This is a genomic window from Mesorhizobium waimense (assembly GCF_003601975.1).
Classification (GTDB): Bacteria; Pseudomonadota; Alphaproteobacteria; order Rhizobiales; family Rhizobiaceae; genus Mesorhizobium; species Mesorhizobium waimense.
Genome location: NZ_QZWZ01000030.1, coordinates 1 through 57671, shown reverse-complemented (window position 1 = coordinate 57671; position 57671 = coordinate 1). Strand labels below are relative to the sequence as shown.

The 57671-nt window shown below is 62.3% G+C and carries 47 protein-coding genes and 10 pseudogenes (1 of these 57 running past the window's edge); 18 read left to right on the top strand and 39 right to left on the bottom strand.

Annotated features, from left to right (window positions below):
* From D3227_RS28555 to D3227_RS28540, 4 genes are all read right to left on the bottom strand, one after another.
* A protein-coding gene (locus D3227_RS28555) for an RNaseH domain-containing protein (protein WP_167480891.1) crosses the window boundary here: on the bottom strand, positions 1 to 2284 show its beginning. It extends 7619 nt beyond the left edge of the window; the window shows 2284 of its 9903 coding nt (coding positions 1–2284); the start codon lies at positions 2282 to 2284; the stop codon falls past the left edge of the window.
* A gap of 8 nt (positions 2285 to 2292) precedes the next feature.
* On the bottom strand, positions 2293 to 5706 hold the full coding sequence (locus D3227_RS28550; RefSeq protein WP_120017579.1) for a pPIWI_RE_Z domain-containing protein: 3414 nt from the start codon (positions 5704 to 5706) through the stop codon (positions 2293 to 2295).
* Positions 5703 to 6845, bottom strand: a complete 1143-nt coding sequence (locus tag D3227_RS28545) for a restriction endonuclease-related protein (RefSeq protein WP_245451915.1) — start codon at positions 6843 to 6845, stop codon at positions 5703 to 5705. Before D3227_RS28545 ends, D3227_RS28550 begins: the two co-directional genes overlap by 4 nt.
* A gap of 104 nt (positions 6846 to 6949) precedes the next feature.
* Complete coding sequence (locus D3227_RS28540) at positions 6950 to 7879, bottom strand: helix-turn-helix transcriptional regulator (RefSeq protein ID WP_342634018.1); 930 nt, start codon at positions 7877 to 7879, stop codon at positions 6950 to 6952.
* Positions 7880 to 8005: 126 nt separating this feature from the next.
* On the opposite strand from D3227_RS28540, the gene D3227_RS41840 reads away from it, so the two are divergent.
* The 4 genes and pseudogenes from D3227_RS41840 to D3227_RS44425 form a co-directional block, all read left to right on the top strand.
* Positions 8006 to 8149, top strand: coding sequence for a hypothetical protein (locus D3227_RS41840; protein WP_167480890.1), 144 nt, complete (start codon positions 8006 to 8008; stop codon positions 8147 to 8149).
* Between the two features lie 19 nt (positions 8150 to 8168).
* The gene (locus tag D3227_RS28535; RefSeq protein WP_208646455.1) at positions 8169 to 10823 is read left to right on the top strand and encodes a PD-(D/E)XK nuclease family protein; all 2655 of its coding nucleotides are present in this window, start codon (positions 8169 to 8171) and stop codon (positions 10821 to 10823) included.
* The gene (locus D3227_RS28530) at positions 10820 to 14215 is read left to right on the top strand and encodes a UvrD-helicase domain-containing protein (protein ID WP_120017576.1); all 3396 of its coding nucleotides are present in this window, start codon (positions 10820 to 10822) and stop codon (positions 14213 to 14215) included. Before D3227_RS28535 ends, D3227_RS28530 begins: the two co-directional genes overlap by 4 nt.
* 353 nt (positions 14216 to 14568) lie before the next feature.
* Positions 14569 to 15642 (top strand): annotated as a pseudogene (locus tag D3227_RS44425) (DEAD/DEAH box helicase); the annotation flags it as partial.
* Between the two features lie 291 nt (positions 15643 to 15933).
* On the opposite strand, the gene D3227_RS44420 reads toward D3227_RS44425, so the two are convergent.
* The 12 genes and pseudogenes from D3227_RS44420 to D3227_RS28470 all read right to left on the bottom strand — a co-directional run bounded on the left by D3227_RS44420 (position 15934) and on the right by D3227_RS28470 (position 26930).
* Positions 15934 to 17139 carry a hypothetical protein gene (locus D3227_RS44420; protein ID WP_425374562.1) on the bottom strand — a complete coding sequence of 402 codons (1206 nt, stop codon included), beginning with the start codon at positions 17137 to 17139 and terminating at the stop codon, positions 15934 to 15936.
* A 185-nt stretch (positions 17140 to 17324) separates the two neighbouring features.
* Positions 17325 to 18545, bottom strand: coding sequence for an ATP-binding protein (locus D3227_RS28515; protein ID WP_120017575.1), 1221 nt, complete (start codon positions 18543 to 18545; stop codon positions 17325 to 17327).
* 167 nt (positions 18546 to 18712) lie between these two features.
* Positions 18713 to 19411, bottom strand: a complete 699-nt coding sequence (gene scpB / locus D3227_RS28510) for an SMC-Scp complex subunit ScpB (protein WP_120017574.1) — start codon at positions 19409 to 19411, stop codon at positions 18713 to 18715.
* 2 nt (positions 19412 to 19413) lie between these two features.
* A pseudogene (locus tag D3227_RS28505) lies at positions 19414 to 20362 on the bottom strand (DUF1403 family protein).
* A 204-nt stretch (positions 20363 to 20566) separates the two neighbouring features.
* Positions 20567 to 22534: a relaxase/mobilization nuclease RlxS gene (rlxS, locus tag D3227_RS28500; protein WP_120017573.1), complete on the bottom strand. Its 1968-nt coding sequence runs from the start codon at positions 22532 to 22534 to the stop codon at positions 20567 to 20569.
* A 196-nt stretch (positions 22535 to 22730) separates the two neighbouring features.
* Positions 22731 to 23417, bottom strand: coding sequence for a lytic transglycosylase domain-containing protein (locus D3227_RS28495; protein WP_120017572.1), 687 nt, complete (start codon positions 23415 to 23417; stop codon positions 22731 to 22733).
* Positions 23405 to 23950 carry a S26 family signal peptidase gene (locus D3227_RS28490; RefSeq protein WP_120017571.1) on the bottom strand — a complete coding sequence of 182 codons (546 nt, stop codon included), beginning with the start codon at positions 23948 to 23950 and terminating at the stop codon, positions 23405 to 23407. Before D3227_RS28490 ends, D3227_RS28495 begins: the two co-directional genes overlap by 13 nt.
* Positions 23947 to 24186 carry a helix-turn-helix transcriptional regulator gene (locus D3227_RS28485; protein ID WP_120017592.1) on the bottom strand — a complete coding sequence of 80 codons (240 nt, stop codon included), beginning with the start codon at positions 24184 to 24186 and terminating at the stop codon, positions 23947 to 23949. Before D3227_RS28485 ends, D3227_RS28490 begins: the two co-directional genes overlap by 4 nt.
* Before the next feature lie 151 nt (positions 24187 to 24337).
* On the bottom strand, positions 24338 to 24661 hold the full coding sequence (locus D3227_RS28480; protein ID WP_095090520.1) for a DUF736 domain-containing protein: 324 nt from the start codon (positions 24659 to 24661) through the stop codon (positions 24338 to 24340).
* Between the two features lie 537 nt (positions 24662 to 25198).
* Positions 25199 to 25684, bottom strand: a complete 486-nt coding sequence (locus D3227_RS43005; RefSeq protein WP_245451913.1) for a hypothetical protein — start codon at positions 25682 to 25684, stop codon at positions 25199 to 25201.
* A gap of 75 nt (positions 25685 to 25759) precedes the next feature.
* The gene (locus D3227_RS43000; RefSeq protein WP_245451912.1) at positions 25760 to 26434 is read right to left on the bottom strand and encodes a ParB/RepB/Spo0J family partition protein; all 675 of its coding nucleotides are present in this window, start codon (positions 26432 to 26434) and stop codon (positions 25760 to 25762) included.
* 79 nt (positions 26435 to 26513) lie between these two features.
* Positions 26514 to 26930: a DUF2958 domain-containing protein gene (locus D3227_RS28470; protein ID WP_120017570.1), complete on the bottom strand. Its 417-nt coding sequence runs from the start codon at positions 26928 to 26930 to the stop codon at positions 26514 to 26516.
* Here D3227_RS28470 and D3227_RS41835 point away from each other — a divergent pair.
* Positions 26929 to 27075: a hypothetical protein gene (locus D3227_RS41835; protein WP_167480889.1), complete on the top strand. Its 147-nt coding sequence runs from the start codon at positions 26929 to 26931 to the stop codon at positions 27073 to 27075. The two genes, D3227_RS28470 and D3227_RS41835, sit on opposite strands and share 2 nt — an antisense overlap.
* Before the next feature lie 105 nt (positions 27076 to 27180).
* Here the strand turns inward: D3227_RS41835 and D3227_RS28465 are convergent, their stop codons facing one another.
* The 3 genes from D3227_RS28465 to D3227_RS28450 all read right to left on the bottom strand — a co-directional run bounded on the left by D3227_RS28465 (position 27181) and on the right by D3227_RS28450 (position 29565).
* A complete protein-coding gene (locus D3227_RS28465; RefSeq protein ID WP_120017569.1) occupies positions 27181 to 28143 on the bottom strand; it encodes an ArdC family protein in 963 nt (320 codons plus the stop codon).
* Between the two features lie 750 nt (positions 28144 to 28893).
* Positions 28894 to 29109, bottom strand: a complete 216-nt coding sequence (locus tag D3227_RS28455) for a helix-turn-helix domain-containing protein (protein WP_120017591.1) — start codon at positions 29107 to 29109, stop codon at positions 28894 to 28896.
* A 150-nt stretch (positions 29110 to 29259) separates the two neighbouring features.
* The gene (locus tag D3227_RS28450; RefSeq protein WP_342634017.1) at positions 29260 to 29565 is read right to left on the bottom strand and encodes a helix-turn-helix domain-containing protein; all 306 of its coding nucleotides are present in this window, start codon (positions 29563 to 29565) and stop codon (positions 29260 to 29262) included.
* Between the two features lie 61 nt (positions 29566 to 29626).
* On the opposite strand from D3227_RS28450, the gene D3227_RS28445 reads away from it, so the two are divergent.
* Positions 29627 to 29902 (top strand): DNA -binding domain-containing protein, encoded by a 276-nt coding sequence (locus D3227_RS28445; protein ID WP_120017567.1) that lies wholly within the window; start codon positions 29627 to 29629, stop codon positions 29900 to 29902.
* 30 nt (positions 29903 to 29932) lie between these two features.
* Here the strand turns inward: D3227_RS28445 and D3227_RS28440 are convergent, their stop codons facing one another.
* The 5 genes from D3227_RS28440 to D3227_RS42990 form a co-directional block, all read right to left on the bottom strand.
* Positions 29933 to 30328, bottom strand: coding sequence for a DNA -binding domain-containing protein (locus tag D3227_RS28440; protein WP_245451911.1), 396 nt, complete (start codon positions 30326 to 30328; stop codon positions 29933 to 29935).
* A 157-nt stretch (positions 30329 to 30485) separates the two neighbouring features.
* Complete coding sequence (locus D3227_RS28435) at positions 30486 to 30740, bottom strand: transcriptional regulator domain-containing protein (RefSeq protein WP_120017565.1); 255 nt, start codon at positions 30738 to 30740, stop codon at positions 30486 to 30488.
* A 31-nt stretch (positions 30741 to 30771) separates the two neighbouring features.
* Positions 30772 to 31404 carry an acyl-homoserine-lactone synthase gene (locus tag D3227_RS28430; protein WP_120017564.1) on the bottom strand — a complete coding sequence of 211 codons (633 nt, stop codon included), beginning with the start codon at positions 31402 to 31404 and terminating at the stop codon, positions 30772 to 30774.
* 90 nt (positions 31405 to 31494) lie between these two features.
* The gene (locus D3227_RS42995) at positions 31495 to 31671 is read right to left on the bottom strand and encodes a LuxR C-terminal-related transcriptional regulator (protein WP_245451910.1); all 177 of its coding nucleotides are present in this window, start codon (positions 31669 to 31671) and stop codon (positions 31495 to 31497) included.
* Between the two features lie 11 nt (positions 31672 to 31682).
* Positions 31683 to 32024 (bottom strand): autoinducer binding domain-containing protein, encoded by a 342-nt coding sequence (locus D3227_RS42990; RefSeq protein ID WP_120017563.1) that lies wholly within the window; start codon positions 32022 to 32024, stop codon positions 31683 to 31685.
* 541 nt (positions 32025 to 32565) lie between these two features.
* Here D3227_RS42990 and D3227_RS28415 point away from each other — a divergent pair.
* The 7 genes and pseudogenes from D3227_RS28415 to D3227_RS42985 all read left to right on the top strand — a co-directional run.
* A complete protein-coding gene (locus D3227_RS28415) occupies positions 32566 to 33528 on the top strand; it encodes an NUDIX hydrolase (protein WP_120017562.1) in 963 nt (320 codons plus the stop codon).
* A 63-nt stretch (positions 33529 to 33591) separates the two neighbouring features.
* Positions 33592 to 34566: a quinolinate synthase NadA gene (gene nadA, locus D3227_RS28410; protein ID WP_120017561.1), complete on the top strand. Its 975-nt coding sequence runs from the start codon at positions 33592 to 33594 to the stop codon at positions 34564 to 34566.
* Positions 34563 to 36017, top strand: coding sequence for an L-aspartate oxidase (locus tag D3227_RS28405; RefSeq protein ID WP_120017560.1), 1455 nt, complete (start codon positions 34563 to 34565; stop codon positions 36015 to 36017). Before nadA ends, D3227_RS28405 begins: the two co-directional genes overlap by 4 nt.
* Position 36018: 1 nt before the next feature.
* The gene (nadC, locus tag D3227_RS28400; RefSeq protein WP_120017559.1) at positions 36019 to 36900 is read left to right on the top strand and encodes a carboxylating nicotinate-nucleotide diphosphorylase; all 882 of its coding nucleotides are present in this window, start codon (positions 36019 to 36021) and stop codon (positions 36898 to 36900) included.
* 128 nt (positions 36901 to 37028) lie between these two features.
* Complete coding sequence (locus D3227_RS28395) at positions 37029 to 37250, top strand: hypothetical protein (protein WP_120017558.1); 222 nt, start codon at positions 37029 to 37031, stop codon at positions 37248 to 37250.
* A 443-nt stretch (positions 37251 to 37693) separates the two neighbouring features.
* Entirely contained in the window at positions 37694 to 38290 is a 597-nt protein-coding gene (gene pyrE / locus D3227_RS28390) for an orotate phosphoribosyltransferase (protein ID WP_120017557.1), read from the top strand.
* A gap of 540 nt (positions 38291 to 38830) precedes the next feature.
* Positions 38831 to 39241: pseudogene (locus D3227_RS42985) on the top strand (FAD-binding protein); the annotation flags it as partial.
* 347 nt (positions 39242 to 39588) lie between these two features.
* On the opposite strand, the gene glmS reads toward D3227_RS42985, so the two are convergent.
* From glmS to D3227_RS28310, 11 genes and pseudogenes are all read right to left on the bottom strand, one after another.
* Positions 39589 to 41412 (bottom strand): glutamine--fructose-6-phosphate transaminase (isomerizing), encoded by a 1824-nt coding sequence (gene glmS, locus D3227_RS28370; RefSeq protein WP_120017555.1) that lies wholly within the window; start codon positions 41410 to 41412, stop codon positions 39589 to 39591.
* A gap of 187 nt (positions 41413 to 41599) precedes the next feature.
* Positions 41600 to 41982: pseudogene (locus tag D3227_RS42980) on the bottom strand (transposase family protein); the annotation flags it as partial.
* Between the two features lie 546 nt (positions 41983 to 42528).
* Positions 42529 to 44172: a chaperonin GroEL gene (gene groL, locus D3227_RS28360; RefSeq protein WP_120017553.1), complete on the bottom strand. Its 1644-nt coding sequence runs from the start codon at positions 44170 to 44172 to the stop codon at positions 42529 to 42531.
* Between the two features lie 62 nt (positions 44173 to 44234).
* Entirely contained in the window at positions 44235 to 44531 is a 297-nt protein-coding gene (gene groES / locus D3227_RS28355) for a co-chaperone GroES (protein ID WP_006203049.1), read from the bottom strand.
* A gap of 439 nt (positions 44532 to 44970) precedes the next feature.
* Positions 44971 to 45459, bottom strand: a complete 489-nt coding sequence (locus D3227_RS44100; protein WP_167480888.1) for a hypothetical protein — start codon at positions 45457 to 45459, stop codon at positions 44971 to 44973.
* A 388-nt stretch (positions 45460 to 45847) separates the two neighbouring features.
* Positions 45848 to 46081, bottom strand: coding sequence for a hypothetical protein (locus tag D3227_RS28340; RefSeq protein WP_120017552.1), 234 nt, complete (start codon positions 46079 to 46081; stop codon positions 45848 to 45850).
* Positions 46082 to 46544: 463 nt separating this feature from the next.
* Entirely contained in the window at positions 46545 to 46784 is a 240-nt protein-coding gene (locus tag D3227_RS28330; protein ID WP_120017550.1) for an NAD-dependent epimerase/dehydratase family protein, read from the bottom strand.
* A gap of 236 nt (positions 46785 to 47020) precedes the next feature.
* A pseudogene (locus tag D3227_RS28325) lies at positions 47021 to 47405 on the bottom strand (type II toxin-antitoxin system VapC family toxin).
* A pseudogene (locus D3227_RS28320) lies at positions 47402 to 47646 on the bottom strand (type II toxin-antitoxin system Phd/YefM family antitoxin). The pseudogenes D3227_RS28325 and D3227_RS28320 overlap by 4 nt, the downstream one beginning before the upstream one ends.
* Positions 47647 to 47915: 269 nt before the next feature.
* Positions 47916 to 48020, bottom strand: coding sequence for a hypothetical protein (locus tag D3227_RS42970; RefSeq protein WP_245451909.1), 105 nt, complete (start codon positions 48018 to 48020; stop codon positions 47916 to 47918).
* Between the two features lie 645 nt (positions 48021 to 48665).
* On the bottom strand, positions 48666 to 49127 hold the full coding sequence (locus D3227_RS28310) for a phasin (RefSeq protein ID WP_120017549.1): 462 nt from the start codon (positions 49125 to 49127) through the stop codon (positions 48666 to 48668).
* Between the two features lie 281 nt (positions 49128 to 49408).
* Between D3227_RS28310 and D3227_RS44415 the strand changes: the two genes are divergently transcribed.
* A complete protein-coding gene (locus tag D3227_RS44415; RefSeq protein WP_425374559.1) occupies positions 49409 to 49912 on the top strand; it encodes a hypothetical protein in 504 nt (167 codons plus the stop codon).
* A 123-nt stretch (positions 49913 to 50035) separates the two neighbouring features.
* Here D3227_RS44415 and D3227_RS28295 read toward each other — a convergent pair whose 3' ends face one another.
* Together D3227_RS28295 and D3227_RS28290 are read right to left on the bottom strand one after the other, a co-directional pair.
* Positions 50036 to 51682 carry an MFS transporter gene (locus tag D3227_RS28295; protein WP_120017546.1) on the bottom strand — a complete coding sequence of 549 codons (1647 nt, stop codon included), beginning with the start codon at positions 51680 to 51682 and terminating at the stop codon, positions 50036 to 50038.
* A gap of 629 nt (positions 51683 to 52311) precedes the next feature.
* On the bottom strand, positions 52312 to 52608 hold the full coding sequence (locus D3227_RS28290) for a DUF982 domain-containing protein (protein WP_120017589.1): 297 nt from the start codon (positions 52606 to 52608) through the stop codon (positions 52312 to 52314).
* A 269-nt stretch (positions 52609 to 52877) separates the two neighbouring features.
* On the opposite strand from D3227_RS28290, the gene D3227_RS28285 reads away from it, so the two are divergent.
* Both D3227_RS28285 and D3227_RS28280 read left to right on the top strand, forming a co-directional pair.
* Complete coding sequence (locus D3227_RS28285) at positions 52878 to 53114, top strand: type II toxin-antitoxin system Phd/YefM family antitoxin (RefSeq protein WP_120017588.1); 237 nt, start codon at positions 52878 to 52880, stop codon at positions 53112 to 53114.
* A gap of 3 nt (positions 53115 to 53117) precedes the next feature.
* Positions 53118 to 53534 (top strand): PIN domain-containing protein, encoded by a 417-nt coding sequence (locus tag D3227_RS28280; RefSeq protein WP_120017545.1) that lies wholly within the window; start codon positions 53118 to 53120, stop codon positions 53532 to 53534.
* Positions 53535 to 54021: 487 nt separating this feature from the next.
* On the opposite strand, the pseudogene panC reads toward D3227_RS28280, so the two are convergent.
* Both panC and panB read right to left on the bottom strand, forming a co-directional pair.
* A pseudogene (gene panC, locus D3227_RS28275) lies at positions 54022 to 54911 on the bottom strand (pantoate--beta-alanine ligase).
* A pseudogene (panB, locus tag D3227_RS28270) lies at positions 54908 to 55751 on the bottom strand (3-methyl-2-oxobutanoate hydroxymethyltransferase). Before panB ends, panC begins: the two co-directional pseudogenes overlap by 4 nt.
* 331 nt (positions 55752 to 56082) lie before the next feature.
* Here panB and D3227_RS42965 point away from each other — a divergent pair.
* Both D3227_RS42965 and D3227_RS28260 read left to right on the top strand, forming a co-directional pair.
* Positions 56083 to 56205, top strand: a pseudogene (locus D3227_RS42965) (MucR family transcriptional regulator); the annotation flags it as partial.
* A gap of 82 nt (positions 56206 to 56287) precedes the next feature.
* Positions 56288 to 57566 (top strand): annotated as a pseudogene (locus D3227_RS28260) (IS701 family transposase).
* Positions 57567 to 57671: the final 105 nt, after the last annotated feature.

Below are 57671 nucleotides of genomic sequence, written 5' to 3'. Positions count from 1 at the left end.
GCACGATCCGCGCGCCGGGCCACTCCGACGGATTGAAATCGGTGCCGACAAGCCTGCCAGGCTCGTCCCATCCCTTGTTGGAAAGGGTGGGCCAAAGCTGCCTCGCATGATCCCCCTCGAACATGATGAGAGGCTTGCGGCCACGGTCGCATTCATGGCTGGCGATCTCGGCGACGAATGTCTGGAAATCGGACTTCTCAGTTTCGCCGTTTCCGGTGTCGGCTTCATCCCAGCTTGCCACCGTCTTCAAGAGGTCGAAGAAGGGAAGCGGATCGGTGATGTCGATGGAGCCGTTGATGGGACGACCTGCCCTGGCGGTTGTGCTACCGGTTTCAATATCTATGGAGACGGACAGGAAGAAGGACGATGCCTGCCTCGTTCGGGTCCGATTCAGGGAGACGACGGAAATCCCGGTAATGGTCTCCGGCCGGGTGGCAGGATTCGGGAATGCCTCGGCGACATTGTCCTTGACCGGGGAAACCAGCGCGGAATGGCCGAACATCAAATCGAGCACGGCAGCCTGTATGCGGAAGAACCAGTCGTCGACTTTCGGGCCTTTGGTGTCGAGATACTGGACGTTGCAGTCGCCATAGCGGGCCAGAGCCACCCGCCCGGCGATCTTGTTCACGCCGTCGTCGGCGAACCTGCGGGCATGCACGAGGACGCGGGTCGCTCCGAACTCCTCCGCCAGCTTCTGGGCAAACGGTTTCCACAGCGAAACCCGGTTTTCGTACCGATCCCGTGCCTTCCCGTTCGGAAGCGCGAGGGACTTTCGGGGACCGTGCACGCCTTCCGGCATAAGCCTGTATTCGATGCGGAGGCGGCTGTTGAAGAGCGTCCGGACCGCCATTCCGATATGTTCGGCGTCGGCGATGCTTGCCGAGACGATCACGAGAACAGGCGGGCTGGCCCCGAAAACCTGCCGGAGCCTGGCGGAATTGTCCTCCCGCAACAGGTCGAAGCGCTCCCGCTGGCCTTCAAGGTCGGCGGGGACTTTCACCGTCGGCGGGAGGTCTCCGTCGGAAAGCATGTTCCAGGTTTCGGCGATCGCCTTGTCGTCAATGTCGTTGTAGCCGAGCGAGCGTGCGATCTCTTCGAGGACCATGACCGACTTCATCGCGGGGATGTCTTCGTCGTTGCGCTTGACGCGCTTCTTCTTGTCGACAGGTTCGGCGGCAAGCGGCGCGAGGACGCCTTTCATGGCCTCGGCGATCCGGTCGAAGCCGTCGATGCAGTCCAGTTCCGTCGCTCCGGTCGCCACGGATGGCGTCGTTTCATATGCGGTGGAATAGGCGATGCCGACGAAGGCCCCTTCCCGCGGACCCGATTTCACGAGCTGGGCGAAGCCAAGGCCCGTATCGACGCCCGATCCGAGGGCGGAGAGAACATAGGCCGGGTCTTCAGGCTCGCTTACCGCCCCTTTCAGGATCGGCACATGGAAGGAAACGGCTCTCTTTTCGTCCTCGCCGAAGACAGTGGCGGTCAGTTTGCGCTGCCTCGGCAGGAATTTGCCCGGAACATCCGGCGTCCAGCGCTTGCGCGAGACATCGAGCCTAACGAAAGGTTGTGTCTGTCCGGGAAGCGTTTCGACGGTGAGTCTGGCCTGCATGGACCACGATCCGGAAGCCGCCGGTCTGGGAAAGGTCACGAAGCAGATCGAGTTGTCGCGGAAAGAAGACCGGATCAGGGCACGGACAGGTCCCATGCCCGGGAACAGTTCGGTTCCGGCAATGCGGCGGAAAGCTTCTGTGTGGATGATATCGCGGACATGCGTGAAGTCCTTCCCCTTCCCATTCTCGGTTTCGAGCGTTTTCCGGCTTGCCGTTGCTGCGGAGCCTTCTATAGCGAGGCGCGTGATCTCTTCGGAGAAGTCTGCCGGAAGTCCCCTGGCTTCGGCCCAAGGGGCCAGCACTTTCGCCGCCCACATGCGCACCGCCGACGTGACGGCCTTGAGGCATTCGTCTTCGTCCGCCGCGCATTCCGCAAAAGCACGCGGCCCCTTCTCGCTGTCATGCCAGCCGATACCGCCCAGTTCGGAGTCCACATAGACAGAGTCGGGAAGCCCGGCGGAGAGCAATGCTCTCAATGTTGCATAGGGAAGACGGTTGCCTGCCGCGTCTCCCGTATTTTTGGCAGCCGTGGCAAGAGCGGCGAAAGCCTGCGCCATGTCGGGATGCCAGCATACCCTTATGCAATCTCGGTCGACCGTGCCGCCGCCGAGGAAGGACAGCCCCAGGACGGAGATGCTCTCGGTCTTCTCTTCGGGTTTCGCCAGATAGAACATGCAGCTTCCTATTGTTCCGCGGTGCCCTTGGCCGACAGGCCGTGGCATCGGGAAAGCGGTTCAAGATACGGCCTGTAGAGGGCCTCGTAGATTTCGGCGTGCACGGCATCCCCAGAATTCACGAGGCGGTCGAGTATGCGCTGCATGGCAACGAGATAGCTGGTGGAGGCCGTGTCTTCGGCCGGACCCTCCGGCCGGGTGGAGTTCGGTGCCCAGGCCGCATCAACGAACAGGACGCGTGTCTTGCATCCGTTGCGCATGGAGCGCCCGATGGTCTGGATGACATCGATCATCACATCGGCGACGAAGGCGTCATTGAGATTGCCGAGCGTCCCGAACCGGACCGAGTGGCGAAGAAGCCTGCGAACGTCGGTCATGGCCTGGCGGCGGATGGTGCGCAGCCGTTCCACGAGATCACGCGGTTTCATGTCCTTGCCGAAGGCCTCGCGGTCGAATTCCATGGAGCTTCGGCCGACCATCCCGGCGACAAAGTCGAAACTCTCCTGCGCGGGATGCGGCCTCGTCAGAAAGGCGACCGTTCCGATAGCCGCCTTGTCCTCAAGTTCTGTTCCGGCATAAAGCGGCCCGCCGAAGACGATGTTCACGCCGCGTGACAGCGCTTTCATGGGAAAGACGACGGCATCCCAGTCGTCCCGTTCGCCCAGCCTTTCGACCTGGGCGGCGGTGACGTAGTCGCCAATGTTGCCTTCCGGGACCGCATTGACGACGGCGACCAGCCTGCGCCCGTTGCGCTCGGATACGGACATTGCATAGTCCTTGACCAGCCGGACCTGCTCATAGCCGTTGACGACGAAGGCAAGCTTGCGGCCCTTGGCGAAGGAATCCGAGAGCAGGCTTTGCAGCAGGCCCCCTTCCCTGACGAAGTGGTCCGTCATCGCACGCATGATGCGTTCCCGGTCTTCGTAGGGTGCGCCGGAGAACCGCAGCGCCTTCTTCGGGTTCTGGGGATCGGGTATCGGCCTTAGGAGATAACGGCTTTCCTTCCATGCGGTATCGTTGTCCGTCCGGCGGAGCACATAGTCAGGCCCGACGGGAACGTGGAAAGCCGGGCTGTTGGCCAGGAAGGATGTTGCGCTCGTAAGCAGGACGTTCGGCCCGCGCTTTACGCCGTCATGGCGGAGTAGTTCATGCAGGCGGTAAAGGAGCATTCTGGGCGCTCCCTCGAACGTTACATAATGAAGCTGGAGGCTATTGCGGCCCCTGCGCTGCTGGAAGAGGAAGCGCACGCCCGCCAGCCGTCCGATAATTGAATCTGGGAGCAGCCGTCCGAAATCCATGCTGATGCCGTCGACGAATATCGGCGAGCGGTGAACGCCCTCGGCCGCCATGACGTGTTGTGCCGGCAGCAGGGACAGGAATTGCATGATCACGCTGGAGACGTTGACCAGGAAGGTGAAGAGCGCCGTGGATTTCGCAATGCCGAGTTCGGAGTTCGGCGGAACAAATGCCATCATCGCCTTGCGCGCTTCCTCGATGGCGTCCGCCTTCTGGACGCTCGAAGGGTAAGACAGCCAGTCCTGGAGTGCATCGGAGATCCGGCGGAACGCCTCTTGTACCTCCCCTTCCGATTTCGACAGGATGATGGAGGTCCGCCGGATGTCGAAATCCCGCTCCTCGCCCTCGGCAGTGTCCAGCGTCCTGAAGAGCACCTGTCTTATACAGGCGTCCCAGAACGCCATGATCGCGCCGACCCGTTCGTCCTCGGCCGCCCGTTCGGCATCGTTGCCGCGGCTTTTGGTGGGATCGCCGAAGAGGTCGGCGACCACCCTGTTGCCTGTTATGAAGGCGTCGTCATAGCTGGCGAAGAAACGGTTGCCGGATGAGGCCCGGTCGTTCTGCAGCAGTCTGACCAGGAACCTGTTGAGGTCGATGAAGCGCGTCGCCTTGGAGGCGTAATCGGCGACATTCGTCCCTGTCCGGTCGTTCTCGCCCAGCGCGATCGGCTTCAGGAGGTCGTCGAGAAGCCTGTTTTCATATGAAGACTGAGCGCCGGATATCGTGATCTCGCCAACGGCTCTGCTGTCGAGAACGGACTGGATACCGTCCACCTCGTCCGCGATGACGACATCCGCCGTCCGGGCGACCGCTTCGATGTGGCGGATGTGCTCTTCGGCGAAATGCGGCGGCATTCTCGTATCGAGCGACATCACGTGTCCGAGCCAGACATGGCGTTCGGCAAGCTGCCGTGCCGCTTTCATGCGGCCGCACCATGAGGACACAGGGCAAAACAGGGTCGATTCCTTGTCTCGCGGCGTGCCGTCGGCTTTCAGCTTTGCCTGGGAGATGCGCGTGCAGGGCGGATCGATATGGGGAAATGGCTGTTCTTCGTCATGCCTGTCGTCGAACCCGGCCAGCGCACAGTTCACCGACATGAGGTCTGCAAACGGAACGGTACGGCCGAACCCCCTGGCACCGTCCATCGAGCCGATGCGCTCGGCCAGCTTGCGTGCATGGCTGAGACGGGTTTCAGGTGACTGTCCCATGAGAAGCCCGACATCGACCCCGTAACCGGACAGGTCCGACATCAGGTTGAAACTGACCTCAATCGAGGGGAGCAGGACAACCGTGCGGAGCTTCCGTTCGTATAGCCAGGCAATGATAAGGGTGACCAGCGTCGTCTTGCCTGTTCCGGGCAGGCCGATCATGTGCTTGAGGCCATCAAGCGTGATGGTATCCGTCGGTACCAGCTTCGCCCTGTCGGCTGCCGGAACCAGCACATCCACCTTTGCTGCCCCTCTCGCATCGCGAAGACGCCGCGACCATGCCTTGGGCGTCCTGTTGGGATCGGCCGCATCAATGGCGTCGAACCGTTCCGCAATGGCCTGTAGTTCGCCCAGAGGGATAGAGACGGGACGGCGCTCGCGCGGGGAATTGTCGTGGACAGGCCGCTCGGGCAAATGTTCCGCGGCATCCACGAGGTCGATATTGATGCGCCGCGCTCCTGCTTCCCGGGGATCGACACCCATCGCCCTGTCCGGTTCGGCGGGGGACATGCCGTGTATGCGAACGGCAATGCCGTTCTCGAGTGCTTGCGCCCACTGTTCGATCCTGGGGTCATTCCCGGCGCGCCGCTTGAAGGTGATGCGCCTCGACCTCGGGTCGATGCTGTAGGGCTGGTCGACGTAGTTTTCGGCTTCTTCCCGGCGCATCTCCTCCCATGTCAGGAAATCGTAGACCGCCTGGCGGAGTTCGTTCTCCGAGGTATAGCTCACCCCAAGCTGGCGGAGCGAGAAGGCAGCTTTTGCGAACGGTGCCAGCGAGGGATGGTCTGCGATCGAGGAAAAGCCAGAGAGAAATCCGGGCGTGTCCGCCAGTTCGTTGCTCCCTGTGAACTGCTCGACGGCAGCGCACAGCCACTGGATGGCGAGCACATTCGAAAAGCCTTCGGGACGCTCTCTCAAGAAAACGCCTCCGCGACCTGCGAAACCGACATGAACTCGATGCCGTCCTTGTTTCCGCAAACGGCCGATGCCGTGCGCAGGTAATCCCGGTCGACCTTTATCCAGAAATCGGGGACAGCCACGATCCGGCGGCGGAAGGCATGCATGCCTCCAATGTTCGCCGAGAAGCGCTTCCCCAGGACGGCCGCGCTCGAATAGGACTTCACATCTATGCCAATCTTTGTTCCCTCGATCCCGATGTCGGCGAGATCGCACATGGGATAAAGAACGACATCCTCACGCTTTTTGCGGAGAGCATCATAAAGCGCGATTTCCGGCAGGCCCGGCCCAACCCAGAAGGTCATGATGACGGGGTTCGCCATGCGCCAGTCGTCATGGACGGGAATCTGGTGCTCTTCGCCAACGGCCATATCCGGCCAAGACATGCGGCATTCCCTGACGGCACAGCGGCCGTTCGGATAAGCCGAGCGGTCGGGGTCGGCAAAAAGGGGCGCGTTGCAGCGGGCGCAAAGCCGCAATGTCTTTCCGTGAAGGGCCGAAGCCGGCAGCGGAGAAAAGAAGGTCGGGATTTCCGAGGCGAGTTCTGGAACTTCGAGGGCGAAGGCCAGGACTTCCTTTCTTGTCCTGCAAGGTTTCCGGATGATGTTTTCGCGCACTGCCCGATAAAGGCTGTCTGCATTCTTTCCGACCCGCGACAGGCCCGTTCTCAACTTCTCGTGGAAGATATCCTCCACGATCGATCCTTCGTCCCTGATTTCAGCGAGATCAATGCATTCAGCCGTGGGTATGCCGTAGCCTTCATCCAGAAGGATGGCGTTCCGTTCTTCGCACAGCACAAGAGAAGCCGGACCCCATTCGCGGACAGGCCTTGTTGCGAGCGTTGTGAAATCATTCACCTGACTTGCAATGTCTGAGGAATGGCCATCCGCCAAAGCAACCGCCGAAACGAGCGCCATCCCGCGTCGCAAAGTAAGCGGCATGTCCGGGCCTTGGGACAGAACTCCGCGGCTGGTCAACGATGCGCGATGCGCTTCGACCAATCCCTTCGCCGCCATGCGAACCGCAATGCTCGCTTGGTCCATATCCCCATTCACCGAATCGATGACACCGCCCACTTGTAGACTGGCGGTTAAACCCACCAAGTCAACACATCATCTGTGCAACCGATGGTGCATCACCTGAACCGCACTACCGGACTGAAAATAGGCTTAAAAAAGCACTGTAAAGCTGTTGCCGCGGCCCCTCATCGAGCATCTCCGACTTTTTTCTGAGCCTGCCCGACTTCGCCGAACTCGAAATCCGCACGCTGCAGCGCTCGCTCTGTCTCATGGGGATTGAGCGCGACAATATGTTGGGTGCGTGGATTATGCTGTCTTGCGTCTCCCAGAAGCCCCAGCCGCTTAAGCACATAGAATAGCATCGCGTACCGAACCGTAAGGACGGCACGATCATTCGTCATGCCGTAGTCCTTCGCGACCACCACGCGCTGACTGGCGGTCAGTCCAGGGTGGGGGCCAATCTCAATATCGAAGGTCCTGTTCCACAAGACATCCTGATCGCCGCCTGGACCAGGCACATCCATATGGCGCACACCGAGGATTCGCGGAAGTAGGAAATCCTTATACTTCTCATCGATATGGCAATAGCCGCGAACATGCCAACGAAAGCCGTCGTAGCCGAAGGCATGCGGCGTCATGCGACGCCATGTTGGGTCGGTTCGTCTGCTCCCCATCGACTGATAGTGGACTTCGAGCGAACGGTTCTCGCGGACTGCTTGGAGAACGGCCTTTAATACATCTGCGTCTACCTTTCGTCGCGGCGTTAGTGCGATGTCGGTCTCAGGCTGATTCGCGATCCAGGAGTCGCCATGGTCGGTGAGACCTTCCGCCAACGATCGTAGACGCGAAAGATACCCGTCTGGGTCCGGCTTCAGGAAAGTCGGCGAGAACTGGGGCCCCGCGACATAGCGTTTCGCACTCTTGTCGTAGATCGCGTTCTGCGGCGCACGCTCCTGATAGAGCGTCAGGTCCTTCGACGCCTGGGGGACGGACACATCAAACATCTCGATAATGTCGGAGCGGTTGACGCCGCCCTCCCAGAACAGCCGGAATTCAATGAATTCGAGCCGGCGCTCCACACCCCATTTCAACACCGTCGCGGCTTCTCTCATCATTTTCAGCTTTCAACCCCAAGATGGAGATAAAAAGTATATGGACATATTTTTTATATTCGGATAACTACTATCCCTATCAGGCTCACTCGTCAATGAGGGCGAGTGCGAAATCCGGGAGGAAAGGCAATGCCCAAACGCAGTCCAAACCGCGAAGTGACCAGCAAGAAAGCGGCAAGCGCCGCATCCAAGGTTCTGAGGGACCCCAAGAGCAGCAAGGCCGCGAAAAGCGCGGGGGCCTCGGCGCTGACCCAGCGCCCGAACAAGAAGTAATCTGGAAGGGGAAACGGCGATGGCGGCCTCGATTCGATCCACACTTGTCGTTCACGGTCGCCTGGCGATGCGGGAGGCCCGCCTTGCGGCGGCGCGCGGCGGTCGCCATGGCCTTCAGATCATGTCCTTCGAACAGGCCGCCGTGCGGCTCGCCGGTGGATTTGTCCAGCCGATCGACGAGGAAAGCCTACGCGCGGCGATTCAGGCAGTTCTCCCCGCCACGCCCATGGGTGAGCTGGACAGCATCAAGATGCTGCCGGGCATGATCGGCGCGGCTGCGGACACGCTCCATAAGGCCTGGCGCGCCGGCATCGATTTGGCCGCCCGGTCGGGCGATCATCCCCGTCTCGAGGCCATCGCCCGCCTGGAGGCGGCCGTTCTCACCCAACTTCCCGAAGGGATGATGCGGCCGGTCGATATCGTCACGGCAGCCAACAGCTGTCTTGGACATGCGCCGGCCGTTCTCGGCGCGATCGAGATCGTCGGCCTCACGGAACTTTCTCCGTGCTGGCGCCCCTTGGTAAAGGCGCTCGCCGCGCGCATTCCGGTGCAATGGACCGCCGGCCCCCGTTCAGTCCCGGTCTGGCTTGGCGATACCGGCGTCGTTGTTGTGCGCGGCGAGGCCGAAGGGCCGATGGTTGGTTCCGTTAGCGCCGCGACCGCCTATCACGAAGCCATCGAGGCCATGCGCTGGGCGCGCGCGTTGCTCGCGTCGGGCGTCTCGCCTTCCGACATCGCCATCGCTACTGCCTCGGCGGCCGATTACGACGACCATTTCCTGGCGCTGCGCGCCGATGCCAATATCGACCTGCATTTCGTTCACGGTGTCCGCGTCGCCACCGCGCGGGAGGGACAGGCGGCCGCAGCGCTCGCGGACATCGTCGTGCGCGGGCTCTCGCAGTCGCGTCTGCGCCGTCTTGTGGCCCTGTGCCGCGATTCGGCGCCCCTTGCTTCGCTTCCCGAAGGCTGGCTGCGGCTCCTGCCGCGCGATGCGCCCTTGTCCACGTCGGCGGCCTGGAGCCGCCTGCTGACGCGCCTCAAACCGGACGATTGGTCCGATGGTATGGATCATGTTCCGGCGTTGCGCGCGGCGGTCGAGTTGCTGGCAAAAGGGCCTGACGCCGCGCAGCAGATCGGCGAGACCTTCCTCAAGGGCCGAGCTTTGTCGATCTGGCGCAAGGCGTTGCTCGCCGGCCCTGCCGCGTCGATCGATGTCACGCTTGAAACGCTGAAACACGATGATGGGCTGGAGGCCTGCATGTCGGTGGCCTGGATGCCGGCCAGCGCCCTTGCGGCATCGCCACGCCGTTTCGTCAGGCTGATCGGCCTTAACTCCTCGCGCTGGCCGCGCGGAATCGCCGAGGACCGGCTGATCCCCGACCACATCATTCCGACCACCGAGCTCGACCCGCTCCCCGTCAGCCTGGCCGACCGTCGTGACTTCGAGACGATCCTCGCGACCACCTGCGGCGAGGTGATTCTGTCGCGTGCCCGGCGCGACAGCGACGGCCGGCTGCTGGGGCGCAGTCCGCTGCTCGCCGCCCATGGCGATGAAACTTATCTACGCCGCAACGCCGTCCCCGCGCATGCCTTCAGCGAAACCGACCGGCTCATGGCCCGGCCGCAGGAATTCGCCGCCGATCCGCAGGCGATCGGCGCACGTGCCTGCTGGCGTGACTGGCGCTTGGCAGAAGTCACAACCCATGACGGCCTCGTCCGTCCCGACCATCCGCTTATTCTCGCGATCCTCGCTCGGACTCAGTCGGCCAGTTCGCTCAAGACGCTGCTGCGCAACCCGCTTGGTTTTGTCTGGCGCTATGCCTTCGGCTGGAAAGCGCCGCAAAGCGGCGCCGAACCCCTCGTGCTCGATGCGCTCGCGGCTGGCGAGCTCGTCCATCTGGTGTTGGATCGTGCTCTGCGAGATCTCGAAGCGACCGGCGGCCTGGCGTCAGCCGATACATCCGCCATCGAGGTCGCTGTGGCCGAGGCTTCGGCCGCAGTGGCCGCCGAATGGGAAAGCGAGCGCCCCATCCCTCCCAATGTCATCTGGGACCGAACCCTCGGCGATGCACGCAATCTGGCCGGTCAGGCGCTCGCCCATGGCAATGATCATCTGCCGGGCAACCGCTCCTATGGCGAAGTGCCTTTCGGAGGGTCGGAACCCAAATCGACGGCGGAGCCTCCGTGGGATGCAAGCTTGCCCGTGACGATCCCGAATACGGGCTTTCAGATCGCAGGCTATATCGACCGGCTCGACATCGCCGGTGACGGAAGCCGCGCGCTGGTGCGCGATTACAAGACCGGCAGCCCCCCGAAGGGCGAGATTCGTCTGAACGGCGGGCGCGAGCTTCAGCGCTGTCTTTACGCCTTCGCGGTCAAGGCGCTCTTGGGCGACCATGTCGCGATCAGCGCGTCGCTGCTCTATCCGCGCGAACCGCTGGATCTTCAACTTGACGATCCGGAAGCCGTGCTTGCGGACATCACGGGCCATCTCCTGGCCGCACGCACCGCGCTTGCGGGCGGCGCGGCACTGCCCGGTCCGGATACGGGCGGCGACTATGACGATCTCGCCTTCGCCCTGCCGGCCAATGCCGGCGCCACTTACTGCAAACGCAAGCAATCTGCCGCGACCGAACGGCTCGGCAATCTCGCTCAGGTCTGGGAGGCTGAATGATGAGCAGCGTGAAGATCCTCAAGGATGACGGCGCCCGACATGACGCAATCAGCCGTCATGATCGCTCCATCCTCGTCGAAGCCGGCGCGGGATCGGGTAAGACTGCGGTCATGGCCGGCCGCATCGCCGTCATGCTGGCGCAGGGCGTCGCACCGCGCGCAATTGCCGCGGTCACCTTCACCGAACTGGCTGCAAGCGAACTGCTTTCGCGCGTCCGGGATTTCGCCGCCGATCTCGCCGCTGGCCGCATCGCACCCGAGCTCGCTGTCGGACTGCCCGGCGGACTGTCGCAGGCGCAGCGCGACAATCTGATCGCTGCGACCGCCGCGATCGACGAGATCACCTGTTCGACCATCCACGGCTTCTGCCAGCGTCTCATCAAGCCCTATCCGGCCGAGGCGAATATCGATCCGGGCGCCGCCGTCTTGGATCGGAACCAGGCTGATCTCGCCTTCATCGAAATCGTCGATGGCTGGCTGCGCGAGCGCTTGTCCGGCGGCCATGGTGGCATCCTGGCCGAGATGGTGCTGCACAGTCCCGCAGAGACCGTGGCGCTGATGCATAAGATCGCCGAAGCGCTGCGCCGGCGCAGGAGCCTCGTCGCGCCGGTGGTGATGCCGCTCGCCGATCATCTCCAGACCTTCCGACAGGCCGTTGACGACCTCCTCGCCTTCACCCAAACGGCCGGCGCGCATGAGCCGGAAACGGACGCCATCACGGCGCGTCTGTCCGAAATGGCGGCTGCTCTGCCGTCCGGCGCCGACGCGGCCAGGCCTGCGGGTCTGGTCGGACTGCTGGTTTCCCGCCCGCATCCCGATCTGTGCACCAAGTCCGGCAGCTTCTCCTGCTACCGCAAGAAGGGCAAATGGGCCACCGCCGCCAAGCAGGCCGGCCTTTCCAAGGCCGATGGCGACAGGCTGAACGACACGGCCGAAAGCCTCTACGAGGCCTGTTGCGGCGCATGGACGGCGCTGCTTCAGGCGACCTCCGGCCAGATCCTGTCGGGGCTGATCGAGCAAGCCCGGCCGATCCTGCAGCGCTACCGGGACCATAAGCGCGCCAGCGCCCAGCTCGATTTCGACGATCTCATCCACGCCGCGCGGGATCTGCTGCGCGATCATGAAGCCGTGCGGCAGGCGCTGGGCCAGCGATATGCCCACGTTCTCGTCGATGAATTCCAGGACACCGATCCTCTCCAGGCGGAAATCTTCTGGCGACTGTGCGGCGATCCGGTTGACGGTGCGCAAGATTGGACACGCTTCCGGATTCGGCCGGGCGCACTCTTCCTTGTCGGTGACCCCAAGCAGGCGATCTATCGCTTCCGGGGCGCGGATGTCGGCGCCTATGTGGAGGCCCGCGCGGCCTTTTCTCAGCAGAACGCGGATGGCCTCGTGTCGATCTCGACCAATTTCCGCTCCTGCGCCTCGATCCTTACCTTCGTCAATGAACGGTTCGAGGCCATTCTTTCCGCCGATGGTCAGCCCGGCTTCACCGCGCTCGATCCCTTCCACGACGATCGCGGCGACGGTGTCTGCGTCACCGCGCTGGACATCGCCGTCGCAGATGAAAACGACAAGGCCAGCGCCGAACAGCAGCGTGACGCCGAAGCCGATGTGGTGGCCGAACTCTGTGCCCGGATGATCGGCAGCCATCCCGTTCTCGATCGCAAGACCGGCAAGGACCGTCCTTGCCAGCCCGGCGACATTGCCCTTCTCGCGCCGACCGGCGCGGACCTCTGGCGCTATGAGGAAGCCCTGGAGCGACGCGGCATCCCGGTCGCGACCCAGGCCGGCAAAGGCCTGTTTCGCCGCCAGGAGATTCAGGACCTCATCGCTCTGACGCGCGTGCTGGCCGACCGCCGCGACATGCTGGCGCTCGGTGCATTGCTGCGCGGCCCGCTCGTGGGTCTCAGCGAAGAAGAACTGCTCGATATCGTCTGGGCGCTTCCGCGCTCCGAGGATGAACCCGATCGCATCCCGCGGCTCGACCTCAGTGTCGACGCAGCGGCTATCGCCCATCCGCTGGCGCGCGGTGTCATCGAACGTCTCCAGGCGCTTCAACGGCGCAGCAACAGCACGACGCCTCACGATCTTCTCTCGCAGGCCGTGGACGTCTTTCGGTTGCGACCGATCCTCCTTGACCGGCATCGCGGCCAGGTCGAGCGAGCACTCGCGAATGTCGATCTCTATCTCAGTCTCGCGACGAGCTATGCCGTGCGAGGTCTGCGCGCCTTCGCCGAAGCCATGACCGCCGCCTGGACCGACGAGGCGCGTGCCGTGGAAGGTCGGCCCGATTCGCAGGAAGAGGCCGTCGCCCTCTACACCATGCACGCGGCCAAGGGCCTCGAATGGCCGGTGGTCATTCCGATCAACACCATGACCGGCGTGATGGCGCCTGGCAGCGCCGTGACCGATCGCCGGACCGACGTCTTTTACTGCAAGGTCCTCGGCGTCCCGCCGGCGGGATACGATTTGGCGTATCAGGCCGAGAAGGATGAACTGGATCGTGAGCGGGTCAGGCTTTGGTATGTGGCAGCGACGCGCGCCCGGGAACTCCTGGTGCTGCCACGACTGGATGTGACGCCTTCGAAATCGGCCTGGATCGGCCTAGTCGATCTGTCCCTTGCCGCGCTTCCCGCTATCGATGCTTCGCATTTGCCGCTCGATCCGATCGTCGCGGCCGGCGATGTGGACAACCATCAGACGCGCGAGCGCTTCGCGGCCGAAGCGAGCGCGATTGCCGAACGCCAGGTGCGCCTGACCTGGCTCGCGCCGAGCCGCGCCGAGAATGCGGCGGGTCCGGTGCTGCAGGAAGAAGACGTCGATATCTGGACCGGCTCGGAGGATGGGCCGAGACCCGAACCCGAAGCGCCAGCGCTTATCCAGGGCGGGCGCGAACGCGGCCTCATCCTGCACAAGCTCATGGAAGAGGTGTTGACCGGCGAATGTGAAGATGGCGCCGCGCCCCTGCGCGCGCGGGCCGAAGCTCTTATCCGTGCGCTCGGCATGTCCCCTTCCGCGGATCCGGCGAACGGGCTGTCCGCCGATGAACTTGCGCTTTGTGTCGGCCGGACGCTGGCCTTGTCTGAGATCACCTCCCTGCGGCCTGCGTTGCTCGCCGAGTATCCGGTCTACGCCCTTCGCCGTGAAGATGCCGAACTGGTCGCAACCGCTGGCATGGCGGATGCGCTGACCCTCGATCCGGCCGGCCAGCCGGCCGTGATCGTTGACTGGAAAAGCGATGTGAACCCCGACCCGCAGACGCTCGATCATTATCGGGCTCAGGTACGGGCGTATCTCGACATGACCGGCGCCGCGCAGGGCCTGATCGTTCTGATGACGAGCGCGACGGTCATCCCCGTCTCGCCCGCGCTCCAGACGATGGCGGCCTGAGAGTGGCGTCACAATGGTCTCCCGCACGCGCGCCGCCGGTCCGAACCAGGACGATCTCTTCAACCCGGACCTCGAACTGCTCCTTCCGGAGCGGCTCGCGGTCGAGGGCAAGGTGCTGGGAAGCCCGGTACGTCAATTGGCGGTTCCGGCACTGCGCGTGCGTTGCCGCCTGCGGCCCTTCTCGATCCGCCGCCTAGCCGGTCACGAGACCGCGCTCCCGTCCGGCGAGACGCTGAAGATCATCAGCGCGAAGACCATCACGCCCCTTGGAGGCGGATCTGATTCTGCTGGTGCCCGGCGCGACCGACCCGGAAAGGATCGCCGAGGCGCTCGAACTCGGCGAAGGCCGATGGATGAATCTACGGCCGACCCGGATGGAGATGCTGGACCGTACTGAGCGCGCGGTGCGGCTGACTGCGGTATCGGTATCCTGGGTTGATGCCGTTCATCTCCGCGAGGGCCGTGTCGCCCTAGATGGTCAGTCAGCGCGGCCAGGGCTGAGGCGGCCGCAGATTGGCGCGCTTCACGCCGCTCTTGCCCATGCGACGCGGTCGACCGATCCGGCGACCATCGTCATGCCGACAGGCACGGGCAAGACCGAAACCATGCTTGCGCTCAAGTCCCATCAGCGTTTCGAGCGTCTGCTCGTGGTGGTGCCGACCGACGCCCTGCGCGAGCAGATTGCCGGCAAGTTCGAGACCTTCGGCGTGCTGCGGCACCAGCAGTGCCTAGAAGACAAGGCGGCCTTCCCGCTGGTCATGCGACTGTCGCATATTCCCTCCACCGCGGCCGAGGTCGACGAGATCTTCGATAGCGCCAATGTCATCGTCACCACGATGCAGATCGCTGGCCGCGCCGAAGCTGCGGTTCAGGAGCAGATGGCAGCCCGTGCGTCGGCCCTGTTCATCGACGAGGCGCACCACATCGGCGCCCCGACATGGGCTCGCTTCCGCGGCCTGTTCACCGATCGCGAGCCGCCGCTCCCCAATATCAAGTTCACTGCCATGCCGTTTCGCGAGGACGGCCGGCGTGTCGATGGCGAGTTCATCTATACCTATCCGCTCAAGAAGGCGCAGGCCGAAGGCTACTTCAAGCCGATCCGCTTCGAGGCGGTCTTCGGCCTCGATCAGGCGGACGCCGATTTGGCGATCGCGGAAAAGCTTGGCGACGTCCTTCAGGACGACCTGGATGCGGGCCTCAACCACCTCGCCATGGCGCGTTGCCAGACCATCGAGCGCGCGAAGGATCTCCACCAGCTCTATAGCGCGATGTATCCGGAGTTCCGGCCGGTCATCGTGCACAGCCAGCAACCGATCCGCGAGCGGCGCGCGAACCTTGCCGCGCTGCGGCGCTTCGACAGCCGGATCATCGTATGCGTCGACATGCTGGGCGAAGGCTTCGACCTGCCGGAACTGAAGATCGCGGCCCTGCACGACCTGCACAAGAGCATCGCCGTCACCATCCAGTTCGTCGGTCGCTTTACCCGCCAAGACCCGCGTCTGGGCGATGAGACCGTCATCGCCAACACCGGCGTGGATGACATCGATCGGTCCCTGGCCAAGCTGTATACCGAGGATGCCGATTGGAACGCGCTGGTCGAAGCGCTCAGCACCGCGAATCGATCGCCAAGTCCGTCGCGCCGAAATGTTCAAGGGCTTTGTCGGCGATCTCAGCGACATCCCGCTGCAGACGCTCGAACCCAAGATGAACGCCGTGGTCTATCGCACGAGCCGCGATGGCTGGGAGCCGCTACGCGCGGAGGATCTATATATAGTCCTGGCGTCTATCTGGGCATGAAGGTCAATCCGCATCAGCGCGTCGCCATCTTCGTGACGAGGTCGGAGGAACAAGCCGGCTGGACCACCGCCCAGCATGCGATCAATGTCATCTGGGATCTGCATATGATGCATTGGGATCCCGACCGCCAGCTTCTCTATATCAGCAGTTCCGCCAAGGGCCCTTATGACCGGCTGGCCAAGACCGTTTGTGGCGACACAGCGCGTCGTGTCGAAGGCGAGGAAGTCTTCCGCAGCCTGCATGGCTTCAATCGCCTGATCCTGCGCAATCTGGGTCTGACTCACCACCAGGGTCGCGGCGTTCGCTACTCCATGTATATGGGCGTCGATGTCGCCGACGGGCTTGACACGGCGAAGTCCCAGTCGCGCATCAAGAACAATGTCTTTGCGACCGGCTTCCTCGACGGCGTCCCCGCCTCGCGTGGCTGCTCCGCGAAAGGCAAATTCTGGTCGATCTCCCCCGTCCGCGACCTCGCCGACTGGGTCGAATGGTGCGCGGACATCGGCAAGGCCGTGAATGATCCCGGGATTACCACCGACGGGGTGTTCAAGAGCGCGATGCGGCCTCGTCAGATCAGCGAGCGTCCCCCTGTGCCACCTGTCGCGATCCATTGGCCGGAATCGCTGCTGACGCAGATCGAGGACCGGGTCGAAATCAGCTTCGGCGATGTGCCGGTGCCCTTCGCTGAATGCGATATTGAACTGCTGGATCATGAACGTACGGGCCCGCTGCGCTTCGCGGTGCGCAGCGATGAGCAGGTCGCCGAGTTTGAGATCGTGTTTGTCGAGGGCGGCGCCCGCTATCCGCAGCGCTCCGGGCCAAAGACGACCATCAAGATCGGTGGCAAATTGAAGGGCCTGCCCTCGGGAAATCGTCCGACCGTCCAGCCTCGGGCGCAAGATCCCCCAAACTACGAGCGCGTTCCAATATACGGTGGATGGTGGTTGGCTTGAGGGCTTAGGAAAAACACGGCCGCCAATCACCTGGGCTTCGCCCGCGTATTTCAGCCGTCCGGCGAGCAGTCTCTCGCGTTCACGCAAGGCGCGCTGCGCGGCCGGTCCGACCATTCCCGCGAGATCCTCGAATAGCCAAGGCACCAAGAGCGCGTAGCGTGCACGGGTATGCAGGACCGATGTGCCCGGAAAGAAGCGGTCGGCGTAACGCTGGTGGATTCAGGAAACCGATCTCGTCGCGCACGCCCATGGACTCTTCGTCCATCTGCGCTTTCGCGCGAAAGATAGGTCCAGCCAAGGGCAGGCTCGATCAACGATGCTCGTCTTGCCCTGATTGTCTCGCCTTCTGTCGCGACATCTCAGTTCCACAGTGAGGAAAGAGGCACCGCGGCGAGCTTGTCACCGAAGGGCACGACATCAGCGCTGTCGTAGAGCACCACGCCATAGGTAAAGCGGTTGCCGCAGGCCTCGGCCAAGGTCCGGAGCCCGCCGAAGTCGCTGGATTTGACCGTGGCGGACGCCTTGATCTCGATCCCGGCGATCATGCCGTCGTCGCGCTCTAGCACGATATCTACTTCGCGCATCTGCTGATCACGGAAGTGGTGTGGCGTCAGCCGCAGGTCCGATCCGGTCATGAGCTTCAGAACTTCCGAGAACACGAAGCTCTCCAGAAGCGAACCGAACAAGTTGCGGTCGGCTTTCACACGATCGAGGCTCAGACCTCGGACGGTGGCGAGAAGTCCGGAATCGAGGAAATGGAGCTTCGGCGTCTTGGTGATGCGCTTCAGTGCGTTGGTGAACCAGGGCTGCAGGGTGGAAACGAGGAAGACCTGTTCCAGAAGGCCGACATAACGCTGCCCTGTCTTGTGGCTCACATTGATGCTGGCGCCGAAGTGCGAATAGTTGACAAGCTGCCCCGAGTGCTCGGCGAGGAGGCGGACGAATTTCGGCAGTTCCGTCAATTTCTCAACGTCGGCTATGTCCCGGAGGTCGCGCGTCAGGACAGAGGCCAAATAGGATCGCGACCAGTCTTGACGCCGCCGCTCGCTCTCACGGGCGATCGCCTCGGGATAGCCGCCTTGCAGCACGAGTTGGACGAGATCGTCGCCGACGGGCGCTCCACGATCGCCTTGTAGTTTGCCTTCGAACAGGCGCCCCAGAAAGGTCGCCGTCTTGCCGTCGATCTCGGCGCGTGCAAGCGGCAACATCCGGATCGTCTCCATCCGTCCCGCCAGGCTGTCGGCGATGCGCGGGAGTGTCAGGACATTGGCGGAGCCAGTCAGCAGAAATCGGCCCGGCCGATAATCCTCATCTACCGTCTTCTTGATCGCCAGCAACAGGTCCGGAGCCCGCTGGATCTCGTCGATAATCGCCCGGTCAAGCCCGCGGATGAAGCCGGCTGGATCGGACTGGGCGGCCTCGAGCACCGTTTGATCGTCGAGCGTGATATAGGTTCGCTCCGCGTTCCCCATTTTCCGGACAAGCGTGGTCTTGCCTGCCCGGCGGGGCCCTACAATCAGGACCACCGGGGTGTCGGCAAGGGCGTCTTCCACCCGGCGCTCCACGAATCGCTCGTACATACCGTTCTCAATTTGGACAATTGGAACTATCAGGCATGACAATTGGGAGTCAACGACATGAATATTGGGACTATACGCGCCGCAACCTGGATGGAAACCGTTTCAACGAGCTCTCCGGCCGAAGCACTCTGTGATGCGGTCCACCGACATCGCACCACTTTGTTTTGCTATTCGTCAATCGTCATGTTGTCCTGATCCAACTGCGTTACCCCTAGCCCAACCGGAATCTCTCCGGCCAGGAGCTTCTCCTTCGATAGCAGCCCGGCATCTTCGAGCGCCTCGAAATCCGGCAGCTGGCGCAGCGTGTCAAGCCCGAACTGCGACAGAAAGTTTTTTGTCGTCACATAGGTGTAGGGCGCGCCCGGCTGCGGGCTGCGCGGCCCGGAGGCGATAAGATCCTGCGCGCGCAGAACGCCGATCAGATCGCGCGACACCTCCTTGCCGAAGAAGGTCGACAGCTCTGCGCGGGTGATCGGCTGGAAATAGGCAATGCACATCAACACCAGCGCCTCGAATTGCGACAATTCCTTCGCACCCTGCCCCGCAGGCGTACCGAATGCGGCGTGGATGATGTCTCCGAAGGCTTTCTTGGTCCGGTGCTGCCAACCGCCGGCGACCGCGACCAGCTCGTAGGGGCGCCCGGCGAGCGCGGCGCGGATGTCGTCGATGATCAGCTCGAGATTGCAGTTCTTCCCCACCACCCGCGCGAGGACACTACGTGTCACCGGTTCGCTGGCGGAAAAAATCACCGCTTCGACGCGTCCCATCCACTCGCGCCAGCGAAGCTCGGCCGGCAGATGTTCCAGCTCGGTATCCAGCAAAGCCGGCTGAACGTTTGGCTTCCGGCGGGCAGACGCTTCGCTCATCCCTACAACCCAAACAGCCGAAAGGTGGTGCGGCCGGAGAGCTCGCGCACGGCATCCAATTGTTGCAGCCGGTCGAATAGGCGCCGCGCGGCAAAGCGGGACAGGTTTTTGGTCGTCAGCGAGCCCGAAACGGCGTCTTCGTTGAGCAGCAAAAAAATCACGTCGCCGGCGCCCTTGGCGCGCAATTTTGGTGCGATGGCGATGAGTCTTTCGGCACTACGCGACAACACGGCGGCCAACCGGCAGGACTCCGCGGCCGCTTGAACCAGCGCAACGCAGACCGCGCGCTCAAGACCTTCGCCGGGTCGGATGCGCTTGCCGCCGGCCTCGCCGCGAAAAGCCGGACCGAAGACCTGAGCCATCAGCAGCGGCAGTGGCAGCGGCCAGCGCAGGCTTTTTGCCAACACCAGGTCGGCGAGCCACCAGGCAAAAAGCTCGGAGTCAGGGCGCATGGCGACGACGTGAGCGGCGATCGCCGCGGCGGCGAACGGCGCCGGCCGCTGCGATGCCGCCAGATTTTCGATCTCCGTGGAAAGCGCGGCGAGCGCTGGACCATCCCAATGGAGCCCGAGCTGGTCGACGATCTTTTCGAACCGATCGGCGCTGGCGGCGGGCGGCTGCACGGCCAGCTGCCGCCAGGCGCCAAAGACAGCGCCGGCGGGACCGGGATCAGCACCTGGGGGACAAATGCCAAGCATCGCGCAAGGCTGCCGCGTCCTCGGCGCGGCCGGCGAGCCGCATGCTGGCAGCGGCGCAGCTAAGCGCCAGCCGCTGCCGCCAAGCGCCGGCCCAGCCAGGCTGCGCGCGGGCGAGCGTGTCGAGGGCACCCAGGGCGGCGCCGGCCCGGAAGGCGGCGTCGCCGTCGCTCGGCGCGCCGGCGCTTGTGATCGCCCACGCCGGAACGGAGGGCGGCGCAGAAGAGCTAGCGGTCGCGGGATCGAGGCGAATCATGATTTGGAGAGTAAAGCGCCAGTGCGCTTTTTGCTATGATTGTTGCGCCAAAACGCACAGCCTGTCGGATACATATAATGAATGATAATGTTGCCTTATCTGTCATTTAGATGCTGCCGCATCTATGCCGCCACCAACGACTGGCGTACTCCTTCCGACAGGGCACCCATTCTGGCGCACGGGCAATGAATCCGTGCCGCCATGTCACGAAACGCTCGGCCCGCTCCTCTGCCGGCCGATGGTCCAGGAAATCCCCTCCCCGCGCACGATACCGGAAACCTCCTTGCCGAAGTATCGTTCGAGCACCGGCCGCCACGGTACGAGGGTGAATTCGCGCGATTTCTCCACGACGGCATATTTGCCGCTGGCTAACTCAACTGATCGGCGCAATGGGCCCTCTATCCGATCTCCTGCCCGGGCTTCGACATAGGGCAGACCGAGCTCGCCCGACAGTTGACCGGCAACACGGTTCAACTCTCGCTGACGCAAGACCGAAATCATGTTGGCGCGGTAGACGATACGCCCTTGCTCTTCGTCCGCGAGCGCTTGAGCGATCAGCCACTGCCGCCGGCGGGCCTGCGCCTCCCCGACCTCGTGGCCGAAGCCGGTATTGCGCAAGGGCTCCGGCGCATCCGAAACCAGCTCGCGGTCGAGCCAGGTGGCGCCGTCGAAGCTAACCTGTCGCGCCAACGGGATCGATGACAGCTTTTCAACGATCACAGGCTCGGCTCTGGCCCGCTGGCGCTCGTAATCCGCGATACGGTCCAGATGGTCCGGCGCGATGATCCAAGTGCCATCCGGCTCACGCTCCACGCCGCCGGTAGCACGCCGGATCACCTCCAGTCGACGGACATGCGTTTCGGCGAAACGCTCGGTGGCCGATAGATCATGCTTGAGATGGATATCGATACTGTAGCGCCCGCCACTGGTCGCGGCGATATCGGCAACGGTGCGGTCGATCTGCCTGGGTTCGGTGTTCCTCGGCGTGACACGCACGATGTACCCGTCGGGCGTCGGTTCCGTCGCCTCGCCTTTGCCGATATCGATGTAATGGCTTTTGCCGTCCATCCCATCGAGGATCAAGTAGTGCCGGTCGTTGATTTCGTCGGCCAGGCCGCGAGCGACAACACGGCCGACCACAAGCTCGGTCTTCGGTTCCGCATCGTGGACGACATAGTCTGCGGCACTGCGGGCGAGCCCCTTTCCGGTCAGCTCTCGATGCATGGTCTTGATGATATCGCCGCGCTCGCCGATGCGGCGCAGCGTCACTTCAAGCTCATCGTCCAGGCGCCAACGACCCGGAGCGGTCTCCTCGGCAAGTCCCATGCGCTCCAGTTTGCGCAGGCGGCCCTGGTGCAACGTTTGGCGAAACGCGTCGCGGCCGGCCGCCGAGACGAAGCCGTCATCGTCGCGCGTGCGCAGCAGCTGCCGGTCGATGCTGGTGAAGCGTTCCTGGTCCATTTCCTGGCGCAAGCGCTGCTCGATCTCGCGGTCGGTGCGGGGACCAAGATCGAGGCTGACCAGCTCGGCCGCCCGCTCGCGGATTCCGCTCGAAACATATTCCCGCGCGATGACGAGGTTTTCGTCGCGGTCATCCTTCCCGCGAACGATGATGTGGGTGTGCGGATGGCCGGTGTTGAAATGATCGACAGCGACCCAATCGAGCCTAGTGCCGAGGTCCTTTTCCATCTGCGCCATGAGCCGCCGCGTGAGCGGCTTCAGGTCGTCGTACTCAATGCCGTCTTCGGGCGCCACGATAGAGCGAAACTGATGGCGGTCTCCATCCGCGCGATCGAGGAACTCTTTTCCGTCGACGCGATCCTTGTCTGCGCCGTAGAGCTCGCCCGGCTCACCCTCGCGGGTGACACCGTCGCGCTGGATGTAACGCAGATGAGCACGCGCCCCGTCCTGCCCCTTGCCGGCTAGCCTGACGATGCGCGCCTTGACCATCACCCGGCGCTGGCGGAAGGCAGCGTATCGATCGCGCGATCTGAGTAATGCAGCAGCCGCCCCGCCTCGCCCTGCCCGGCTTCCGGTAAAGCGGCCGCCGCGCATGGGCTTGCCGCCTGCTCTGTTGATCGCCGCCCTGACCTGTCCAGCGTAGCCTTTGCCTGCCTTCGAGCCGTTCGACCGGATTTTGCCTAGCTTCGGCGTGAACTCATCGTCCTGCATGCCGGCCTCCAGCTAATCAAGAGTGAGATCAAGCGCTTATGCGCCCCAGCCTCCTGCGGTCGGTGGCAGCCTCTTGGAAAAACGATGTGCAGACAAAGACTTGACTGCCGCCTGGAGGCGGTACCTTTATCTTGCCTTCCGCCGACCCTGCTTCTGCCCCCGCCCAGCCGCCTCACCGACCCGCAGCCGCCAGCCCTCACCGGCTGTCCGGCTTGCTTGTCCCAAGGTGATCCTTCCCGAGCGGCACCAGAATTTTGCCGTTCGATTTGCGCGCCAGCTCGCCGTTCCGCAGAAAAAACAGCGATCCTCCGGAGGGAGCTTTTGGTGCCTTTGCACGCGGTGATTTGCCCTTGAACTGATCCATGTCGGCGGCCGAAACCCCGGCCGCCGTTAGCCCTTTCAGATAAGCAACCGTTTCATTTGGAAGCGGTGTTCCGCGTTTCAAATGCGCCTCATAGCGTACCGGTCCAGCGTTGTAGGCGGCGAACAGGCCGGGGAAGCCGAAGCGGTCATACATGGCGCGCAGATATGCGGTGCCGGCCAGGATATTGTCGTGCGGATCGTGCGGATCGGTGCCCAGACCGTGCGCGGCCCGCATGTCCTGATAGGTGCCAGGCATGACCTGCATGAGGCCCATGGCGCCGGCGCGCGAAGTGATGGGACGGCCATCGAGCCTGGTCTTGCCGTCGCTCTCGGCATCCATGACGGCGTAGATCCAGGCTTGGGGAATGTGGAAGCGTTTGCTTGCTTCCGATACGAACTGCTGCCACTTTTGAAGCTGCGGACTATGGGAGATGGCGACCGGCTCAGCGCCGGTCGAGGCGGAACAGGCGCATGGCGCAAGGGCGATCATGCCCAGCATCAGGAGGGTTACTCGGTCCATATCGGCACCAGCCTCCCGATGACATTCGAGGCCGGAACAGGCCCGAAATAGCGGCTGTCGAAGGAGCGAGGCGCCTCGCCGTTGAGCAGGAAGACCTCGTCATCGGCGAGCTTTCGACACGCGTTCCACCATGGCAGCGGGCGGCCTTGGACGTCGGTTGCGAAGCGGCGCGCTACGATCTCGCCGCCGATGATGATGGCTTCGTTGAAGGCGCAGACATGCTCGCGCGGCGGCGCGGCAAGGCGTTTCACCAGCGGCACATTGCGGGGCAGATAGGCGCGTTGAGCGGCGAGAGCGGAAGTGGAGTCTGGTGCGCGGACGAACACCAGATCGCCCCGTGCGGGCACTCCGGCAGCGACACGATAAAGCCCGACCGGCGCGCTGGCCGAGGCGTTCCAGACCAGCCAGGGCGATGGTTTTTCGAAGGCGGTGAAGCCGATGAGGCCGACGCCAATCGCAGCTATGGCGATTGCGTTACGGGCCCGAATTCGCCGCAAACGGCTGCTGATCAGACGGATGGAGGGACGACTCATGACCGGCCTCCATCCTGAGCGTCGGAGTGCTGCTGGCGTCCTTTTGACCACTCATCGAGCTCGTCGATGTGGTAGCGGACATAGCGGCCGTGCTTGCGGAATTCCGGGCCGCCGCCGGTGAGCCGCATCTTTTCCAGGGTGCGCTGGGACAGGCCGATATAAAAGGCAGCCTGCGCGGTGTTGAGAAACGGGCTGCCCTTCTTGGCGCGGGCGGCGCGCTCGTTTTCGTCGTCCATGATCATCCTCGTTCGCTTGGGAGAAGCGAGGGCGAGGATGAGCGCGTGAGGACGCTTCAGGGACGGGCGAAGAGTCGTATCATGGGTTTTCGCCGCCCCTTGAGAGGAGCCCCCGCGCCGGCTGGGGCGCGAGGGCTTGGGGGCTTGCCAATCAGTCGACCGGGTTCCAGATGATGGCGTAGGTTTCGTCGTCATCCTGCCCGGCGGCACGGCCGAGATTGGCGTAGAGCTTGCGCGGGCCGAACTCAGGGGCGGCGATTGACAGGCTCACATAGTCCTTGCCGGAGGTCTCGCCGGTGCGGATCCAGCCCGCGCCGACCTCGACGCCCTGCGTCAGCACCCGGAAGTCGGGATGGTTTTCGGCACCCTTGGCCTGGTTGGGCACGATGTCGATGTCGGCGCGGACGCTGAGCGTCTTGAGCTGGCCTTTGTAGCCGCCGTTGTCCTGCTTGGTGACGTAGCCGATCGCGGTCATGTTAGTCTCCTTTTGTTGTTCGCCGGGGACCATTCCCCTGCGATGGCGGACCGTGATGGGCGCGTCAGGAACGCCTGAACCCTTCAGGGCCGCAGCGGCAGCGAAGGACCCGAGCGGACGGCTTTTTTGAAGCGAAGCGGCGCGAGGAAGCCGCCGCAGGCGGCGGGGAAAAAAGCTGGCGGCGAGGGTTTCGGGCGGGCCGGATCGCCCATAGGTCGACAAGCCAGCCGCAGGGAAATGGTCCCTGAAGACACATGGAGACAGGTCGCGCTGACCGCGCTGCATGCAACAAGCAGACGACGGCAAGGTGCGGCCGTGGAAGCTCGGAGGCCGTGCCGACGACAGCTGGGGCCGATCAGCGCTGGCGCTCTGCCAGCCATGCGGATGTGCTGATCGTTGGCCGATGGCGGGGAGTTTGGCGGTCGGATCTTGCTGCCGGTTGCGAACCGCCAGGGACGGCTGAATGCGCAAATCCACCCGACCGGAACGTCGCGTGGGCGACGGCAAGGCGAGGTGCCGCCGCCCGAGCGAAAGGGGTCATTCGGAGCCGAACAACGCGCGGATTTTCGCCCACTGATCGGCGGTGCGGAAGCCGCCGCGACCGGTATAGGTTTCGACCGGGATTTTCATCCAGCGCGGCAGCCATTGGTCGACCTTGTGGCGGCCGTTCTTGCCGCAAAGGAAGTCGCGAATGATCTTCTTTTGCGTCTTGACCTTCTCCGAAACATTGCCGTCCGCGACGTGCTTGCCGGCTATATCGGCCAGCATGGCGTTGGCGATTTCCCTGTCGCGAATGAGGTCGAAGAAGGCCTCGTCCGGCTGCCAGTAGGCGCCGATATCGACATTCAGATGGTTGCCGAGCGCCTCGACCACAGCACTTCCTGCCTGCAAAGTCTCGCCTATGACGATGGCGAGCGCGCGCATGACATCGTCGTCGGTGAGCGCCAGCAGGCGGGCAAAGACGCTCGCCGTGGCATGACCGTCGCTTTTTCCCCCGGCGACGGTTCTGTCCTCATCGGCCATGTTCAGCAGGGCCAGGACCGCGCGGCGTTTTCCGGCGAAGGCGGCTTCGGCCTTGCCGTTGATGGCATGCCACCATCAGGCGCATGCTGTGCCCGCATGATCGAGCATGGCGGCGCGCACGGCGGCGTGGCGATGCAGATCGACATAGTTCTGCATTGGGCCAGAAAGCTCGGGCCGTGATGGCTTGGCGGGCGTGTCTGCTTCCTCACCGGCATCGGCTTTCCCGCGAGCGCGGCGGGCTTCCTTGTGCGACAGCCAGCCTTCGTGACACTCGACTTCGCCGCGATGCGAGATGGTGATGACGATCTTGCCGCCTTTTTTCTTCGGCGTCTTTTCGTGGTCCCATGCGGGGAAATACTGGCCGGGTTCCAGCACCACCACTTCGGCCCAACCGGCTTCCAGATAGGCAGTCTCCCACTGCGATACTTCATCCGGGTCAAGGCGGGCGATGTTTTCGATCAGCGAGGCTTCGAGCGCATCGGCGTCGTCGCCGTCTTCCATGATGGCGCAGGGCAAGGGATCGGCTTCGCCGCGCTCGTCGGCAATGGATTTCGCGGCGAAATAGCGCCGTCGCCCGGCGACGATTTCGAACATGTCGGGCGCGCTGTTGGGCCGCACCAGAAGCGGCACCAGAACGCCGCGCGCACGAACCGAGGGCAGAATGTCGGACACGTCCGGGGCGCGTCTGGCATGGCGCATGTTGACGGCGGAAATGTTGAGCCGGTCGATTGCGATGTGAGCAAGCTGCATGGTTTTTCTCCTTTTCTTCGGTTGGGATTGTCCCTGACGGGAGGCGCGACAAGCGGCGCGGCGGGGACGGGTTTTGCGCCTAGCGGCGCTCTCTCGCCGCGTCGGGCGAAAGCTCGGAATGGGGGATTGAAAGTGCGGTCGCTGCCTGTCGAAGAAGCTGTTCGGCCTCGGTGATATGGCCGGCGAGGCGCGCGGCCTGCGCATAGACCGAGAGCGGGAAGCGGCCCTCGAAATGGAGGTCGCGCTCGATGCCGAGGCCAAGCGGACCTTTGACGGCTTGAAGCTCGGCAAGGCTGACGCTGCCGAGTTCGGGGTATCCGAACCCGAGGTCGCAAAGGCCGAACAGCGTATCGCCGTCGGCGTCGAGTTCGGTCAACAGCCAGGTTGCCGCGCCTGCCGGATCAAACAGCTTCACGACCGGGTGATGGTCGGTTTCAACTTGCGCCGCGCCGTTGGCGAGAAGCCGGGCGCAAAGGTCGTCGGTGATCAGGATCATGGCAAAAACTCCTTTTTTAGAACAGGTCGAGTTGATTGCGGGCGTTCGGCGGGAGAAAGGTTCGCTGGACCTTTTTCTGATCCGCCTCACCATCGAAGAGGCCGATATCGAGCGGCTTTTGCGCGGCACGCGGCCACCTCCATGAGGTGGTCGAGCCGGTCGCGCGCGGTGATCGGGCGCACGCCGGGGACGAGCGTTTGCACGCCTTGCGGCGTCGTCTCGCTCTGCAGGGGATGGGAAGCGCGCGCGCTCATGCCGCGATCCCCTCCTGCGGCGGCTCGGCTTCATCGTGGTGGAAAGCGAGCAGCAAATCGGCGGCCTTCGAGGCGCGGCTGGCGGCGCTGAAGATGGCGCGATTGTCCTCGCGCAGCACCTTCAGCCATGAGCCGATATAGTCGGCGTGGCGCACGGTCGGCTCGATGCCGAGACTGCTGCAGACAAAGGCTGCGGCGATTTCGGCGACCAGTTCCTCGCGGGCATAGACCTTGGAGCCGAACGAGCCGGAAAGATCGCGGGCAAGCCGCGAGGGGTGGCCGGTCCAGTGGCCAAGCTCGTGAAAGCAGGTTCTGTAATAGTCGATCTGCTGGAAAAATGCCGGCTGCGGCGGGACCTGAATGCAGTCGCTACCGGGCATGTAGAACGCGCGTTCGCCGCCGATGCGCAAATCGGCGCCGCTGGAGCGGATGAGCGCTTCGGCCTGCGGGATGATTTCGCGTTCGGGCAGCGGCTCGGCGGCGGCGCGAACATGCTCGGGAAGGCCGTCGCACTGAGCGACATTGAAGACGGTGAAGCGCTTGAGATAGGCGATTGCCCGCGGCTCCTCGCCATCGTCGCTGGCGCGTTCTTTTTCGTCTTTGGGCACAAAGCGGTCGGCATGCACGATGGTCGTGCCGCGCTCGCCCTTGCGGACATTGCCGCCAAGGATCAGCGCCTGCCGGAAGGTCAGCCAGTTCTGGCAGGGATAGCCGCGCTCGATGACGGCGCCCCACAGGATCAGGATGTTGATGCCGGAATAGCAGCGCCCGGTGGCGGCGTTCTTGGGCAGGCCGAGCCCGGCATTGGCCCTGCCCCAAGGCTTGACCCATGGCACGGTGCCGCGTTCCAGCTCGGCGACAATGCGGTCGGTGATCTCCTGATAAAGGCTGGCGCCCGGGCGCCCGCCTGCCCTTGCGCCAGCCTTTGCGTTGGCGCAACGCTTACTGTTTGCACGCATCGTTTTATCCTCCGCTCTTCAATCGCGCGCCTTTCCCCGGAAGCGGGGTGGGCGGCGAAACGCGACCGGAAAGGCCCGCCGTCAGAGGCGAACCGCATCCGAAGGACCGGAACGAAGTGGAGGACCCGGAGCGACAAGCGGAGGGTTGCGGATTGCCGCGGCGGGCCTAGAAGGGAGTGCCGCCCACCCCGCGCCGCCGGGAAAGGCAGCTAACCCAAGACCGCGCCGGCCAAAGGACGGCGACCATCGGCAGCCGCAAGGCTGCTTTGCGCCAGGGGGCGAAGCCGGATGGCCGAGACCGCCTGAGCCTGCCGAAGAATAGCGGGCTCGGTTCACGAGCACCCGGTGCGCGCCAAGGGCGCGCTGGCGCCATTCGAATGCGGCGCGAACTCGCCCGACCAGGTTTGGGGGATCAAGTCGCGAAGCTCAAAAGCCTATTTCTTCGACGGCCTGATCAAATCGCCGGGATCAAAACGATCGCCAATCGCCCCAGCACATTCACGCTGGCGCGTTCGATCTCGTCCACGTAGCGCAAGATCAAGCTCAGCGCGCGCCGCCAGTTCCTCTTGCGTCAGGTGCTGCTCGTGGCCGCGAGGGAAAAGTGGACGACCGAGACCGCCTGGGCCGGCAAAGCAGATCGGGATCGGTCCGCGAGAACCCTTGCGCGCCAGGCCCTGGCCGATTTGCAACAGGATCATCGGGAAGCAGATCCTGTAGTGCCGGACCCGCCTGACCCCTTGTTGAACAACTCTATTCCGATCGAGGATCCAGCAAGGCTGCCGGATCAACCTCAAGCACCTTGGCGAGCTTCTGGACCATATCGATACTGGCACCGTAAACGCCGCGTTCCAGGGCGCTGATGTAGGTGCGGTCGACGCCGGCCTCATGCGCCAGCGCCTCGTGTGATAGTTTCTTTTTGTGTCGGTGCCGGCGAAGATTGCGGGCAAAGACCTTCCGAATCTCGATGCATGAGAGGCAAACGTCTTGTGGAGGATTTACCACGGGGTATTCTCTACAAATGCAGCGGGTGTCGGCATTGCCCTGTTGCCCGACCCTAAAAGCCGAATTCAGGATTCGACTTGAGGACGTTCTCGCTGACGCTCACCTTGTCGTGACCTACCGGTGGCGAGAACGAGGAACTTGTGCCAGCAGCTGGCAGGGATCGACCTCCAGAATCTCCGCTAGTTCTAAAAACTCAATGACGTCCAAACGACGTTCACCGCCTTCATACTTTGCGACGAAGGACTGTGGGCGGCCCAGCGCCTGCGCAACCTGGAGCTGGGTCAGGCCCTTGTTCTTTCGCGCCGCAATCAGCTGTTTCAGCATCTGGCGCTGGCGAGATGATCGAAGGGATTTCGGCATTTTGCGAACCGGCCAGGAAGGAACCGGCTCGCCGACTAATCTCAGTTCGAAGTATCCCATTTTAGGATATTGACCGAGCGTCAGGGCGGACGCGGGATCCTACAAACCGAGAGAGAGAGAATTGGGAAACAGGTCGCGCCTCGAGCCTAATGAACCCGTTGTCGACGAAGTCCCCTGGTCAGGCAGTCTCACGGCCTACGACAGGGAGCATTTTACGATCTACCTGCGGCTGCTGGATGCATCGGCCGACAACGCAAGCAAGGAAGAGATGGCGCAAGTCATTCTCGGCATCGACCCGGCATGCGAACCGGAGCGAGCCCTAAAGTCGCTTGACAGTCATCTGCGACGTGCAAATTGGATGGTGACGACGGGCTACAAGGAATTGTTCGGCAGCTGACCATTTGCTCGGGTGCACCACACCGCATTTTCAAGTGAGCAGGTCCTTGTATCCATCGTTCATGAGGGCATGGCCGCGGCGTATGGCGCGACGGACCAGGTCGCGCAGATGATCGCGCGGATCAGCCCAATCGGCCCTGACGCGCGCTTGGCCAAGCAGGGTTTCGGCGATGGCCCGGTGCGTTGCCCGCGACAGCGACCCATCGAGTGCACGAAGGACGAAGCGGAGACGTCGGCCACGCGCCTCCGCACGAAACAGGGTATTCGGCAGCCGTCCGCGCATCGCCAGGCTATTGAGGCATCCAAGTGCCCATAGCCGATGCTTCGCCTGCCCGGCCGGCCAGATCGCGTCGACCTGCAGGCGCACATGCTGAGCGACTGTCGCACCCGAAACCGCGAGCTGAAGATGTCGCTCAGCAGGGCGCAACAGAACGTGCTGGCGGGCCTCCCCCGCCAAAAGCACCGTGGCACGACATGGCGGCGCCGTCAGATCGAAAGCGGGCGGCGCGGCCGAGGAAGATGCCGGTTCGGCGGTGACCGGCAAGACGTAGGGACATTGGCGTGGACACCAAAATACACGCGCATCAGGCCGCAAGGAGTCCGCGAAACAAAACGCCCCACCGCGTCAGGTCGACGCGCGACGCGATGATGTCGAGCGACATCGGACTGCCGAGCCATTCGGCCCCCTCCAGTGCTTTGGCCAGATCGTTGCGGAATGCCGGATTGCGCCTCAAGAACTCCCAGGCCCACTCTCGCCGCGTCAGACGAAACGTATGCTGGTACGCCCTGTCATCCCACCAGTCGGGCCAGTCGGCGCCGGTGTCTTCCACCGACCTCATGGACAAGCCCCACGGACAAACCGACCACGCATCACGTCGCGCCGCAGGCTAGTGGCGCCCACAGAACCGGCCCATGGAAACAGCCATTGCGCCGAATGGAACCAAGCGTCTCGGCCGAGACGTCGAGATATCCGGCTACTGCGCGGGTGAGGCCGATCGCGTGCGGTTCGCCGATCCGCTCAAGCGGCCAGCCGGCGCGGCGCAGGATGCGCTCCATGCGCAGATCGGTGACCGTGACAATTCGCTCGAGACTGCATGACAGGCCGAATTCGATGATGCCGGCGAAGAGTTCGTAGGTGGCGACAGCCACGCCGCCGGCCCCCTTGGGGGTCGATGGCTGAAGATCGAGGGCGAAGCGGCTGCTTTCCCAGATATCCGGCTCGCTGGGCGCCGCCTTGCCTTCCAACAGCTCGGCAAAAGTGTTACCCAGCATGGTGGGCCCGGTCGACGGAAGCAGCCGCGCGCATCCCTCGACAGCACCGTCGAAACCGCGCAAAAGGAGATAGTGCGGTTTCAAGGAATCGAAGCAATCGATCTCGTAGCGGCCGTTGGTCGGCACCTGCCAGTCCAGCCGCTCCTTGAAGACGCGGTAACGCAAGCGGTGCATTTCATGAAGTTCGTCGACAAAGTCGCCATAGCAATCGGGTGTAACAAGCTGAATCACGCTGGGCCTCCTTAAAGGGATCACCCTGGCATTGGAGGCGAATCTTCAGCACGAAGCATCCTGTGCAACTGTACAGGGTAAAGCTGCTTGTCAGAAAAGACCGTTGTTGGAAGCCGAAAGCTGCACCACGGCTTGCATGACTGTGCGCACGCCGAGCTTCTTCCTGGCATTGTCCAGATGATACGCGGCTGAACGGCGCTTGACGCCCAGGATGCAGCCGGTCTCCCACGCTGACTTGCCGCGCGCCGCCCATTGCAGGGCACTCATATTCCCGGGCGTCAGCGCAATACCATTTTATCACTCGATCGGTAACAAGCTTGCGACGAATGTGAATGTGGAAACAGGTCGCCATGAGTTGAAGCGCCTGTTTCATAGCGCTCGGCGGCGAGCAGGAACGACCGATTGGGTTCGTCAGCGGCAAAGGTCACGGCCGCGACACCGCCCCGGCGATCGACAATCGGAATGGTCACACCGCAGCCCTCGGCTGTTCGGGAGCTGGCGGTTGAGGCGAAGAGAGCCGTCCGGGTCGGCGCGCGGAAAGCGACCAGAGCGTTGACCGACGTCAAGCCGGCATCGCCGTGATCGCAGTTTTCCGCGCACCGAGCAAGCGGATGGGCCATCGGCTCGCCAGCGCTTGAGCTGGACGGCCGCGCAGCCGGTTCCCGCCATCAGCCGGGCAGCATTATGGAAAGCATGCCTGGCACCCTCGTGCTGGGGGTCGAAAGGCAAGTCGACGGCCGTCAGTGCTCGTTTTTAGCCTGCTCCGCAGCGCCAGGCCATGCATGATCATCATGTTACGGAGTAACGCCGAGGGTGGCTGGCGGGCCATGCAGCACGATGCCGACGCTGTCACCGACAAGAACGATGTCGCGGCGCGCAATCAACCAGCTTCGCGCTCGCCCTGCCCGCAGGCCAACCAGCGGCGTTCCGCGCCTGCGGGAACGAATATCCGGAGGTGTGATGGCATTTGCCTCCCCGACCGCGCTCGAAGTTGCCTTCCCTTACGTTACCGCCGGCCGGTGTCGCGTTTGAAGCCCATTTGTGCAGCTAGGAAGAACTAAAATCACGCAATTGGTTGTGTTGACGCTCCGGCAGGCGTGATAAAGATTGATTAAATCGATTGAGTTCCTTCGCGGCGGGGCTGCGACCATTTTGGGGAACATGGACGCAAAAGGCACCAGAAAAGGCCGCGCCGGACGCAAGGCCAACGACGTCAAGGCGGATCTGATCGCTGTCGTAGTCGCGGTCACCGATGGGCACCCTTGCGTTCTCACCATCGGGCAGGCCACACTGCCGTCGGGCCCGTTCGAGTTCGATCACCGCTCGCTGCAGTCGGGCCTTCGGGCATGGGTCGAACGGCAAACCGGTCAGCCACTTGGTTACATCGAGCAGCTCTACACATTCGCCGACCGCGACAGGATCGGCGACGAGCACCAGCAGCGCGTGATTTCGATCAGCTATCTCGCTCTCACCCGGGAAGAATATGCCAGCGCCTCGGCCAAGTGCTGCTGGGGGAGCTGGTACGATTACTTCCCGTGGGAGGACCATCGCTCCGGCACGCCGCCGGTGGTGCTGGATATTCTACGCCCACGCCTGATCGAATGGGCGCAAGGCGCGCCAGAGGCCGAGGCGCGTCGCGAGCGCCAGCGGCGGGCAGCAGTGGCTTTCGGCTTCGACGATCGGGGCTGGAACGAGGAGCTCGTTCTTCAACGCTATGAGCTGCTTTATGAGGCTGCGTTGGTTGAAGAGGCGGCTCGCGGCGGGCAGCATGCGGGTGCCCTCGCCCCGATGCCGGGCAGATCGATGGTCGCCGATCATCGCCGCATCCTGGCAACAGGTATTGCGCGGTTGCGCTCCAAAATCAAATACAGGCCCGTCGTGTTCGAGCTGATGGCGCCGGTTTTCACGCTTCTACAGCTGCAGCGAACCGTGGAGGCGCTCGCCGGCAGGCTCGTTAACAAGCCGAATTTCCGCCGCCTGATCGAGCAGCAGGAGCTAGTCGAGGAAACAGGCGAGACCACCACGGAAACCGGCGGGCGGCCCGCCAAGCTTTATCGCTTCCGTCGTGCCATTCTCGACGAGACGGTCATAGCTGGGACAAAATTGCCGCTGGCGCGGGGTTGACATCCTTATAGTCAACGTAGAAATATCCCCTTATAACCAGATTGACTATAATCGGAGGCGCCGATGACCCGGGCGTTATCTACGGTCGCCTCCCTGTACGACCGCGTCAGAAGCGTGATTCCGTCAATCGAATGGCCGGCCTTCAGCGACGACATCGACGCCATCCTGGCTCTCAAGGCGAAGCGCAACGCGGTCATCCTGGCCCACAACTACCAGACGCCGGAGATCCTTCATTGCGTGGCCGACATCGTCGGCGACAGCCTGGCCCTCGCCCGCAAGGCAATGACGGTCGAGGCGCAAGTCATCGTGCTCGCAGGCGTGCATTTCATGGCTGAGACGGCCAAGCTGCTTAATCCCGACAAGACCGTGCTCATCCCGGATCTCGAAGCCGGTTGCTCGCTTGCCGACTCGATTACGCCCGAGGATGTGCGCCTGATGCGGCATCGCTACCCTTCCGTTCCGGTCGTCAGCTACGTCAACACCTCCGCCGCCGTGAAGGCTGAGTCCGACATCTGCTGCACCTCGGGGAATGCGCTTGCAGTGGTGAGATCGCTCGGTGCGCCACGCGTGATCATGCTGCCCGACGAATATCTGGCGAGAAACATCGCCGCGCAGACAAAAGTCGAGATCATTGCCTGGAAGGGAGGGTGCGAGGTGCATGAGCGCTTCGCAGCGTCCGACATTCAAGAGCTGCGCGAGGCCTATCCCGGCGTGACGGTGCTTGCTCACCCTGAATGTCCACCGGAGGTCGTGGCGGAGGCAGACTTCGCTGGCTCGACGGCGGCGATGTCGGACTACGTCGGACAGCACAAGCCAGCGCGTGTGGTGCTGATGACGGAGTGCTCGATGAGTGACAACATTGCCGTCGAACATCCGGAAATCGAGTTCGTACGCCCCTGCAACCTGTGCCCGCACATGAAGCGCATCACGCTCGCCAACATCCGCAGCGCGCTCGAAGAAACCCGTCACGTCGTCACGATCGATCCCCATGTGGCTGAGCGGGCCCGTTGGGCTGTGGAACGCATGCTCTTTGTATGACGGCCGACATCCAGGACATTTGCGGTGCACCAGTAGTCATCGGCGCGGGCATTGCCGGCCTGATGACGGCGCTTCACTTGGCGCCGCAACCAGTCGTCCTTCTCTCCAGGACCCCGCTTGGAACGGACGCCTCCAGCACGCTGGCTCAGGGCGGGCTCGCGGCGAGCCTCGGCGAAGACGACAGCCCCGAACTGCACCTCACCGATACGCTTGCCGCCGGCGATGGACTTTGCGACGAAACGATGGCCATGCGGGTGGTCGAGGCCCTACCCAACGCAATCGACCACCTCATTCCTCTGGGTGCTCCTTTCGACCGCGCGCTGGATGGGAAACTATGGCTCGGCCTTGAGGCTGCGCATTCGCGTCGCCGGATCGTGCACGCCGCCGGCGACGCCACCGGCCGCGAGTTGTTCCGCACGCTCCTCGCCGCGGTGCGGCGAACACGTTCGATCACTGTCCTGGAAGGCGTGGCCGCCCTTCGCCTCGTGGTTGCGGAGGGCGGCATTGTGGGCGTGTTGGCGGCCCGACATAGCGGCGCCTTCGCACTGCCGACGCGACGCGTGGTGCTTGCGAGCGGCGGCATCGGTGGCCTCTTCAGCGATATGACGAATCCGCTTGGCTCCTTCGGGCACGGGCTGGCGCTGGCCGCCTGCGCCGGCGCCGAGCTTGCCGATCTTGAATTCGTGCAGTTCCATCCGACCGCCCTCCTTGCCAATACGCCCGGCGCCGAGCTCGCCTCGCGTGACGTGGTCGCGCGGGCCATCTCCTGTCAGCTCACCGCCGGACATCGTGTCTATCTCGACGCCCGGCAATGCCTTGGCCAGAAATTCGCCCGACGCTTTCCGGCGATGGACGCGGCTTGCCGGCAGGCCGGCATCGATCCGGCCATCGAGCCGATCCCGGAACGCCCGGCCGCGCACTATCACATGGGTGGCGTGGCCGTGGATGCCGAGGGCCGCAGCTCTGTTGCCGGCTTGTGGGCCTGCGGCGAAGTTGCATGCACCGGGCTGCACGGCGCCAACCGGCTGGCCAGCAACTCGCTAGCCCAGGCGGTTGCAACAGAAGCCTGGGTGGCTACAAGCATCGCCGGAACTTGCGCCGGCTGGCAGTGGCCCAGGCTTCCCGCAATCGTTCCAGTGCGACCGGATCCTTCACCCGTGCGCCAACTCGTCTCGAATGCGCTTGGCATCGTCCGCAACGGCAAGGGGCTGCGCCCCACCGTGGCGGCTCTGCTGCCGATCGCCGTTGGCGAGACGGCGGCGGCCGGCCCGGGACTGGTGGCGATGTTGATCTCGATTGCGGAGCTTCGACGTGAGGAGAGCCGCGGCTCGAATTACCGGTCTGATTTCCCCGCGCGCGATGGGGCCGTCCTCCCCTCGCGACTGACGCTATGCTCGGCCTTCGAGAGCGCCGTTGCACTCAGTTGGCAAATGTCCGAACGGAGCTGTTGAAATGACTTCACTTGCACCGCTTCCCCAGATCATCATGGAACCCATTGTGCGCAGCGCACTGCTTGAGGACTTGGGCAGAGCCGGCGACATCACGAGCGACGCAATCATCCCCGCCGACTGCAAAGCGACGTTTGCACTGAACGCGCGGCAGGCTGGCGTTGTTGCTGGGCTTGATCTGGTAATGTTTGCCTTCCTGCTCGTCGATCCTGGCATCAGCATGCAGTTGCAGTGTCCGGAGGGTGGCAAAGTTTCGGCTGGGGAAACCATCGCGAATGTCCGCGGACCGGCGCGCAGCCTGCTGGCGGCCGAGCGGACGGCGCTCAATTTCCTCTCCAGGCTGAGCGGCATTGCGACAGCTACCGCCGCGCTGGTGGATGCGGTACGCGGGCATAACGCAAAAATCGTGTGCACACGAAAGACGACGCCCGGACTGCGTGTCCTGGAAAAATATGCCGTACGTGCCGGAGGCGGCGCCAATCACCGTTTCGCGCTCGACGACGCCGTGCTTATCAAGGACAACCACATCGCCATTGCGGGCGACATTCGTACCGCAATCGAGCGGGCGCGCAGCGCCATAGGCCACATGGTCAAGATCGAGGTCGAGGTCGACACGCTGGAGCAGCTTGAGATGGCGCTTCAGGCGAGCGTCGACGCCGTGCTCCTCGACAACATGTCGGTCGAAGAGCTTGCTCAGGCTGTCGCGATGGTCGGCGGCCGCGCGATCACGGAAGCCTCCGGTCGGGTAACGCTGGCGAGCGCCGCGGCAATAGCGACGACTGGCGTCGACCTTATCTCGGTTGGCTGGCTGACCCACAGCGCGCCGATCCTCGATATCGGCTTGGATGTGCCGGTGGGTGCCAACTGCAGCAGGCGTCTGAACTGATGGGGCGGACATGATCCGGTCTTGCCGGGAATGCGCGAGTGGTAAGCTCGCCAGCACCACTCCTGTAGGTGCCTCCATGCAAGAGTGCAGGCTGCCCGGCGATACGCTCCAGATTGGCGAGGGGAGAGATGACGGATAATGAACTAACAAAAGCCCGCGGCGAAGCACTTGGCGTTATCGTCTGCCGGCTCGACGAACTGCGCCAGATGGCCGCCTCTCACGGGCTGGAATTTATCGGTTATCTGCTGGACGTCGCCTTCACGGAATCCTGCGACGCAATCAGAAGGGAGCGTTCCTGCGCTCGAAGCGAAACAATGGATGCGGCGGTTCGCGCTGACGACGTGAGTTGAGCCATTGCCGGCAGCAGCCAGGGCCTACTGTTTTGAATGAAACCGGTAATCGCGCCTCCATATGGGGCACTTCTCGCTGGATAGGCTTGTCGATCAGCAACCCTGCAACGCTCCCGGTCAAGGACAGATGATTTTGGAGACAAGGTGGTGGATATGAACCCCGACTCAGCCCGGACCTGACCTCGGACCCAATCGGTTGGGCGCTTCCGCCCTGGACGCGAGAGGCCCGGTAGCCAGCGCTACCCAGCCGTAGGGGAATGGAAGCCGCACCCGTGATTACGCTTTAGGCACGCAATAACGATAAGGGTAAAAATCTGCGCGAAACGGTCGCACCGGTATTGACTTTAATTGACACACACCGCGAACACTTGCATAAGCCGCGTAGCGGTAGTGGCTGAGGGGCATGCCGCACCCAATTTTTCCCTAGGGGCGAGGTCTGATCTATGGCGGCACTGGCAAAATTCAGACCAGTTGATTCCGGCCAACACGGCAAGGACGAACTCCGCGAGATTGTCCGTGAGCGCTCTTATCGATACGGACGCTACACGCTCTCGTCGGGCATAGAGAGCGACATCTATTTCAATATGAAGCCTACTATGATGGTGGCGCGAGGCGCGCAACTTGCCGCACTTGAGTTCCTAAAGATCGTTGAGCAAACGAAAGCAGAGTACGTCGGCGGCCTTGAAATGGGCGCGGTTCCCGTAATCGGATCAATGGCGGCTGTCAGCTCGGTCATGAACAAACCCATAAACACGATCTTCGTTCGCAAGGCTCCCAAGGCTCACGGCACAAGGGACGTGATTGAAGGCCTTGGCCCCAAAGAAGATCTCAAGGGAAAAGTCGTCCTGATCGTTGACGACGTTGCCACAAGCGGCAAGTCGATATTGAAGGCGATTGAAGAGGTCCGCCACGTCGGGGGCATTGTGCGTGACGCTGCTTGCCTCGTGGACCGCGACGAGGGAGCTTCGGCGCTGCTAGCCCAACATGGTGTAACGCTGCATTCCGTGCTGCATGCGAGCGAATTTGGCGTACGCCACTGACAATCTCATACAACGTCTTTCCGGCGACCTAGCCTTAGAGGACATTCCGCCGATTTGCAGCGAGTGCAAGCGCCTCGTGACTGAGAGCGATTGCCCTTGCCCATCCACCCTGTTGTTGGTGCAACACATGCTCGCTGCCGTTCACCAGCGGCTTAACGCCGTTGGCTACCTCTCTGAGCAAGGCGCCGTAAGACTGAAGGCTTTTACCGATTATCTGGCGGCGGTCGTTCGCATAGCTTCAGAGACCGGCGACGCGGCACCCTGGATTGATCTAGCCCGCCGGTTTAGCGCTCTTTTCGGTCCCGATGAGGTTGCCCATTAGGGCTTATCACGCTTTTGCTGGACGAGCAGCCTCGGCGGCAATGCGTCATAGTTCGCCGGCGCCATGGTGCGAGCGTAAAAGCGCCGAGCAGCACCCGGCAAGAATATGCCAGTGACTCGGCCAAGCCCTGCTGGGGGAGCTGGTACGATTACTTCCCGTGGGAGGACCATCGCTCCGGCACGCCGCCGGTGGTGCTGGATGTTCTGCGCCCCGCCTGATCGAATGGGCGCCGCCGGATCGTGCACGCCACCCGCCGCGAGTTGTTCCGCACGCTCCTCGCCGCGGTTCGACGGACACGTTCGATCACTATCCGGGAAGGCGTGACAGCCCTTCGCCTCGTCGTAGCGGAGGGCGGCATTTGTGGGCGTGTTGGCGGCCCGACATACAGGCGCCTTCGCACTGCCGACGCGATGCGTGGTGCTCGCGACCGGCGGCATCGGCGGCCTGTTTAGCGATACGACGAATCCTGTCGGCTCAGGGGACACGGCCTGGCGCTCGCCGCCCTGGCCGGCGCGGAGCTCGCCGATCTGGAGTTCGTGCAATTCCATCCGACCGCGCTCGAGGGCCCAAGGCGCCCGATGCCGCTGGTGAGCGAGGCGGTGCGCGGCGAAGGCATGGCACCAATTGATTTTCGATGGCTCCTACAGGCCGAAACGAAACCCTCCTGCTGGGAAATGCATCACCCCCTTCTGACGTGCGGCAAGCGATTGGTCTTTTCTTGCCAGACGCGGCAGGCGCCGGCAGAGGCAGATCAATATTCGCCCCCCGGACTGATCCGCGATCGCGTGTTGTGGCATTCGCTGCAGGACGATGTTTGCTTTGACGGTGGAAGCTTCTTTAGGTGTGATGTCTGGACTTCGTGGATCGGGACGTATCCTGGGGGCTCGTCCTTGCCGATCAGCATATTTCAGAACATTCGCCGAAGATGTCTGGTGTTTCCCATGGACAAGCCCTTGCCCCCATCAAGGCGTCATATTCATTCGACGGTGACCGATTTTGCGAGATTTCGCGGCTGGTCGACGTCTGTGCCCATGAAGACCGCCGTGTTGTAGGCAAGAAGCTGTATCGGCAACGAGAAGATCATCGGCGCGATAATCTCGTCGACGGCCGGCAGCACGATAGTGTGCGATGCGTCGAGTTTCGATGCGGCTGCGCCTTGCTCATCGGTGATGAGGATGATCCGCCCGCCACGGGCGGCGACTTCCTGCATGTTGGATACAGTCTTGTCGAAAAAGCGATCATGTGGCGCGATGACGATCACAGGCGTGTTCTCATCTATCAAAGCGATCGGACCATGCTTCAATTCGCCCGCCGCATAACCCTCGGCGTGGATGTAGGAAATCTCCTTGAGTTTCAGTGCGCCTTCCATGGCCAGAGGGAAACTGGTGCCACGGCCGAGATAAAGCACGTCATGAGACTTTGACAGTTCGCGCGCCAGGAGCTCGATCTCCGCCTGGATGCTGTTCAGTACCTGGCCCATGAGCCGCGGCATTTCGGCAAGGCTCTTGACGAGCGCCTGCACCTCGTCTTCGGATAAGGTTCCGCGCGCGCGGGCGGCACCGACGGCGAGTGCGGCAAGAACGGCAAGCTGGCAGGTGAAGGCCTTGGTGGAGGCGACGCCGATCTCCGGGCCGGCCAGAATGGGGAAGACCGCATCGGCCTCTCGAGCGATGGTCGAGTCGCCGACATTGACGACTGCGCCAGTTTTCAGCCCAAGCCCCTTACAGTATCTTAGCGATGCCAGCGTATCGGCGGTTTCGCCAGACTGCGAAATGAAAAGAGCCGCCGACCGCGGCGACAACGGGATCTCGCGGTAGCGGAATTCGGACGCGACATCGATTTCGACAGGCAGGCGCGCATAGCGCTCGAACCAGTATTTTCCGATCAATCCGGCGAGATAGGCCGTGCCGCAGGCAGCGATCGCGAGGCTCGGAATCCTGGCGAAATCGATACCGGAAACCGTGTCGACGCGATTCTGTGTGAAGTCGATATAATGACCCAGCGCATGGGCGGTGACCTCGGGCTGCTCGTAGATTTCCTTCTCCATGAAGTGGCGATGGTTGCCCTTGTTGGCCAGATAGGCCACGGCTATGGAGGTCTGGCGCGGACGCTCGACGGGATGGGCGTCGAAGTCGAAGATCTGGGCGCCGGTCCTGCCAACGACGGCCCAGTCGCCATCGGCGAGATAGGTGATTTCATTCGTGAAGGGAGCAAGCGCAATTGCGTCGGAGCCCAGGAACATCTCGCCGTCACCGTGACCGATCGCCAGCGGTGGTCCGTTGCGCGCCGTCATGATGGTCGACGGATCATCCACGAAGAGAATGGCGAGCGCATAGGCACCCCTGAGGCGTTTCAGCATGGCATGCATCGCTTCACGTCGATTCATGCCCTCCCGACGGTGCTTCGCCAACAGATACCCGATGACCTCGGTGTCGGTGTCGGTCTGGAACTCCGCTCCAGCTGCCGCCAATTCGTCTTTCAGCTCGGCGAAATTCTCGATGATGCCGTTATGGACGACGGCCACACCATCGGTAAAGTGCGGGTGCGCATTGCGTTCCGTCGGCGCCCCATGGGTTGCCCAACGGGTATGGCCGATGCCGATTGTGCCGCTCAGCGGCTCTTCCTTCAGTCTCGTCTCGAGATTGACGAGCTTGCCTTCAGCGCGCCGGCGCTGCAAGGCACCCCCGGTGATCGTCGCAACGCCGGCCGAATCATAGCCGCGATATTCCAAACGCTTCAATGCGTCGACCAATCGATACGATACCGGCTGTCGTCCAATGATGCCGACAATCCCGCACATGTTCTTCTCCGAAGGTCCAACCGGTCAGCCAACGATGCATTAATCACGAGGACGGCACGGGAGGCTTTCATTCAGGATCGTACATATTAGGCTCCGGAACATCGGTAAAATTGATTGTAATTATGGTCGTCATCCACTTCGCTGATAGGTTCAGACGGGTTTCAGGGCCTAGATCCAGGGCTCGGACTCATAACCAATGGCCGACGATCGCGGCGGTGCAGACCGCCGCTGGGGAATTTGACGGCAAGAGGCTCGCATCGTATCGCGATGAGCCGGCAGAACATGCGTTCGACGGCGTTTCGGTCGTGGTAGAGGACAGGCGAGAGGCAGTTCTGCCATCGCCGGCCGCCTTTGGCGGGATGGCCGCGGGCTTCGATCAGGCGGCGGGTCGCGTCCGAATCATAACGCTTGTCGGCCTGCAGTATCCGGGTGTGTGGCAGACGTTTCAGTGGCTGGGCTCCCCTTCCAATCAGCGACCTGGCCGCCGATGAGCTTGAAGGCGATGGAACGACAGACAGTCCGTCAGCGTGGAATTTGGTCGCGGCCGCCGCGCGAGCGCCTGATGGCCTGATGAAACGGAACGGGGCGAGGGCGACGACATGGAAATTGTGCTCCGCAGTGGTTGGTTCGCGGACTGCGGAGCTGGCCATGTGGAGCGCCAGGAGGTCGGCGCTTCAAAACAGGGCGGAGCTGAGAGGTTGGGCCATGGGCCCGTCTCTTCGTCGGTGTTATGGACAAGGCCTGGTTCGATCAGTTGAGCGACTTGGAGCGCGGTCGCGTGGGCAGAAATCCTGCATGAAGGAAATCCGCTCTCGGTTTCGTCATTCACGGCGTGTTCGGCGCCTTCGTCACGCTTCGGTGCCAAGCTGGCGCTAGCTGACAGGGGCCGCTCGACGCAGCATCGCGCGGCATGGGCCTTGCAGAACGAAAAAAGGGCGGCATCGCTGCCACCCTGTTTCGTATCTGAAGGCCGAATGGGTTGGATTAGAAATCCATGCCGCCCCTCAAGCCCGCTTGCGGGCTTGAGCATTGTCAGTTGATGGGCGTGCTTTATGGAGTTCTCATTACGACTGATCTTATCCAAAAGGTCTGCAACTTTTCGGGATCATTCGTCAATTAGAAGTCCATGCCACCCATGCCACCGCCGGGCATGCCGCTCGGCATGCCGCCTGCAGCTTCCTTCTTCGGAGCTTCGGCGATCATGGCTTCGGTGGTGACCAGCAGGCCGGCGACCGAGGCCGCGTCCTGGAGAGCCGTGCGAACGACCTTCATCGGATCGACGATACCCATGGCGATCATGTCGCCGTATTCGCCGGTCTGGGCGTTGTAGCCGAAGGTCGCGTCCTTGTTGTCGAGGATCTTGCCGGCAACGATCGAAGCTTCAGCTCCGGCGTTGGCGGCGATCTGGCGGGCCGGAGCCTGCAGAGCGCGGCGTACGATGGCGATGCCGGCGGTCTGGTCGGAGTTGGCGCCGACCGCCTTGATGCTCAGCGAAGCGCGCAGCAGCGCGACGCCGCCGCCAGCAACGATGCCTTCTTCGACGGCCGCGCGGGTCGCGTTGAGGGCGTCATCGACGCGGTCCTTCTTTTCCTTGACTTCGACTTCCGTCGCACCGCCGACGCGGATCACCGCAACGCCGCCCGCCAGCTTGGCGAGACGTTCCTGCAGCTTCTCCTTGTCGTAGTCAGAGGTGGTCTCTTCGATCTGCTGCTTGATCTGGGCGACGCGGCCCTGGATCTCGGCCTTCTTGCCGGCGCCGTCGACGATGGTGGTGTTCTCCTTGGAGATCGACACCTTCTTGGCGCGGCCGAGCATGTTGAGGCCGACATTCTCGAGCTTGATGCCGAGGTCTTCCGAGATGACCTGACCACCGGTGAGGATGGCGATGTCTTCCAGCATGGCCTTGCGGCGATCACCGAAGCCCGGCGCCTTGACGGCGGCGATCTTCAGGCCGCCACGCAGCTTGTTGACGACCAGCGTGGCCAGAGCCTCGCCTTCGACGTCTTCCGAGATGATGACCAGCGGCTTCGAGGTCTGCACGACAGCCTCGAGGATCGGCAGCATGGCCTGCAGGTTGGAGAGCTTCTTCTCGTGGAGAAGGATGTAGGCGTCCTCTAGATCCGCGACCATCTTGTCGGCGTTGGTGACGAAGTAGGGGCTGAGGTAGCCGCGGTCAAACTGCATGCCTTCGACGACTTCGAGTTCGGTCTCGGCGGTCTTGGCTTCCTCGACGGTGATGACGCCCTCGTTGCCGACCTTCTTCATCGCTTCGGCGATCATCTTGCCGACCGACTCGTCGCCATTGCCGGCGATGGTGCCGACCTGGGCGACTTCCTCGGAGGTCTTGATCTTCTTGGCGTTCTTGGTGAGGTGGGCGACGACTTCGGTCACGGCGAGATCGATGCCGCGCTTCAGGTCCATCGGGTTCATGCCGGCGGCAACCGCCTTGTGGCCTTCCTGGACGATCGACTGCGCCAGCACGGTCGCGGTCGTGGTGCCGTCGCCGGCGATGTCGTTGGTCTTCGAAGCAACTTCGCGGACCATCTGCGCGCCCATGTTCTCGAACTTGTCTTCAAGCTCGATTTCCTTGGCGACGGTGACGCCGTCCTTGGTGATGCGCGGGGCGCCGAACGACTTGTCGATGACAACGTTGCGGCCCTTGGGGCCGAGCGTGACCTTCACCGCGTCGGCAAGGATATTGACGCCGCGCAGCATGCGCTCACGGGCATCACGGGAGAATTTTACTTCTTTGGCAGCCATGTTTAGCTCCTGGCAGGGGCTTCGATCGAGCCCGCAGATTTAGATGACGGTGAGGCCGATATTCAGCCGATGATACCCATGATGTCGGATTCCTTCATGATCAGAAGGTCTTCGCCATTGAGCTTGACTTCGGTGCCCGACCACTTGCCGAACAGAATGCGGTCGCCAGCCTTGACGTCCAGGGGGACGAGCTTGCCGGCTTCGTCGCGGGCGCCGGAACCGACGGCGATGATCTCGCCTTCCTGCGGCTTTTCCTTCGCCGTATCCGGGATGATGATCCCGCCAGCGGTCTTGGATTCGGATTCAACCCGGCGAACGACCACGCGGTCATGAAGCGGGCGGAACTTCGACTTTGCCATTTTTTCTTCCTCGAATGAGAACGGTGAGAACTGTTCCTCCGTCCGGCGAAGCCGGACAAACAAGCCCGGCAGCGCCGGACCCTTGGTTAGCACTCACCAATGGCGAGTGCTAACACCGCGGGGGATAGGCTCCTGGCATAGGAGAGTCAAGACGCTCATGAGGCGATTGCAGACAGCCGGTATGATGATTGGGCCGGCTGTCCTATTGCCGCCGAGGCGACCGCAGCGCCAGCAGCGGCCATCGTTCGGCGAGCCCGTAGCTGCCGGTCAGCTCAAGACCGAGATCACCGAAAGGTCTGGCGTCACAGATCGGTCGAAAAACGGCGCGTCTGCGAAGCAGCAAACCGCGCCACCCGGCGGCTTGGCAGCCCCATGACTGAAATGGGGTGCGGGCGGAACGCACTACTCAGCCGCCCGGATCGATGATGCGAAAACAGGCCTAATATTCCGTAAACAGGAAGGCTGGCGGCGCACCGATTGCAATTGCGCTGACGTAAGGTAAGCTTGGCCCGTCCTGGATCGTCCATCCCATTGCAGATTCGGGCACTCCCAATCTTGCCGCCTTCGGGCGGCTCTTTTGTTTCATGTAACCTAAGGAATGGCAATGTGATTGGCGGCTCTGGCCGGGCGCTCCGCATTCGCGGATATAGGGTCGCGGCACCTGAGCCACCGGACCTTGCTGGGTATGTCTCATGAGCCACTTCCCAATGCCCGGCACAGTTGCCTCTGCCGATAAGCGAAGTATCGTTGCGCCGCGAATCGGCTGGAGGATCAATGCGCAACCAGACAAACCGTTCATCATCGAGGTCAAACCCTCACGGAAGCCGAAATCCGGCCCACGGAAGACGTCGATCTGGGGGCAGTTGGACTTGAGGACCGAGGACGATCCGCCGGCTGGAACGGCGGCGCAAAAGGTGCCAGCCGCCATCGAGGATAGCGCTGCGGCCGGGGGCCGCTGACCCAAACGTGCTGCTGTGCGCCTATGTGGAATCAATGACAAGGAGCGGTCAGCAGCAGACTGCTAGCGACGGCCGTCGGTGTGAGTGTCAGCCTGTAGGCGCTGTGCGAGTTCGCATGGGTTCTGGCGTACCAGACGCGCGCGAGGACATAGGCGCAGGGATCCGCGTTTTTTTGACACCGGGAATGTCGCCGTCAATGTGACGGGAGTCGAGGAAGGGCTGTCGGTGCTTGAGGCCCGTGGTGATTGCGCCGACGTCGTGATTGCCTGCAGCGTCAGCGCAACTGAGTGCTATGGCGGAGGGACCGGCATCCGCGTCACGGTTCCTCCGTCCAACTGCTGGCAATAGATCGCAATCTCAGGACAAGATTTCCAACAAGTCCGCCTCAAGCGGCGTCCAGTCGTTCTGTGCCAGCGCGCCACGGCGCTCGAGCGCCGATAAGACGTCGGCAAACCGGTGCTCCAGCGGTGCCGCCGCAGACCACCCGTAGGCATTCATAAAGCGGCTCGGGTCGACCGCGCAGTCGATATTGCGAAAAGGAAACCAGGCTCTTGGCCTTCGCTCGCCAGCCGCCGAGCCGACGCAATGCATCTCGACTCTCGGCCCGCGACACGCGCCAGAAGTACGGTCAGCCCGGCCGATGTCACCAACTCCGGATCGGCGAGATTGTAGGCAGCGAAAATCGGCCCGAGTGCATCCTTGGAAACCAGGTCGTGATGACCGCGCCCAGATCGTCTTCATGCAGAAACTGATAAACCGCGCTGACCAGAACCGGGCGCCCATGCCGGATGCGTCGGAAAAACCAGCTTTCGCGATTGAGATCGTTGTTGGGGCCGAATATGTAAGGTGGGCGATACGTAGCGCAAACGGGAAAGCTCGCCTCGCGATAGACCTTTTCAACCTCGACCTTGCCTCGACCTTGCCGCGCCCGTACTCGGCCCAGGCTGACCCGCCACCTGCCAAGTCGATTTCCCGCGCTGGGGTCGCCGCCCCATCGGAATAAACTGCGGCGCTCGAGATGACTGCCGCCCGCGTGACCCGCCGGCCAAAGCCGTCACCATGATGCGAGCCTGCTCGCCGGTATAAGCGTTGGTGTCGATGACACAGTCGAACTCCCGGTCGAGTATGGCGCTCGTGACGGCTTTGGCGTCGTTGCGGTCGGGATCAGCTGTTCGACTCCGATGAGCGGGCGAGTACCCCGATTGAGCACGCTCACCGCGTGCCCTTCGGCGACCAAGGCACGCACCACCGCGTGTCCGACAAATCCGGATCCCCCAATAACCAGCGTTCTCATGCCTCGTTGCTCCAGGCTCGCAATATCAATTGCCCTTCAGTGTCCGGCGGGTCGGCAGCGTTTCTTAGATCAGGATTGTCGGAGTTCCTGCGCCTGGCTTGGAGTTTGACGCGCCAAATCTCTTCCGTTGGTCGGAACCGCCGGGAAGCCGGGAGACGTAGCGCATTGGTGCGGAGGATTTATGAACGGCCATCATGTATCGTGGTGATTGGTGAGCCGGCTTGCGGCGTAGCCTTTCAGAGACGCCGAACCGGGCCCGGATAGCGCGCCACGAGATCGTCGACCGTAATCAGCGTGATGCCTTCCACGATGGACTGAGCGATCAGGATACGATCGAACGGATCTATGGATCGACGGAAGTCCATCGACCGCGACTGCATGCTCGCTGGTGATCGGCAGTTCATGATAGCCATTGTCGAACAATCCTCGCCGCAGCAGGCGCGGATCGACGGTAAAATCCGAACGGCCGAGACTTCGCTTGATGGCGACTTCCCAGAGGCTGGCAGCACTGAACAGCAGCTCGTTGTCTGGGTTCTCAATCTCGGCTATCGCCTCTAGCGGGAGCCGATCCGGTTCACCTGCCGCCCACAACAGATGATGTATGTCCAGCAACGGCTTCACGCGTCACCGTCGAACAGCTTTTCGATTTCCTCGCTGCCCATGCGGTCGAAGTCTTCGGGAACCGAGAATGCACCGGCCATAAACCCGATCCGCCGTATCGCGCCAGCGTCGGGCTGATCGATCGGGACAACCTTGACAAGGGGCCTGCCGGATTTGGCAATGATAAAAGGCTCGCCTTTGGCCGCCTTGCCGACCAGACGAGAGAGATGGGTTTCGCCTCGTGGATGTTAACCGTCTGCATGTGGTTCACCATTTGACCTTAGTCCGATGAACTTAGTTTATCTTACCCTCTTCTACAAGGGTTTGCTGCAAGCCCGCCGCCGGCGGAGCCTTCAGCCGGACCCAGTCTCGATGGCGCGGGGCCAGATAGCTACGGGCCGCCTCTCCGACCTTTTCCCCCGGTATTCTCACCAGGGGCATCAGCTTGTCGGTGTGTCGGATAATCCACCAGCCTTTGGATGAGGCAGTATCAGCGTACTGGCCCCGCGCGACTTCACAGCGGGCCAGCTCTCAATCGCAGCGCAGAATCTGGGCCTCGAATGTGGATGCGATGAACGCTCCTCGAGCAGAAGCTGGATGTGCCTTGCCAGGCAACACCGGCAGACAAGCGTCCATCGCGACTCATTGTCGCTCTCCCGGAGCAGGATAGTTGCCGCATCGTTGACATCGAGAGATAGGCGCGGCGCTGAGACAGGTCAGCCGAACGCCGACTGGCCTCTTAAAGTTGCCCAAGCCGGCCATCTCCTCTCCACCACAGCCACAGCAGCCAAGTTTGCAATTTGACCCGGCTACCCTTGGCCGACCGGCTGCCGCGCGGCGCGCTGAGGTCCTATATGCTTACCATAAAGCATAGGAGACTTCGCTTTGGCAGTTGGGGTTTGCAGGATCGCCTTGACAAGGAGCTGGTGTGCCGACCAGGTCGTCGATGTGGGACTCGGTCGACGAGGCCGCGGCCTTGCCACCCGATCCGGCCACGAGCGGACCTCGCGCGCTTGATGACCGTCGCGACTGTTTCGGTGTCCTTCGGCAGATGAGCACATCGCGCCGTCGAGTTCCGGCGCTGGACGTTGCCGGTCCAGGCGAGCGACTGTTTGGCAAGTCCGCGCGATGCATGGAAGTGACCTTCAGGCAGCGATCGACCACCATTCCAAATCGGGCTACGGCCAGAAACCCGCTTTGCACGACAGGACCCTGACCGGCACAATGACGGGTAGCCTGAAATCGAGGAGCGCTCCCGCATTGATTGGATCATCTAGAAAACTAGGCGGCCTCGAGGCCCTTCAGCGCCTTCGCGAAGGCGTCCTTGACCGGCTTGGAAACGTCGGCCGCCGCCCTGGCGGTGAGCGCCTGGATGTCCTTGACTTGCTCGACACCCATTTCAAGGCGCTTGCGTAGAAAGATCCTGTGCAATTCAAAACCTTCTGACAGCGACTTCACACGGACCAGAGCCTCAAGGTGCGAGAAGTCAGCTTCGGCGTTCGCGCGCAATGCCGCGATCATCTTCAGCGACAACTCGTTGCCGGCCGACTTCGCGGTTTCGGCGCTCGACTCGAGCGCCTTCTGGGTCTCTTCAGCGCCTGATTTGAATTTTTGAAGCACCTCGTTCGTTTGCTCCATGCCCTTGTCTGCGACGGCGCGAAGTTGATCGGTAGCCTTGCCGGGATCGAATGCCGCAAATTCGGTGGCTTCGGTTGCGTTGGACTTGTCAGTGGGTTTGGACATTTCTTGAACCTCCGCTTGAAGATGGTTTCCCGCCCGCGACAGTACATTGGGGCTGATGTGTGACAGTGGTATGTGCACTGCAACAATCTGGTGCGGCGTAGGCTCGGCCGCTCCAGATCGGCTTCGCGCGGACGTGCCAGTGATCGAATGGGTTACGGGTAATGACGTGCCGTCATGGCGCGTGCCGACCTCGCCTTTGCCGAGAACGGTTTCAGATCGGACCGGCGCCGGCTTCGAATTTCTCGGCGCTCTCCGGGCCCCCGCTCGATCCATGATCGAGATTGCTAGACAAGCAGGCCTTCCTCTCTGGCGGCTGCCTTGAGGGCGATGCGGGCATCGTCAGGCGTCAGTTCTCCGGCCAAGGCGGACAAACAGACGCGTACCGCCTCGTTCCATCTGGGACCGTGCTTGGTCCACTGGAGCAGCTGATCGGCTGCATCTTCGACGCTGCTGCACTCGTAGCGAATACCTGGGGTGCTGGTATTTATCACGACAGGTGGCGAAAACCTGTGAAGGGACACCGGGGGCGTCATTCATGTAGATCGAAAATAACGAACGCGCCGAGAAACATGGGTCTCCAAGACGATGCGTTCGGTAAGCTCACAGTCCGTTCCGCTCAGGTCCGGACCGCGGTTGCGATCTGCCGCGACGGTTGCCTTGATGGAGATCGTTTCGCCAAGCTCGGCGGTTTGGAGCGGCAATCGAACGAGTTCTTTGGCGATGACAGCGGCCTCGTGAGAAAGCGAGGATACTTCTCGCCGCAAGTGTCCAGATCGGCGCCCTGATGCTTCAATGGCCGATGAGCCTTCTGGCGGATCGCGTCGCCAGCCGTCTGATAAATGCTGATTGCGGTCGGTACGGTCGCTCTGGCCGCAGCCCTGCTGGCGATGCTCTTGAGGCTCGATGTGCTACGGGCGCGATGCAAAGGGCACAGGCTGAACTTCGCTGCCAGAGGCGGGGCTTGTCGACCGTTCGATCGAAAGTGCGAGATGAGGAGAAGACCCATCAGCCTGCAGAGCGGCTAGGCGCTCGGCTACCTCCCTGTCAGCCAAAGTCAGGCGATGATTTAGACGAAGGTAATCCGTCCATGTCGGAGTGCGGAATGTCTCAGTCCAAAGAGTCGGCTTCTGAAGATTTCGCTGCAGCGTCCAATTGCGCGCACCGGCTCGGGTCTGAACGCGCCGCCTTTCGCGCATGCAGCGCAGAAACGCCTCGATATTAGGTTCCGGGATCGAATACTCCACCTTGACCACGATTGGACCGCTCCTCGGCCTTAGAGTGAGGGCCAGTTCTGGTGGGATGAAGTCGGCAGCCCCTTGATCCGATTCTTCCCATAGTCGTATCGGCAATACCTTTCCCGCTGCTGCAACCAGCAACAGTGCCACTGCAGCACCTTCCAAAGCCCACGTCAGGGAATAGTTCTGCGCGACAGCTCCCCAGATCCAGCTGCCGGCTGCCATACCGCCGTAGGTCAAAGCGTAATAGATCGACAGAGTGCGACCAACGACCCACCTTGGGCTTGCCAACTGCACACACACGTCGGTTCCGGTCCAGGTGACGACCCAGCCTGCGCCACCGATTGCAAGCGCGATCGCCGCCACCGTCACGGATGATGTGAGGGCCAGCAAAAGGCAACACGTTGCGCAGGCAACGGACGCCAGCGTGACCAATCGCTCTTGGGTCGCAATGCGTCTCAAGTAACCATTGCCAATGCCTGCGACAAAGGCGCCTGTGCCGAAGCCGGCCAACAGGACGCCGTAAACAAGTGGCCCACCCGCCAGCTGATCGCGGACGAGGAGGGGAAGGAGAGCAAGGATCGAGATGCTCGACAGCCCGAACAGGGTTGCACGCACAATCGCCACTCTGATCTCCGAGGAGATCGCGGTGAAGCGCATGCCATCATGAATGGCGGTCGCCATGCGCTCGCGCGGAAGAGGCGAAGAGCGAACCTGCCACTTGGCGCGCAGGACAGCGCTCAACGGGACCAGGTCGCTCAGCGCTGCCAAGGCGAACGCGGCCAGAGGTCCCAGAAGCGCCAAAATAACACCGCCCAGTGCCGGACCTACGCTTCGGACAATATTATATCCCACCGACATCAGCGTCACCGCAGCGGGTATCTCGCGCTTTTCCAGGATATCACCGACGGAGGCGTGCCAGGCTGGATCATTCAAGGCAAAGCCGCATCCGGCCAGAAAACCCAATCCCAGGATCAACCACGGACTGACAAAGCCCAGACCGACAGCGAGAGGCAGCGTCGTGGACGCCAGTGCGATCAGGCAATGTCCGGCAAGCATCACCCCGCGGCGGCTAAAACTGTCTGCAATGGCTCCAGCAAGGATCGACAAGAAGAAGGCGGGCAGTGTAGATGCAGCCTGAACGAGTGCCACCATCAGGTCGGAGGCTGAAATCGTCGCCATGAGCCAGCCGATAGCCACGCTCTGGACGAGCCAGCCGAGGCTGGAAATCTGCGTGGCTGTCCAGATCGAGCGAAAGACCGGGTTCTGAAGAGGCATCAGCGTGGTTGCCGCAAAGGGCGGGGAATCTTCACGCCGCATGACTTTCTCACCTCCACCAAGTCGTTATTCGCTCACCTGCTGACAGCTGGGCGCTTCGCGCACAGCTGCGTCACAACCAAGCTCCGTCATCGCGCTCTCAACACAGGAGATGTCGCATCACCATGCTGATGCGCGATAAGTCCAGTTGGGTGTAAGCCGGTCGAGGTCGCGCAGCCCGATGGATGCGGTCAGTTCTGCCCTGCGACTCTCAGCTTTGGATGGTGCTAGCGCCCCGATGGCCGGCTTGTCAAACGGCAGCAGGCTGGCAGCGCCCATCGGCTGGATCCGCAGCAAGAACGGAAACCGCCTGCTGCTACGGGCGAGCCGCTTTCACCCCTTGGGACCACACAAGGCCAGTGAGGTTCAAGGAGCAGCGTCTCGGTCGCTCAGCGCCTTCTTGATCTCGTTCAGCGTGCCGGCCCCGCTTTCGAACAGCGCCATGATCTTCGCGGCCAAAGGCCTCGCGTTCGGGGCTGTCCGGCGGGAAATGGCCGCCTAGCTCCGCGAGGGCCTTGCTGAGCATTGCCAATTGCTGGACGAGCAAAACTGTTGTGCGGCATGGCAACCTCCCTCAAAGCGCCTCTAGCCATCCACGAAGTCCCAGCAGCAGAAGTGGCCAAAACCTATGCTTACACCTTTCCGGTGCCCGACTTGCAGGCGGCGAGCCGCTGCATCGCGGAAGTTTCATCCTCCAATATGGCGACCCGTTTCACAAAGCCAAAAAAGGCGTTGCGGGCAGCACTCACAGGCTTTCGCCCATCATAGGCATCATAGCACGTCCTAAGGGCGATCTCGTGGACTGCGTCCCCGCGATCGTCTGGCCATTCAGTGAGGAAATCGATGGCGTCCGCGAGGTCCGCAATCTCTTGTACGATGTATGTGTCACGTTTCACGAACAGCGGGGTGCCGAAAGCCTCAGCGTTCATTCTTTCCTCCCGATCTGCTGAACAGCTAATTTGTGCGAACAGATGCATGACCGGAACCCGTTTATGATAGCAGAATGTGTTGTCAAGGCGATGACGGTTCAAGACGAAAGCGGCGGCTTGCGGAGTTGTGAACGAGAAGTCCGCGGCAATTCGACGAATCTTGCATGAGGCTGCGGAATCACGTCTGTGACCGACGGGTACAGGGGTTCGTTTGACGACATGCTCTTGCACATATATTCTGGCCACATGGTCATTTTATGGAGACGCCGATGAAAAACATCACCGTAGTGGAGGCGAAATCCCGCTTCTCAGCTTTGCTGGCGGAAGTCGAAGCTGGCGAAGAAATCGCCGTCACCAGGCACGGCAAGGTGATCGCGCGCCTTGTTCCCGACCATCCCCGCGTGGCGGCCGACGCCTTTCGTGATTTTTGGGCAGACGCCAATGAAATCGATCTGGTCGCGCCTGACGACAAGCAGGCTGAACATGTGACTTCGTTGGACGGTTAGATTGTGACGTCACTCTACCTTCTCGACACGAATATCCTGATAGCGGCTATGAAGGGTCGAATCGAGGTGCGTGGACGATTGGAGTCCGAGCAACTGAGCGCAATGCGGCTCTCCGCCATTGTGCTGGGCGAAATAGAATTCGGCGCGGAGAAAAGCGCTTATGGCGACCGCAACCGCGCTCGCTTGGCCGCGCTGGCTCAACGGCTCCCGTTTGTCGGAGTCGACTACGACACAACGCGACATTATGCGAAGGTTCGAGCATTTCTGGAGCTTCAAGGAACGCCAATTGGGGCCAACGATACATGGATTGCCGCGCAAGCGTTGGCGATCGACGCCACGCTGGTCACAGACAATGAGCGCGAGTTTTCCCGCGTGCCTGGACTGGCACTCGAAAACTGGTTGGAACATGCGCAACCATGACCTTGTTTATCCGAGGAAACCCAACGGCAGTGACGGTTCGGGCCTGCCAAGCGAATATCCGCCGGGTCGGGAACCGCCGCCTCGAAAATCTCAAAATAGCTCTTCCGTCTCTGGGCTCGTTGTGGAGGCGCGCTTGCGAACCTTCCCGCCGATAATTTCCTTTAGCTTCTCGGCCGTTGGCTAAGCGCCGTTCATTTTTGGCGAAACGCTTGGCGATGATCCGGGTAACCGTTGAATGGCCGAAACCGCTTCGCAATAGTTTCGCAATTGCGAGGTCGGACTAATTCGGAATGATCCGGCATTGTTGGTGACGTAGCCGGTGAACTCGGTGAAATAGCCCGTGATGGGAACATGGACCAGCGAGGCGCCTCGAATGGGGCCGGAAAACTGCGTACGCCACCGCCGGAAACATCCGTGTAATCGGGGTGGCAAGCTCACCCGCGCAGGGAGTCGAGGATTTTGAGGCAGACTTGGATGCGTCAGAGACTTAAGCGGCTGCAGGTGAAGCAAACCTTTTGGAAGTGCTTTGCTTTGCCCGAACGCTCACATTGTCAATGAGACGGACGTCACGTAGCCATGCGGCCACGAGGATGCGTGACGATCTGTCTGCGGCGTCGAGCGGCGAGAGGTCATCGTCGGCCCGCAGTTCAAGATACTCGACTTCTTTGTAGCCGGCCGCCAGGATTGCCTGCCGCGCCTCAATGGTACGTCGTCGGCTGTCGCCCCTGTCGCAAGCCGCTCGGTTGACGCGAACAGAATTTCCGCGAGGCTCGGCGCCGCCTGTCGCAGTACTGACGAGAGGCGAAGGTTGCGCGCCGACATTGCCAGACCGTCGGCTTCGCGCACCGTCGGGCAGGCGACGATCTCGATCGGAATATCGAGATCGCGCGTCAGCCGGCGCACGACTTGCAACTTCTGGAAATCCTTCTCTCCGAAGAAGGCCAGATCGGCGCCCGTCTGCAGAAAGAGCTTGGCTACGACAGTTGCCACGCCGACGAAATGGCCGGGACGGTATGCACCGCACAACCCGTCGCTCACTCCGGTCACCGCGACCGTGGTGGCGAAACCTTCCGGATACATTTCAGAGGCATCGGGTGCGTAGAGCATATGGGCACCCAGACGCGCGAGCTTAGCAGCGTCCTCGTGCTCCGTTCGTGGATAGGCGGCAAGGTCAGCCTCATTGTTGAACTGTCTCGGGTTGACGAAGAGCGTCATGATCACCCGATCCGCGCACTCCGCCGCCGCTCGCACCAAGCTGAGATGGCCTTCATGCAGCGCGCCCATCGTCGGCACGACGGCAACCTTGAGGCCTTCGCGACGCCAGGCTGAAACAATGCTGCGCAATTCCGCGACAGTCCGGACGATCGGTATGCTCACGCTACCTCTCCTCCTTTGACGGTCTTTGGCGCATCGCCGAAGACATGCTCGGCCGCTGGAAAATTGCCCTCGCATACATCCTGCGCATAAGCCGCAACCGCCGCCTCGGCGATTTGTCCGAGCTCTGCGCAACGCTTGACGAATTTCGGGCGGAAGTCGCCGAACAGGCAAGCATGTCGTCGACCACCAGGATCTGCCCGTCGCACGCTGGCGAGGCCCGATTCCGATCGTCGGAACCGCCACCTCGTTGGTGATCCGCCGGGCGAGTGGCTGAGGCACCTTTTCCAGCACGACCGAAAAAGCACCGGCCTTCGCCGCTGCCTGGGCATCGCGCCGGATCCGCTCACCGTCCTCGCCCCTGCCCTGCACACGATAGCCGCCGAAAGTATTGACCGCCTGCGGGGTCAGGCCGACATGGGCCATGACCGGTACGCCACGCGCGGCGAGGAAATGGATCGTCTCCGCCATTGCCTCGCCGCCCTCGATCTTGACGGCCGCACAACCGGTCTCGGCCATCACGCGGGCTGCGTTTCGGAAAGCCTGCTCGGGGCCTTCCTCATAGGAGCCGAACGGCATGTCGACGACCATGAGCGCACGCTTAAGGCCACGCCGCACCGCCTTGCCGTGCAGGATCATCATTTTGAGCGTCACGCCGAGAGTCGAAGGGAGACCGTGGAGCACCATCCCGACGCTGTCGCCCACCAGCACAACATCGCAGTGCGGATCGATGAACCGGGCGACCGGGGTCGTATAAGCTGTCAGGCAGACGAGCGGAGCCTGGCCTTTCCGCAAGCGAATGTCCGGCGGCGTGATCGCCTTGGTCTTAGCAGATGTGCTCAAGCGAAGACTCCTACCCTTGGCGTTACCCACCTAGGATGTCGCCTTTGGCGAATTTTTGTGCAGCTGCGAAGACCAAAACATTTACGCGTGGGGATTGGCGCCGAAAGGCATTCCCACGGACCATCAGTGCCAGTTCGAGCCCCCGCCGCACCGCCTTGCCATGTATGATCATTCAGCTCCAGGTGATATGGGCGGGAAGCGTCGCTATTAACCGCGGTGCAGGACGAGCATCGCAATAGTCTTGCCTGGGCTTTATTGCTTTCCGCGGCAACCGCCACTATGTAGCGACACTTCGCCGACTGTCTTTCAAGCATCCGGAGAGTTTCATGACGCCGATGTCGTCTCAGCCTAAGTCTCCAACAATCCGGTTCCGGTAGGTGATCTCCCTACCCTGATCGGCCAGGTCCACGCGGCACTCAAAGGCACTGCCGTCGCCAGCGTTTCCGCAGAAGAAGCGGAGTAGCGGAGGCTCTAACACTACTTTGGCAGGTTTTTAGCGGCGGGCGAGTTTTTGGAATTCCCAAGAGAGAGTTTGCGTGATTCATAGGAGGTCGGCTTGTGGAGGGCCGATCAATGGATGTGGACTGGCAAGCCGATCTCGAGCGCTGGCTTCAACCGTTTTTGGCAGGTCTTTCGCATCCAGCTCGGCGCCGGATGTGTCCGCTGTACATTGCTGGTCTGATCGGGCCGGGCGACCGTAAGAGCGTACAACCGATGGCCGCGCGAGCGGGCGATGTCGGCTACGATCAGCTTCATCATTTTGTCGCGGCAGGGGTTTGGGACAGCGCTCCGCTCGAGGCCGCCCTGCTGAAGGAGGCAGATCGCCTGGTCGGCGATGAGGCGGGTTTTCTCGTCATTGACGACACAGCGTTACCGAAGAAGGGACAACATTCGGTTGGTGTCGCGCCTCAATACGCTTCGTCGCTTGGCAAGACGTCCAACTGCCAGTCGCTGGTGTCGGTGACCCTGGCCTCACGCGAAGTGCCGGTGATGGTGGGCCTTCGGCTCTTCTTGCCCGACACCTGGACGAATGATCCCGAGCGGATGATGCGGGCGCGCGTCCCGAAGGATCGACAGGTCGCTCTGACAAAGCCGGAGATCGCCATCGAAGAGATCGATCGTGTCATCGCCTCCGGCGTGCGTTTCGGCTGCGTGCTTGCCGACGCGGGCTACGGGTCGAGCAGCTCTTTTCGTCAGGCTTTGAGTGAGCGCGGTCTGCTGTGGGCTGTAGGACTATCGCGACGCCAAAACGTCTATCCGGCCGATGTTGATCTGATCTTCCCGGTCGCGACCACCGGCAGGCGCCGCCAATATCACATCCCGGACCAGCCGCCGGTCTCTGCCGAGGTGATGCTGTCTGGTGAGAGATGGCACAAGATAAGCTGGCGGCGCGGCACTAAAGGTCGGCTGACATGCTTGTTTGCGGCTCGCCGTGTCCGCGTTGCGGACGGTCATAAGCACCGAATGCTCGACAATCGCATGCAATGCATGCCAGGCGAGGAGGTCTGGCTCGTCGGCGAACGCCGGTCGACTGGCGAGCAAAAATACTATGTGTCGAACTTACCGGCCGATGCGAGCCTCAAGATGCTCGCCGCCACGATCAAGGCGAGGTGGGTCTGTGAGCAGGCACATCAGCAATTGAAGGAGGAACTCGGCCTCGACCACTTCGAAGGCCGATCATGGACTGGATTACATCGACACGCCTTGATGACCATGATCGCCTACGCCTTTCTCCAAGCCCGCCGCCTCAAAGCAGCGGGACGGAAAAAAAAGAGTCGGGGGACCACCGCCACAACCGAGCATGCCAGCTGTTAGACAAGCCATTCTTGACCTCTTCACGCGGCCGCCACGCCGCAGATGTCCTCACTGTGAGAAGCTGCTCGCAGACGCCGTCAAACCTAAACTGCCAAAGTAGTGCTA

Bases quoted from the DNA above. Each gene is read 5' to 3' on its own strand.
- D3227_RS28495 (WP_120017572.1), bottom strand. From the start codon at position 23,417: ATGGACCGAGTAACCCTCCTGATGCTGGGCATGATCGCCCTTGCGCCA.
- D3227_RS42970 (WP_245451909.1), bottom strand. From the start codon at position 48,020: ATGGACGCTTGTCTGCCGGTGTTGCCTGGCAAGGCACATCCAGCTTCT.
- D3227_RS28395 (WP_120017558.1), top strand. From the start codon at position 37,029: ATGACGGATAATGAACTAACAAAAGCCCGCGGCGAAGCACTTGGCGTT.
- D3227_RS28515 (WP_120017575.1), bottom strand. From the start codon at position 18,545: ATGTACGAGCGATTCGTGGAGCGCCGGGTGGAAGACGCCCTTGCCGAC.
- groES (WP_006203049.1), bottom strand. From the start codon at position 44,531: ATGGCAAAGTCGAAGTTCCGCCCGCTTCATGACCGCGTGGTCGTTCGC.
- D3227_RS41840 (WP_167480890.1), top strand. From the start codon at position 8,006: ATGCCCAAACGCAGTCCAAACCGCGAAGTGACCAGCAAGAAAGCGGCA.
- D3227_RS44100 (WP_167480888.1), bottom strand. From the start codon at position 45,459: ATGGCGGCTGGCACCTTTTGCGCCGCCGTTCCAGCCGGCGGATCGTCC.
- D3227_RS28450 (WP_342634017.1), bottom strand. From the start codon at position 29,565: ATGGGATACTTCGAACTGAGATTAGTCGGCGAGCCGGTTCCTTCCTGG.
- pyrE (WP_120017557.1), top strand. From the start codon at position 37,694: ATGGCGGCACTGGCAAAATTCAGACCAGTTGATTCCGGCCAACACGGC.
- D3227_RS28470 (WP_120017570.1), bottom strand. From the start codon at position 26,930: ATGATCCTGATCACCGACGACCTTTGCGCCCGGCTTCTCGCCAACGGC.
- D3227_RS28415 (WP_120017562.1), top strand. From the start codon at position 32,566: ATGGACGCAAAAGGCACCAGAAAAGGCCGCGCCGGACGCAAGGCCAAC.
- nadA (WP_120017561.1), top strand. From the start codon at position 33,592: ATGACCCGGGCGTTATCTACGGTCGCCTCCCTGTACGACCGCGTCAGA.
- D3227_RS28405 (WP_120017560.1), top strand. From the start codon at position 34,563: ATGACGGCCGACATCCAGGACATTTGCGGTGCACCAGTAGTCATCGGC.
- D3227_RS28340 (WP_120017552.1), bottom strand. From the start codon at position 46,081: ATGCATTGCGTCGGCTCGGCGGCTGGCGAGCGAAGGCCAAGAGCCTGG.
- D3227_RS28435 (WP_120017565.1), bottom strand. From the start codon at position 30,740: ATGAGGTCGGTGGAAGACACCGGCGCCGACTGGCCCGACTGGTGGGAT.
- D3227_RS28295 (WP_120017546.1), bottom strand. From the start codon at position 51,682: ATGCGGCGTGAAGATTCCCCGCCCTTTGCGGCAACCACGCTGATGCCT.
- D3227_RS42990 (WP_120017563.1), bottom strand. From the start codon at position 32,024: ATGGCCCATCCGCTTGCTCGGTGCGCGGAAAACTGCGATCACGGCGAT.
- D3227_RS28465 (WP_120017569.1), bottom strand. From the start codon at position 28,143: ATGCGTGCAAACAGTAAGCGTTGCGCCAACGCAAAGGCTGGCGCAAGG.
- D3227_RS28535 (WP_208646455.1), top strand. From the start codon at position 8,169: ATGGCGGCCTCGATTCGATCCACACTTGTCGTTCACGGTCGCCTGGCG.
- nadC (WP_120017559.1), top strand. From the start codon at position 36,019: ATGACTTCACTTGCACCGCTTCCCCAGATCATCATGGAACCCATTGTG.
- D3227_RS28310 (WP_120017549.1), bottom strand. From the start codon at position 49,127: ATGTCCAAACCCACTGACAAGTCCAACGCAACCGAAGCCACCGAATTT.
- scpB (WP_120017574.1), bottom strand. From the start codon at position 19,411: ATGAGCGAAGCGTCTGCCCGCCGGAAGCCAAACGTTCAGCCGGCTTTG.
- D3227_RS28330 (WP_120017550.1), bottom strand. From the start codon at position 46,784: ATGAGAACGCTGGTTATTGGGGGATCCGGATTTGTCGGACACGCGGTG.
- D3227_RS28485 (WP_120017592.1), bottom strand. From the start codon at position 24,186: ATGGACGACGAAAACGAGCGCGCCGCCCGCGCCAAGAAGGGCAGCCCG.
- D3227_RS43000 (WP_245451912.1), bottom strand. From the start codon at position 26,434: ATGCAGCTTGCTCACATCGCAATCGACCGGCTCAACATTTCCGCCGTC.
- D3227_RS43005 (WP_245451913.1), bottom strand. From the start codon at position 25,684: ATGGCCGATGAGGACAGAACCGTCGCCGGGGGAAAAAGCGACGGTCAT.
- D3227_RS28530 (WP_120017576.1), top strand. From the start codon at position 10,820: ATGATGAGCAGCGTGAAGATCCTCAAGGATGACGGCGCCCGACATGAC.
- D3227_RS42995 (WP_245451910.1), bottom strand. From the start codon at position 31,671: ATGAGTGCCCTGCAATGGGCGGCGCGCGGCAAGTCAGCGTGGGAGACC.
- groL (WP_120017553.1), bottom strand. From the start codon at position 44,172: ATGGCTGCCAAAGAAGTAAAATTCTCCCGTGATGCCCGTGAGCGCATG.
- D3227_RS28290 (WP_120017589.1), bottom strand. From the start codon at position 52,608: ATGAACGCTGAGGCTTTCGGCACCCCGCTGTTCGTGAAACGTGACACA.
- D3227_RS28285 (WP_120017588.1), top strand. From the start codon at position 52,878: ATGAAAAACATCACCGTAGTGGAGGCGAAATCCCGCTTCTCAGCTTTG.
- D3227_RS28480 (WP_095090520.1), bottom strand. From the start codon at position 24,661: ATGACCGCGATCGGCTACGTCACCAAGCAGGACAACGGCGGCTACAAA.
- D3227_RS28490 (WP_120017571.1), bottom strand. From the start codon at position 23,950: ATGAGTCGTCCCTCCATCCGTCTGATCAGCAGCCGTTTGCGGCGAATT.
- rlxS (WP_120017573.1), bottom strand. From the start codon at position 22,534: ATGCAGGACGATGAGTTCACGCCGAAGCTAGGCAAAATCCGGTCGAAC.
- glmS (WP_120017555.1), bottom strand. From the start codon at position 41,412: ATGTGCGGGATTGTCGGCATCATTGGACGACAGCCGGTATCGTATCGA.
- D3227_RS28540 (WP_342634018.1), bottom strand. From the start codon at position 7,879: ATGATGAGAGAAGCCGCGACGGTGTTGAAATGGGGTGTGGAGCGCCGG.
- D3227_RS41835 (WP_167480889.1), top strand. From the start codon at position 26,929: ATGGCAAAAACTCCTTTTTTAGAACAGGTCGAGTTGATTGCGGGCGTT.